The following is a 42,500-nucleotide window of genomic DNA, read 5'->3' as shown; positions in this document are numbered from 1 at the left end:
TTTTCGCTTCAGACTTCCTCTCACTCTCTTCTTTCCTATCCCCTCTCCGTCTTTAGCGAATGCAAAATTACACCTTTTTTCTTTCTCTACAACACTTTTTTTGACTTTTTTTATTTATTTTTTATTCCCATTGATTATCACTACTTTATACCTTACTCTACCCTCACTCCTACCCCCGTTTTTGCCTCTTCCTGCCCCTTTCCCCCTCTTTTCTTCTCCTTTTTATACATCATTTCTACTCCTTTTTTGACCATTTTTGAATAAAATGTATTTGCATTGAAACCTTTTTTTGAGACAATTTCAAACAAAAAATATGGAAACAGACTCCATGTATTTCCATATTTCATTAACAATTAATTATCTTTTTTCAATAAGTCTCTAATCTCAGTAAGCAATTTCACATCTTCAGAAGGCTCCGGAGGTGAGGGTGGCGTTGCAATTTTCTCAACAGTGCTCTTCTTTTTCAGATTACTTAATTTATTTATACCTTTTATTAATAAGAAAACACAAAATGCAACAATAAGAAAATCTATGACAACCTGTATGAAATTGCCATATTTCCACAACACGGGAGCCGCATCATCTGCATTATTCCAAATTTGTGGCAACTGCAATGACAAATCTTTAAAATCGACTCCACCGACAAGCCATCCTATCGGTGGCATGATAATGTCGTTTACCAATGATGATACAATTTTTCCAAAGGCACCGCCAATGATGACACCAACTGCCATATCAACGACATTGCCCCGCATAGCAAAATCTTTGAATTCATTTAAAAACTTCATACCTTATTAATTATCGATTTGAATACGTAAAAATAAAAAATTATCCTCTATTTGAAACAAAATTATAATTTTTAATTGCATTACAATTCGATTTTAGAGCAACCCTACTCCGATTAAACACCAACAAAAACACAAGCAAAAAGTTTAACAGACAATTGAAGACATATATAAAGGTGCTACCATTCTATTACGGATCAAATTTTGCATCACTATTTTTTAATATCGATATTCCTCATATTTATCATTAAAAGCATCATTTGAAAGTTCTGGGAATGACAGCACCTTTTTAAAATCTTTAAAAGTAATCATTATTCAATGTAGGATTCTACATCATCTGACCATTATACACCTTAATTAATACAGTTCTATAATGCAGTAATGATAAAAATGTTTCTTTACCAAAATTACAATATCGTTCAAAACACTAAAAACAAACAGCAATTCATTTATATATCTGCCTGTATTTTTTTAATTATTCAATGGTATCAGATAAAAGTTTTTTAAGAAATTTCGATGTCTTATAAAACTTTAAACAACAATAAAATCACTGTTTTTTATAACGAAAATATATAAGACAAATAAATGAACAATAAGTTTTAATCTTTATTATTTTATACTATAAAACTTACCAAAAAACACAAGCTACATTTGATATAAGTCTTCATAATTGATTATCTATAAATTGACATATCCATATAACAATTTTTATTGGGCAGCAATAAAAATTAATCAAAACCATAGAATATAATTCACTAAATTTGCGCAATAAAATTGCATCTAAGAATGAAACTAAATAGGATAAAGGCGGTCTTGTCGGACAAAGGTATTTCCCAAACGTGGTTAGCTAAAAAACTGGATAAAAGCTTCAGTATGGTCAATGCCTATGCTTGCAACAGAATCCAGCCTAACTTGGAGACACTACAGCAAATTGCAGAGATTCTTCAGGTAGACTTAAAAGATCTGATAACAGACAAGGATGAACGGGAATGATGTCCTGTGGACATGTATTATCTTTTTTAGCGTATAACTTCTGATAATGCAGAAATATAGGAACAGCTATGACACCAGAAGAAAAAGCTAGGCAAAAGATAGATCAGTGGTTCGCCGAGGCGGGTTGGAAAGTAATCAATAGGGAAGATTATGAACCAACCTGTACGGCTGTTGCCATAAGGGAAGGGCTTCTAAAGGGTAATCTTGAAGCCGATTATTTTCTTTTTATTAACGGGAAAGCCGTTGGTGTGCTTGAAGCTAAAAGGGAAGATGTTGATGCCAATTCTGACAAAGTTTGCGGACAAGCTGTTTTATATGCCAGAAATGTTCCCAATATCTACCAGGCATACCAGAAACCATTGCCTTTTATCTTTACTTCAAACGGAAAAGATTTGTATTTCTGCGACTTTCGTAAACAAGATTCTTGCTTCCAACAAATAATGGCGATTCCTACTCCTTTTGAATTGGTTAAGTTGTTGGGGATAAATGATTATTTTGCCGGGCTTCCGACTTTGCGCAAAAAAGGACTACGCGATTGCCAGTATGAAGCAGTTACCGAACTGGAAAAAAGTTTCAGAAGCGGACAAAATCGAGCCTTGATAATGTTGGCTACGGGTGCAGGCAAAACATATACAGCATGTCTTGCAGCATATCGTCTTCTGGCATATACTCCCATGAAAAGGATTTTATTTCTTGTGGACAGGAATAATCTCGGTAAGCAGGCAGAAGGAGAGTTCGGAACTTTCCGACTGACAGAAAATGGAGATGCGTTCAATACCATATATGCAGTAACCCGGATTTGTTCTTCATCCATACCATCTGATAGTAATGTCGTTATTTCGACAATACAGCGCCTTTTCTCTTTTCTGAAAGGAGATGTTATCGAGGATAATGATAACGATGATGATATCGAACCTGTGGAAGAAGTTGTATTGCCACCTAATCCTAATCTGCCGCATGATTATTTTGATTTGATCATCATAGACGAGTGTCACCGCTCCATTTATGGAAATTGGCGTAAGGTTTTGGAATATTTCGATACTGCCAGACTTGTAGGATTGACAGCCACACCTATTCCGGAAACAATGGCATTCTTTAACAACAATCGCATAGTCAACTATACATTAGAAAAAAGTATTGTTGACGGCGTAAATGTAGATTGTCGTATTTATCGAATCAAAACACAAGTTACTGAAAATGGTGGTGCTATATTGGAGGGAGAAAAAATAAAAGAAGAAACCCGATATACCGGAGAAGTAAAAACCATTCTTAACAAAGAAACGAAAACTTATACCAATAAAGAACTAAACAGAAGTATCATCAATCCTGCACAGATAAAACTTATCTTATCCACCTATCGGGATATAGTCTATACTGAGTTATTCAATGATCCACAGCGAGAAGCCAATTTTGACTACCTGCCAAAGACATTGATATTTGCTCTAAATGAGACTCATGCCGGCAATATCGTACAGATAGCTAAAGAGGTATTTGGACGTACAGACAACCGTTTTGTTCAGAAAATCACATATTCAGCAGGCGACAGCAACAAATTGATACGACAATTTCGCAATGATAAGGATTTCAGAATTGCCGTAACTTGCACATTAGTTGCAACAGGCACGGATATCAAGCCTCTTGAAGTATTGATTTTCATGCGCGATGTAGAATCTTTACCGCTTTATATACAGATGAAAGGACGTGGTGTACGCACAATTGGAGATGAGCAGTTACGAAATGTCACTCCAAATGCGTTCAGTAAAGATTGTTTCTATTTAGTTGATGCCGTAGGTGTTACTGAACACGAAAAGACAATTACAACGTTGAATGATGAGCCAACGACAAAGATGATTAGTTTTAAAGAACTATTAGAACAGATCAGTCATGGCTACCTCCCTGATGAACACCTGAGACGTCTTGCTGCAACACTTTCCAGAATATACAACAAAGCAGATAATTCCCAACGGAATGAGTTCGCTCGTTTGGCTAATGACGATATGAAAGAACTTGCTTCAAGAATTTATGATGCACTTGAAAATGATATGCTTCCACCTTTTGTCAGTACAAATGAATTGAATAACGAGCGGAAAGGGTTAGTCGCTCCGATTGCCAATCATGCAGATGCGCGCCGGTATTTGCTTATTCTTGCGGCAGGCTTTGTAAACACTCTGATGCCTGGTGAGGATACGCTTATATCTAAAGGATTTTCAATAGAGGAAGCCAAAAGTACAACAGAAGCTTTTGAGAATTTTTGCAAGGAACATAGTGATGAGATTGAGGCTTTGCGTATAATCTACAATAATGAAGGTGAACCAATCACCTATTCTATGCTAAAAGATTTGGAAACCAAACTAAAAATGGATAATAATCATTTTACTCCCAAACAACTTTGGAACTCATACGCCATTTTGAATCCAAACAAAGTTAAACGCTCCACTACCAAAGAAGAAAGTGATGCTTTGACCAATATCATACAGCTTGTACGTTTTGCTTTACATCAAATTGAGCGGTTGGATAGTATTGTTTCCACTTCTAAACAGTATTTTAATCTATGGTTGGGACAAAATCAGCGTAAAGTTATCAGTTGTATTGTAGATTATATTGCATCAAACGGCGCCTGTACAGTCAAGGACATTCGTAAGGATGATGCTACTCAGGCAGCACAGATGATTCATGCATTCGGCAATATGCAGAAAGCAGACGATGCGCTCCGTTCTCTTTATACTTTTGTAGTTTTAAGAAAAGCAGCATAAATTTATGGCAACAAATAATACAACAGAGCAATCGCTCACCAAAAAAGTCTGGAATCTGGCAACAACTCTTGCCGGACAAGGTATCGGTTTTACAGATTATATCACGCAGCTCACCTATCTTCTATTTTTGAAAATGGACGCTGAGAATGTAGAAATGTTTGGAGAAGAATCGGCAATTCCGGCAGGTTATCAATGGAGTGATTTAATATCTCTTGATGGTTTGGAACTGGTTAAGCAATATGAAGATACCTTGAAACAGCTGAGTGAAGAGGAAAACCTAATCGGCACAATTTATACAAAAGCACAAAACAAGATTGACAAGCCAGTCTATTTGAAAAAAGTCATTACCATGATTGACGAAGAACAATGGCTGATCATGGATGGAGACGTGAAAGGTGCCATTTACGAAAGCATTCTTGAGAAAAACGGGCAGGATAAGAAAAGTGGTGCCGGTCAATATTTTACTCCTCGTCCCCTCATCAAGGCCATGGTAGATTGCATAGCACCGCAAATAGGAGAAACGGTTTGTGACCCGGCCTGCGGTACTGGAGGTTTTCTTTTGACTGCATACGATTACATGAAAGAACAGTCTGCCAGTAAGGAGAAACGTGATTTCTTGCGTAACAAGGCATTGCATGGCGTAGATAACACTCCATTGGTTGTGACACTTGCTTCTATGAATCTATATTTACATGGTGTGGGAACAGACCGAAGTCCGATTGTTTGCGAGGACTCTTTGGAGAAAGAACCATCTTCCCTTGTAGATATAATACTCGCCAATCCTCCTTTTGGCACACGTCCGGCAGGTTCTGTTGATATTAATCGCCCGGATTTTTATGTGGAGACGAAAAACAATCAGTTGAACTTTCTCCAACATATTATGCTGATGCTTAAAACCGGAGGCCGTGCAGCCGTGGTATTGCCGGACAATGTCCTTTTTGAAGGTGGTGCCGGTGAAACAATACGAAAGAAGTTGCTTTCAGACTTCAACTTGCATACTATACTTCGTTTGCCTACAGGTATATTCTATGCACAGGGTGTAAAAGCAAATGTATTGTTCTTTTCCAAAGGTCAACCGACAAAAGAGATTTGGTTCTATGATTATCGTACTGATATCAAACATACGCTTGCTACTAATAAATTAGAGAGACATCATTTGGATGATTTTGTCACATGCTATAATGCAGGATACTTAAAAGGACGCAAAGAGACGTATGATGCAGACAATAATCCTCAAGGGCGTTGGCGTAAATATCCGGTAGATGATATTCTCACTCGTGACAAGACAAGCCTTGACATAACCTGGATAAAGCAAGGAGGAGAGTCTGATGACCGTTCCTTAGCTGAATTGATGGCTGACATAAAAGAAAAAAGTAAAACTATTAGCTCAGCAGTTGCAGAACTTGAGAAGCTGCTTGCAAACATAAATGAAAATTAAGCGTATGAAGAATAACGACATCGCAAAATCAATAGAACAACAATTCGGAGAAATCATAGATATTATTCTCCAACATAAAAGTAATGCTTCAAGAGTCGTCAATGAAGAGCTACTACTCACAGCATGGCATGTAGGCGGATATGTATCTGCCAAACTGAAGAACGAAGAATGGGGAAGTAAAGTCGTTTCGCAATTGTCCGAATATATACGTACCCAACGCCCTGATATCAAAGGTTTCGGACGAAGCAATATTTACAATATGGTGTTATTTTATGAAGAATACTCTTCTGAAACATTTTATACAACAGTAGTGAAATATCTGAACTCTGAATTTGTCCAGCCAATAACTGGACAAATTGAAGCGAGCAACCATAAACAGGAGGTACCTGTAATTGTGCAGCCAAAAACTGCACAATTTGTCCAGCCAACAATTGGACAAATGCCTAAAATATTGGAGTTAACGACCTTGACTAATCACATAGAAATTTTATGCCGATGTAAAATCAACGAAGAACGGTTGTTTTATATACTCTATGCCAATAAAGAACATTTGGTAAAACGAGAGCTCCAACGTTGCATTTCTAACCAGACTTATGCTGGGTTATTAGGTAATAAGGATAATATGTCAAAAGGATTGCTTGAAACATATCCTAATGCACCAATAATGTTCAAAGACACCCTGTTCGTAGATTTTCTTAATCTGCCGAGAAAGCATAGCGAAACAAAACTAAGGAACGGCCTAATAGAACACATGAAACAGTTTATCCTTGAACTGGAAAAGGACTTTATATTCATGGATCAGGAATATCGTCTTAATATAGGAACATCTACATTCAAGGCTGATTTACTATTTTTTCATCGCGGCTTACAAGCATTGGTCGCTGTAGAATTAAAAAAGACAAAGTTTCATCCTCGCGACCTTGGACAGTTGGAATTTTATCTGGAAGCACTCAACCGCGATGTAAAACGCTCCAATGAAAATCCATCTATCGGTATCATTCTTTGTCCTGAAGCAGACCGGGTAGTAGTAGAGTACGCTATGAGCAGAAGCATGAGTCCTACCATGATTGCTGAATACAAGCGTATTCTCATTCCACAGGAACGCATGCAGCAGCAACTGAATGAGTTTTGCAATCTATTCTTAAACAAAGACTAGCCCAAATGGATACAAAGAAATTACGTCAAAAAATTCTAGACCTCGCCATTCGTGGTAAACTCGTACCGCAAGATCCAAATGATGAGCCTGCATCAATTCTGCTCGAACGAATCAAGGCTGAAAAAGAACGACTGATAAAGGAAGGCAAAATCAAGCGGAGCAAGAAGTCTGCAAAAACTTCTGATACGCCCCATTATGAGAATGTACCGTTTGAGGTACCAAAGGGATGGGCGTGGACGAGATTTGGTTCTATCTGCAAAAAACTTACAGATGGTTCACACAATCCTCCTCCCAAACGATCTAATGGATATACAGTCATAAGTGCTCAGAATATAAAAAATGGTAAAATTATTTTTACTGATAAAGATAGATATACTGATGAAATTGGATTTCAAAAGGAAAATCCAAGAACTCAAATAACAAAGGGGGATATAATATTAGGAATTATAGGAGGATCTATTGGAAATGTTGCCATTTATGACTTGTCAGATCCTGTAGTTGCTCAAAGAAGTATTTCTATAATAGATACATACGTATTAAATATCTATTGTTTTTATTTACTTCAATCCACTATTTTTCAATCTCTCTTTTTAGAAAAAAGTATTGGTAATGCGCAAGCCGGTATTTATCTTGGAGAACTTGATAAATTATATATACCACTTCCCCCTATCAGAGAACAGAATCGTATCGTTTCAGAAATTAAGCGTTGGTTTACTTTGATTGATGAAATTGAACAAGGCAAAGCTGATTTGCAAACAACTATCAAGCAAACCAAAAGTAAGATACTAGACCTTGCCATTCATGGTAAACTTGTACCGCAAGACCCGAATGATGAGCCAGCATCTGAATTGTTAAAACGTATCAACCCGAAAGCTGAAATTACTTGTGATAACGGGCATTATGGGAAAATCCCACAAAGATGGGCTTTAGTAAAGCTAGGTGATTTATTTGATGCCATATCAGCCAAACGGGTATTGAAATCAGAATGGAAAACTAAAGGTGTTCCATTTTATCGAGCAAGAGAAATTGCCAAATTGAGTGAATGCAATGAAGTAGTTAATGAACTTTTTATAGCAAACGAACATTATAATGAATTAAAAAAGAAATATGGTGTTCCTGAACCAGGTGATATTATGCTGTCTGCAGTAGGAACTATAGGTAAAAGTTATATTGTAAAGAATACTGATAAATTCTATTATAAAGATGCAAGTGTATTGTGTTTGAGAAACTACAATAAATTAAATCCAATATATTTTTCGATGTTGTTTTCATCTTCTTTTTTGCAAAATCAAATGAATGAATACTCAAAAGGAACAACAGTTGACACAATAACACTTGAAAGATTAAAATCATACATTATACCCTTACCTCCACTTGAAGAACAAAAACGCATTGTTGGAAAAATAGCAGAACTATTCTTTGTTCTTGATAATATTCTAAATGCCTTAGAAGCGTGAAAGAATACGCTTCTAAGGTCTAAACATTACCAATTTACAACTTTATCTACAATCTTCTGTTGTTCACTGGCAGTACGGCGAAGATAAATACGAGTCGTTTCTATGCTTTCATGTCCCATAAGGTCAGCAAGCAAAGCTATATCATTGAAACGATCGAGAAAATTTTTTGCAAAACGATGACGGAATGAATGAGGATAAACTACTTCCTTATTCATTCCGTATTTTTCTGAAATACTATCTCAATAAACATGTTTGATAAAGATAATTTAAAAAATCAGTGTATTTTTAGATTTGTAAAATAACAACCTAAAAACTTTTACCGGAAAGTAATTAAACTTGACAAAAGAAAACATCTCTCGTCTAATAAAATATTCACTTAATCTTTTGAATTATCGTAATTCCATGGCAACAAAAAAAGCCCATCTTCAGAAGATGAGCTTTTTGTCGGAGCGGCCCGACTCGAACGGGCGACCGCTTGCACCCCATGCAAGAATGCTAGCCAACTGCACCACGCCCCGCCTGCTTTCGCGCAGCAAAGATAATAAGGTTTTTTTAAAGTTTTACAAAAAAATCGATTTTTTTATCACCTTTTATCGATAATTATTACTTTTTGATAATCAAAAGAATAAAAATAACGACAATATGATATGAAATCCTGACATTTTATATTACAGTCAACAACGGCAGTCACTAATACAACATCATAATTTTTTCTCTTTCAAAAACACTCGTAATTCGGCTGCATAAAAACTAAACACAGCATCCGGCACTAAACAAGCCACATTGAAAATTACAAATAATCATCACGCCCGGCATCAATGTTATTGTCATAATCTTAATTTGTTTCATTTCTTTTTATATCTTTGCAAAAAAATAAATCATTTATCATGAACGACAACATAGAACACATTCAATGTCTGATTCTCGGTTCCGGTCCTGCCGGTTACACTGCAGCCATTTACACAGGAAGAGCAGACATCAAGACTATAGTTTATGAAGGTACATTAACCGGTGGACAGTTGATGCAGACCACTGAGATAGAAAACTTTCCGGGATATCCTCAAGGTGTAAAAGGTCCGGAGATGATGAACGACCTGCGTCTTCAAGCCGAGCGTTTCGGCACCATTTTCCGCATGGGTTCGATCGTTGAAATCGATACCACAAAACGTCCTTTCAAAGTAAAAGCAGAATACGGAGAAGAGCTTCTTGCCGACACCATCATAGTGGCGACAGGTGCCTCAGCTCGCTATCTCGGGCTTCCCACCGAAGAGCAGTTCAAAGGAGGCGGCGTATCGGCATGTGCCACATGCGACGGTTATTTTTACAGAGGTAAAGACGTTGCCGTGGTAGGAGGCGGCGACACTGCATGTGAAGATGCCTCATATCTTGCCAACTTATGCAACAAGGTTTACATGATAGTGCGCCGTGATGTACTGCGTGCTTCCAAAGCCATGCAGCACCGTGTAATGAACACTCCCAACATAGAGATTTTATGGAACACTCAGACCAAAGAGTTGTTCGGTGAGGTAAACGGGTTCATGAGTGCTCTGAAAGGCGCTGTGCTTTTCGACAGCAAAACCGGTGAGGAACGTACCATTTACATAGATGGATTTTTCGAGGCTATAGGACACATTCCCAACACGGATGTACTCAAAGGCAAAGTCGAGATGGACGAGACGGGTTATATCATCACCAAGCCAAAATCGACAGCTACGACGGTGACGGGAATATTTGCCGCCGGTGACTGTCAGGACAAGACATACCGTCAAGCCATAGTGGCAGCTGGCAGCGGCGCCATGGCTGCAATAGAGGTAGAAAGATTCTTGATGGAAAACAAATAAACAAAAAACGCACCATTAGCGTTTTGGAACGTGTAACAGTGCGTTTCTCAATATGTCATGGCTCATCTCAGACAAGCCATGACATATTTTATATCATTCTATGACAGTCAACTCATCGATGATATTTTGTGCTTTACCCACTTTTTCTATACACCAAAGCAGATAACGGGCGTCCATGCAAATAGTACGTTGCACTGATTTCTCAAACGAAAGGTCACCGCTCATCGACTCCCAATTACCGTCAAAAGCGAGACCTATGAGTTCGCCATTGCCATTGATGACAGGACTGCCGGAGTTGCCGCCTGTGATATCATTGGTGGTGATGAAATTCACGATCAGATCTCCGTTCTCATCGGCATATCTGCCATAATCTCTTTTCTCGTAGAGGTCGCGTACATCCTGCGGTATGTCGAACTCCCAGTTGCCGGGCACATATTTTGCCATAACGCCGTCCATAGTAGTGTAATAATTGTAATACACCGCATCAGCGCTCTTGTATGGTTCCACAGTACCGTAAGTCAGGCGCATGGTGAAGTTGGCATCAGGATAGAAATGACGTTCATTATCCATTTCCATGAGACCTTTGATATAAAGACGTTCTGCCTTGTTGCCTATTGTACCTGCCTCAAGGTATTTCTCCACTAACCCATTATACGAATCTATGATATTCATCGACATAGCATATAAAGGATCTTTATCGAGTTTCTTAGGATTGGCAAGCCATTTCTCCATTTTGGCTTTATCGACGAAAATCGACTTGTCGAAAGCATCATTCACCCATTCAGTAAAATCCCCATTATTTTCATCGCCGATTTCTTTTATCATGGAAGGAGTGTAAGTCTTGATATCATTATAGAAAAGATTCAGCAGTGCCGTGGTGACATCCTTATCCAAAGGCATGTTGTAATCCTTGAAGAAAGCCTCCACTGAAGCATTAAGATTATCTGCTGCGGAACGTATTTGTTTCTTATCGGCTTTATCATTCAGCAATCTGTTTATCTTCATGAATCTGCGTGTAAAAGCGACAGCCTCTCCACCATTCCAGCCTGCCTCGCGATGATAGACGAAAGGTTTAATTATCTCATCAAGGATCTCCCATTTCGCCTTAACATCATCGAAGATATCGCCATAAACAGCCTTACGACCCTCATCAGCGTCCACCCAATCCATGAACTTCTGTTCCTGAGCCAGTCTTCTCTCATAGACATGGTTACGTTGAAGCTGTTTAACCTGTCCGATATAATATTTCCAATAGTTGGACACGCTTGCCTGTTTTGAGGCATATTGTATAAACACCGCCTGGTCGGCATCCATGTGTTTACGATATTCATTAAGTTTGGTAGTACGACAATCCACAATAGCCGGACCTTCAGCTTCTATCACGTTTCTCACCGTATATGAAGTGGAATAGCGGTCGGTACTGCCCGGATAGCCCAAAATCATGGCATAATCACCCTGCTTTACACCTTTTATATTAATAGGCAGATAATATTTCGATTTCATCGGTATGTTATCCTCGCTATATTTGGCGGGTTTACCTTCTTTGTCGGTATAAACACGGAAGATACAAAAGTCGCCTTTATGACGCGGCCATGACCAGTTATCGGTATCGGCTCCGAATTTACCTATACCCCAAGGCGGACAACAGACAAGACGGACATCGCGATATACGTCATATTCGAACATAATATATTGATTACCACTATAGAAAGGTACAATCTCCACTTCTACATCACGCTCTCCCTTACGTTCTTTTACAATTTTCTTGATATTCTCTTTAAGTATTGAATCTCTTGACTTTTCGTCAGTGACACCTTCCAATGCAGTTGTTGTCACATCTTCAACATAAGACAAAAAAGAAACAGAAAGCCCCTCATTGGGAAGCTCTTCATCCATATTCAAAGCCCAGAAGCCATCGGTAAGATAGTCATGTTCTACAGTAGCATGTTTTTGTACATAACTCAAACCGCAGTGATGATTGGTAAGCAGCAGACCGTTAGGAGAAATCAGTTCACCTGTACAACCACCGCCAAACTGTACAATGGCATCTTTTAAACTCGGTTGGTTAAGGTCAAAAATCTGTTCTGCCGTAAGTTGACAGCCAAGTTGTTGCATCTCATACAAGTTCTGATTATCAAGACTGTACGGCAACCACATCCCTTCATCAGCACGTACTTCCACACGAAATACGAAAGCTACAAGCATGATAAATAAAAAAATCTTCTTCATTTGTGTTTGTTTTAATATTAATGAATTTTAAATATATCTTTAAAAATACTATTATTATGCTGTATATCAGTCATATAAGAAAGTTTTTTAACTTTCTTCATTGCAAAAATCCACATAAAGATGTCCAAAATGATAAACACCCCGTAAAACACTATATATGCGATTGTGTCATCAATGCCACTGCAGAATATCAATAAAAAGTCAAATGCCCCATGGAAAAAAACAGGTATCAACAAAGCCAACATCAGATTAAAAATCTTCGATTTTCCAAACTTTGCCAATGCTAAATAATATCCCATTATGACACCGAACAAAAAATGTGCCGGCACCGAGAGAATGGCTCTCATCTTGCCAACTTCAACAGCCTGTTCAAAAGTATCATTACCGAGCACGTACATGATATTCTCCACACATGCAAAGCCCAAGCCTATGAATACGGCATACACTATACCGTCGAAATATTCATCAAAATACTTACTTCTCCATATAAATATCATGAATATGAGGAATTTGGCCAACTCTTCCGGAATGCCGGCTTCCCAGAACGAAGAGTAAAACACAGTATCGCTATGATAAAAACTCCTAATAATGAAAACCAACCCCAACGTTAACGGAATAGCAAGTATCCCTCCAACAAATGCGACAATGAGTTTTTTTAATGGCTCTTTCTGTATCCTATCTTTCGTATATATATAAATCAACAATACGACTACCGGTAATACTGCCAATAAAACAAGAAACCTCATATCATCAAAAATTTTGTCAAATTTATACAAATTTTTGAAACAATAAAGGTATTTTCAACAATAAATATCAACAGTCTGATTTTCTATAATACTTCATTACACATCTAAGATGCAAACAATAAAGTTTTTAAAGAACATTCAGATTTTATCATTTGTCACATCAGTTTATCAACAAGTCCGAAATTATTATAAGGAGGATATTTAATAGTAAAATCTATCATATTGGAAGATTTCAGCACTGACCTTATATTGCTAAAAGCGATAAAACTATAATATGAATGATATTTTCCCATACCGCTATTGCCAACACCACCGAAAGGAAGATGACCATTTGCCACATGAAGCACCGTATCATTTATGCAAGCTCCGCCTGAAGTAGTTTGACTCAACACTTCCTTGGCAGCGTCGTCAGAGCCGAAATAATACAATGCCAACGGCTTGGGTCTTACATTGACAAAAGATATCACCTCTTTGATATCATCAAATGTCATGACAGGCAATAAAGGACCGAATATCTCGTCACGCATGATGGCGGCATCAGAGGCAACATTGTCGAGCAGAGTAAATTGCATGTATCTATCTGCAGCATCGTATTTACCGCCATAAATCACCTGACCATCAGAAAGATACGATAACAGTCTTTGAAATGCCTTATCATTGATGATACGACAGTAACAACGACTTTTCTGCATGTTTTTCCCATAAAAACGTTCTACACAGTTTATCATTTTTTTAATCAGAACATCTTTAATATCTTTATGTACAAAAAGATAATCCGGGGCCACACAGGTCTGTCCTGCATTAAAAGTCTTTCCCCAAACTATACGGCGTGCAGCATATTCTATGTTGCATTTTTTATCCACTATGCAAGGACTCTTTCCTCCGAGTTCAAGGACCACCGGAGTAAGATGTTTTGCTGCAGCTTCCATCACGACCTTACCAACTGCCGGACTGCCGGTATAGAAAATCATGTCGAAATGTTGTTTTAAAAGTAAAGTGTTGACCTCACGATTTCCTTCAACCGAAGCTATGTAATGTTCGTCGAAAGTCTCACGTATTATCTTGCTCATCAAAGCGGAGGTATTGACAGAATAAGGCGAAGGCTTCAGCACGGCGCAACAACCAGCCGAAATAGCTCCAACAAGCGGACAAAACATCAGATTGAAAGGATAGTTCCACGAGGCAATGACAAGAGCAACGCCATAAGGCTCGTATATCACCCTGCTGCCCGACGGTTTAAGAAACATCGGAGTCCTCGCTCTTTCAGATTCAACCCAATACTTGATATTTCTGATATGTTCATCTATCTCAGCAATGACGATATTATATTCTGTCAACATAACCTCTTCCCGACACTTTCTCAGATCTGCCCACAAAGCTTCAACCAAGGCTTCCTTATTATCAACAACAGCTTTACGAAGTTTCTTCAATTGTCTTACTCTGAAAAACACCGTTTTAGTTGCCTGAGTTAAAAAATAACGGCGTTGTTTTTCTACAAGTCCTTTTATTTCTTGCTCTTTTGTCATGAATTTCGTTTTTGCAAATATAACAATTGTAATCCAATAATGTCATAACATTTAAAATATAAAGTTAACATTCTCCATTTTGAAGAATGCAACATTTTTATCTCAAAATCACTATAAAAAAATATCTCAAAATGAACTTTTTCACTATTTTTGCATCATTAATAGAAAATTAAAAACATGATAGGCGCTATTATCTATATCATTGGCATTATTTTTGGCGTAAAAGCCGTATTGGAAATATTAAACACAGGCATTTCAACCGGAGGCAAGATTATCTGTATTATACTATTACTACTTACAAGTTGGATAGGTCTGATTGTTTATTACCTGTATGCAAAAGATCATTTATACGAATGGTTCAGATAAAATAATTCCATAATGAATAAAAAAGAAATACGTAACAAGATAAAACAACTCAAGAAAGAGCATACCATGCAAGAGCTTGACAGTCAGTCGGAAGTTATTTTATCGAAATTGGAAAAACATAAGGCTTTTAAGGATGCGAACATTGTAATGTTGTTTGCCTCATTGCCGGATGAAGTCAACACTCACTCTTTCATCGAGAAATGGAGAAACAAGAAACATATCATATTGCCTACGGTGTCAGGAGACGACATAATACCCGTAGAATTGGGGAAAGAAACAACTTTCGCGACCGGAGATTTCAATATAATGGAGCCGCAAAATGAACCGTATCACGGTAGTCTCGACCTCATCGTGGTTCCGGGAGTGGCATTCGACAGTGATGGCAACAGAATAGGACGTGGCAAAGGATATTACGACAGATTCCTGTCACATCATCCTAAAGTAAAAAAAATAGGTATATGTTTTGACTTCCAATATATTGACAAAGTGCCTACTGAAGAAAACGACATCATAATGGACGAAGTGATAACAATATAATCAAAAAAATCCGAGACGAAACATCATCCCGGATTTTTTTATCACCATATATAAGCAATTACCATGCAAACAACGGGAACTGACTCATCATTTCGTTAACTTTGGCTTTTACGGTAGCAAGTTTCGCCGTATCATCGATATGGCTTATCACATCATCTATCATTTCCACTATAGGTTCCATGTGCTCCTCTTTAAGACCACGTGTAGTGATAGCAGGAGTACCTATGCGGAGACCTGATGTCTGGAAAGGAGAACGATTGTCAAAAGGCACCATATTCTTGTTGACAGTGATATCAGCCTGTACCAAAGTATTTTCGACCATTCTACCGGTAATTTCCGGGAATTTGGTACGCAGGTCTATGAGCATGAGGTGGTTATCAGTACCGCCGGAGATAACGTCATAACCTCTGTCCATAAATGCCTTAGCCATGACAGCAGCATTTTTCTTGACCTGTAGAATATATTCGAAATATTCATCGGACAGAGCCTCACCGAAAGCTACAGCTTTACTTGCGATGACATGTTCGAGCGGACCGCCTTGGACGCCAGGGAACACGGCACTGTTTAGCAATGCCGACATCATCTTCACCTCTCCCTTAGGAGTGGTAAGACCCCATGGATTCTCGAAGTCTTCACGCATCAATATCATACCACCGCGTGGTCCACGTAAAGTCTTGTGAGTCGTTGTTGTCACAATATGACAATATTCGAGCGGGTCATTAAGAATACCGCGAGCGATGAGACCGGCAGGATGTGAGATGTCCGCCATCAATATAGCGCCAACCATGTCGGCTATCTCACGCATACGTTTATAATCCCAGTCACGGGAATATGCAGAAGCACCGGCAATGATGAGTTTGGGTTTATGTTCCAATGCGGCTTTTTCCATACCGTCGTAATCCACACAGCCGGTTTCCTTAGTCACCTGATAAGCAACAGGTTTATAGAGAATGCCCGATGAATTAACCGGTGAACCATGTGAAAGATGCCCGCCATGAGCAAGGTCTAATCCCATAAAGGTATCGCCCGGTTTCAAACATGTCATCAACACAGCCATGTTTGCCTGTGCGCCGGAGTGAGGCTGTACGTTGGCGAATTTTGCCTGGAACAACTCGCATGCACGGTCGATGGCAATCTGCTCTGTCTGGTCAACAATCTGACAACCACCATAATAACGTTTGCCCGGATACCCCTCTGCATATTTGTTGGTTAACACAGAACCCATGGCTTTCAATACTTGATCGCTGACAAAGTTCTCTGATGCAATAAGCTCGATGCCATGCATCTGACGCTCTTTCTCCTTACGTATTAACGTAAAAATTTTTGTGTCTCTCTTCATTTCAATATATTTTCTTGATATTCAATATTATAAAATTCCTAAAATGCAATAAACTTTATTTGCGCCTCAAAATTACAACTTTTTATTTAATCCTAATGATAATGTGAAGTTTTTTTTAAACAGATGATTTTAATCGCTTTTTTTAACTGTCTGTTTATTTTTATTTAAAAGCAACAACACTTGTTCTTCAGAACAGAAAACAGTTAAAATCATTAATTTTGCACTGAAGTGTTAAAAATCAAATAAATTCATATCTTTAACTGACATTATAAACAAAATTTACCACTTATCTGCTTTTCAACCAATATCTCACTGTATAAAATACTATGCATGAAATTTTTGAAAAACTTAATTCAACATCGGTTAAAACAATTTTTTTATATCCATTGAGAGAAAACTCTCTATATCAATACCACCATCACCGACGATAAAAGAGGTCTGCGGTTTAAAAAACTGTCTGAATCTGTCTAACCCTTCTGTTCGTTTATCAGCATTACTTTTGACTTCAATAGCTACTACTGAATTTTTCTTACGAAGAATGAAATCCACCTCATCATTACGTTCACGCCAATAAAAAACCTCAAAACGATGAATAAATGCTTGACTAACAAGATAAGCACCGATACCTGACTCGAGAATGTGTTCCCATACCTTGCGGTCTAAAACAGCCTGTTCAAATGTAGTTTGACTGTACACCATCTTCAATGCATTATTGTAAACTTGAAATTTCGGAATACTTGCCTTTCGCCGTGCAGTATCAATACAATATTTCTGCAAACCGCATAATAACCCGCTTTCATCTAAAAGATTAATATATCCCGACAAAGTTACGGTATTACCCGCATCCTGTAATGATCCAAGCATCTTGTTCAAAGAGAGTAAACCACCAGAATAAGCTGCTCCAAGTTCGAATGTCTGCCGTAAAAGAGCAGGTTTGCCGATTGGTGTATCCATCAAAATATCTTTGTTGATGGTTGTATCAATGATAGCAGACTGTATATATTGCTGGAAACGGTCTGCATCTTTAATCAGGAAAGCTGCACCCGGATAACCACCATAAAACAGATATTGGTCAAGTGTAAAACCGAAACTTTCTTTCATTTCCTGATAGCTCCAGTGACTCATGCGAATCTCTTCGAATCGCCCGGACAATGATTCAGATAATCCTTTTTCTAACAATACACGACTACTGCCGAGAATCAATACTTTGATATTGCGCTCATGAAAAGTGTCATCATCCCATTCTTTTTTTACGACCTCACTCCAATTGGATATTTTTTGTATCTCATCTATGACAAGAATGATACTGTCCCAGCCATTATTCTCTTTCAGACTTCGGGTTGCCGCCCAACAATTGGAAATCCATGCTCTGTTTGTAGCCGGCACATTGTCGGCAGAAAAAAACTGATATGGAATAGTCACATCTTTAAGAACCTGCTTGACAACTGTCGACTTTCCTATCTGTCTGGCACCCATAATGACTTGAATAAACCTTCTCTGTTCTTCAAGCCTGCTTTTAATTTTATGATACTCAGCTTTTTTGTACATTGTTTTACATTTTACTCAGTATAATGATAATATTTACTCAGTGCAAATATAACAATTCTCATTGAATAATGACAATATCTTTTCAAAAGAATTTTTTCACTCTATGACGACATGGTATCATGTCGATGTATAAAACAGCATGATTACTGCCAAATGACCATTACAATCATCATGCGAAAATGGTTAAACCATTTTATATTGCTGATAAAAATTTCAGAACAGAAAACAGTTAAAATCTTTAATTTTGCATTTAACAGAAAACATCGAATGCCTAACGGCATAGCTCAAATAAATTTGACTCTGCGCTCAGGTTTCGCTATCTTTGCCAAATAATACAATTAACATGTATCCGCTTGAAGACATAAGAAAAACAATAGAATCTGATTTGGAACGATTCGATTCTTTTTATAAAGAATCTGTCAAATCGTCCAATTTGTTGTTAAACCGTATCATGATATATACCTTAAAACACAAAGGCAAACAAATACGTCCCATGTTGGTCCTGTTGTCTGCCCGACTGTGGGGAGATGTCAATGAAAGCACTTTACGGGCAGCGACATTTATCGAGTTGCTGCACAATGCCACGCTGATACACGACGACGTGGTTGACAATGCAAAAAAAAGACGCGGATTTTTATCAGTAAATGCTATCTGGAAAAACAAAATCGCAGTTCTTGCCGGTGATTATTTGTTGGCAAAAGGCATGATGATAGCCTTGAACCATAACGATTTCGACATGCTTAACATGATTTCGGAAACTGTCAGAATGATGAGCGAAGGCGAGATAGCGCAAATGGATATTGCGAGAAGACTCAATGTCACAGAAGAAAAATATTACGAGATAATAGAAAAAAAGACCGCCTCGCTGACAGCCTCCTGCTGTGCCATAGGAACAGCCTCCACGAATGCGCCTCATGACAAAATACAGAAAATGAAACGGTTCGGCCATTATGCCGGCATGGCATTCCAAATACGCGACGATGTCTTCGACTATCAACCGGATAATAAAAGCGGCAAAGACTACGGCAACGACTTAAAAGAACATGTCTTGACACTGCCTTTGATACATCTTCTCGACAAAAGCAGCCCTTTGGAACGTAAAAAAATCATCTGGCAAATACGACACCGCAACAATGACAAAAAAACAAGACAATATATCATTGACAAAGTTCATGACAATGGGTGCATCAAATATGCAGAAGACAAGATGAATGAGTTTATCAGATTGGCAATGAACGAGTTACAAGATGTTCAGGATTCCATTTACAAGGAAACTCTTATTACGCTTTTGATGTATTGCGCAAAACGCGACATGTAACTAAATGAATTACTGCAATAACTTTAACATATTTATCAAACAGACCAATGGATAAATATCGAACCAAATAAATTGCCATGTTGTCACGATGTACTGTTGAAACTGCAATCATAACATATTGACACATAGTAGAAAATATTGCCCGACTTTATTTTGATTTTAAATATTGTTATATGTCATTGCTGAATTGTAAGATTTTATGATTTATTTATAACATATTGATTAAGAATCATATATCTACAAATCAGACAACGGATTTTTTATAGTATTATATTGATAATCAATTTATAATAATTTATATAGCTAAAATAAAACCCGGTATGTTTATAAATGTATGGTCTCCATAATATGACATTTCTGCAAATATGATATTTACATCTCAGGTTATTATCTCTTATATCGATTCCACAGAACGTGTTTCTTATCGGACAGCAATAAAATCAAACATCAAAATCAATATCATTATTGTAATAGACTAAATCCATCTATACAAAACGAATATCATAAAATTCCACATTGTGAGGTTTTTGAAATTTATTAAAATTTTGCCGCAAAAACAGAGTGTAAACAATTATTTTTAATAATTTTGTGTACTATAAAACAAGTACTTTAAGTACCTAAATAACAATACAATGTACGAAACTTGTTTACTAAGTTGCTCTATTGTTATTTCTGTTTATAATGAACAAGCAGGAATACGTGATTTCTATGAGGAGTTGATCAGAAACACATCTGCTGACAATGTGTTATATGAATACATTTTTATTAATGACGGAAGTACTGACAACAGTCTGTCATTATTGTCTGATATTGCTTCAAAAGACAAACGAGTTAAAGTCATTAGTTTTTCAAGAAATTTCGGACACGAAGCTGCAATGATTGCAGGTATTGACCATAGTAAAAGTGATGTAATAATATGTATGGACAGTGATCTGCAGCATCCTCCTGCGATGATTGGCAGAATGTTGGAAAAATACAAGGAAGGCTTTGATGTTGTCAATATGGTCAGAATGAAACGAGAAGATGCCGGATTCATGAAAAAAATATCTTCAAACTTATTTTATCACTTTATTAACAAGATAGCTTCAATTAAAATTTCTGAAAATGCATCTGATTTTTTTCTTGTTTCAAAAAAAGTTGCTGATGTCTTACGTACAAATTATAGAGAACGTACACGTTTTTTACGGGGCATTATTCAATTGATGGGATTCAATAAGACAACATTGGAATATGTGGCGCAAAAACGAATTGCCGGAAACAGCAAATATTCTTTTTTTAAGTTATTTGCGTTGTCATTCTCAGCTATATCTTCACTGTCAAAACTACCTTTGCAATTAGGTATCGTTTTCGGTATGATTTTCATTTTTATCAGTGTTGTATTATTTATATATTCTTTGATAATGTGGATATTAGAAACTCCTATTTCCGGATATACGACATTGATCATGTTCATGAGCGCTTTTGCCGGCATTCAGCTTTTTATTTTAGGCATTATTGGTCAGTATATAGGTTATGTTTTTGACGAAATAAAAGGTCGTCCTATATATGTAATTGATAATATTATTGAAAATAAAGAAGATGAAATACAATAATGAAAAAAAATATTTAATCTTTCTGTTTTGTCTGACAATATTTATCTCGTTTATTCCTTTTTTTAAAATAGGATTCACTACAAGCGACGACTTTGAATATTATTTGACATATCTTAAAGGTGATTTCTGGAGCGATGCATGGTACTATGCACAAATTGCAGGACGATTTTATTTCCTTATAACAAAACCTTTTTATTCATTGCCGTATTTATTTGACAATTTTTATTTTACAAAAATATTACAACATGGTACATTAATCATTTCATATTTGTTGTTCTCATGGTTGATCTTCAAAATGTTCAAATCCAAAAATCTGGCAGGATTTGTCTTGTTGCTTCTCGTAATGAATACATTAGTAACATTTAATCTTCACATTCCATTTATTGCTTATCCGGTATTTTTTACATTCAGTTTTTGCTTGTGTATAATTTCTGTATTGTTATTTCTCAAATATACTGAAACTCAGAATTACAAATATGTCATATTCTCAGCAATCCTGTTTTTCATTACACTGCTGTTTTATGAAACTTATCTTGTTATCTTGTCTTATATGTGTCTGTATATTATAATCAGAAGTTTGAAGATTAGAACTTGGAACGGAACTTACAAAAACAAACTGTTTTATAAAGAAATTATCCCCTTTGTATCCGCCGGTGTTTTATATGTTGCCTTATATTTCATATTCCGTATTTTTGTCACTAATTCCAATAATCCTGACGAGTTTTATCTTGGCACCTCTTTTGCCAAAAATTTCAGTTTAAGCCATTTCTTTGATATATTGATAAAATGTACAAAGATAAATTTCCCGACACAGTCTTTTTTATATTATCATAACTATATGCATGTCAACACATTGCAAATTGCAGGGCATAATGACAATATATGGTATCTGCTGACTCATGCACAACCAGTCATCTATGTAAATGCTTTTATTCAATGTTTCATTTTTGTGTATTTTGCAAAAAGAATAAAGAATACCATATCTTGGAGAACAATATTGTGGGGAATATTATTTTCATTGATGGCTTCGTATTCTATACACGTATTGATTGGCATCTCGGATAAATATAATTCTGATTGGTATAGTTGGATGAGGGGTTATGTTACTTCGTATTATTCTTATTTCGGAATAATGTTGTTTATTGCTTTTTGTCTTTATGCCTTGATAAAAATTGTATATAATAACATGAAATATAGAAACATATCTATTGCTTTATGCACCTGCATGATATTTTTTGTGTCATTTATTACGGGTTATACCAATGATAATCTCAGTAAAGAATGGATCCGTAGTAAAAACAGATTTGATGTCATCGACTATTTGATTGAACATAACGTTTTCGATAAAATTCCTGAAAATGCTATCGTTTATAATGAAGATTTGTATAATTCATATAATCTGGAAAATGTTTTAGGAGATGATTCCAAAATCGATACATACATTAATATAAAGACAAACAGAAATATAATTTTTGCAAATAATCCCGAATCTTTATCGTATCTTATCGAGAAACATCCGCAATCATCCATTTATCTTATAAATAAAAAAGAAACTATAAAAAACACCGAGTTGTTGCTGACGATGTCTCCGGTTGATAAAAACACTATATTGTTCAATACGGAAAATCCATTTGAATCAGCAACATGTAAAGATGCGTCTGTTTATTATTATTCTCCGACAAAGGACTTTACCTTGTTACTCGATTTTGTCAATTATGATTCTATCAACAATATAATCGTTAATCACGATACCATAAATTTGGGAAGATATAACAGAATAGCCATAAAAAGTATGAATAAGAATAATCCTGTAACATCTGTTGACATCAAGTCTGATAATGAAATGTATGTGACTCGTTTTTCTGTCTCAAATATGATTCCTGACATGTCACCGGATATTATCATAGAAGATGATAAAGAATAGTTGTTAATGACAGTTTTTATGATGCCAATCGACAAATTGAAAACACTTTGCTTAAAATATCGTGAAATACTTGTTTATCTTATAGTAGGAGTATTGACTACGATATTCTCATGGATAACTTGTTATATTGCTAAATTATTCCTTGATCCTGAAATGGCACTTGAGAACAACATTATCAATACAATCGGATGGATATCGGGAGTATGTTTTGCATATCCGCTTAATAGGAAATGGGTATTTGGAAGTACTAATCCAAAGATATTCAAGGAGTTTATTGGTTTTACCGCTTCCAGGCTTTCTACATGGATATTGGAACTTCTTGTTATGACAGTATCGGTAAATATCTTGAATATACGCTATTGGATTGCTAAAATATTCATAGCATCCGTACTTGTTACCATTCTCAATTATATCTTCAGCAAACTTATGATCTTTAAGAAAAAAACGACAATAAAGAAAAAAACATACGTATGACATTTTTATATTAGCAAGGCAATATCCAATTTATCCTGAAAAAATTATATTAATTAACAAAAACCAAGAAATGAATAAAACTAAAACCATTTTAACCGAATGTTTTTTTATAACAGGCATATTTTTTACATAAACGATAAAATCGCAACTGTAAACCTACTTTCCATGAAAATATTATGAAGCCAATATTTTTTGCAATTAATATAAAAAAGTCTTTGGTTGATGATGAAATAAATATCAAATAGACAATTACTGTAAAATTTCGGTCACAGCATGAAAAATTACACAATTCTCATGCCTCCGATTCCACCATCTTGAATAAAACAGGTTCTGAAATGGAAATTAATACTGTTTTTATCCCGGTTTTCATTATTTTTGCATTGAAGTTGAAAACAGGATGTATCTCGACATGACTCAAATAAATTTGTTTCTGCTGTCGATTTTCCGTATTTTTGCACCAAATTGAAAAAATATGAAAAAGATATTTATTTTATTAGCGTTGACATTTTCATTCATTGTCACTGTCAATTCACAGAACTTTTTCGGAGGTCTGATAGCCGGAGGTATCACCTCTCAGGTAGAAGGAGACCAACGAGGCGGATTCAACAAATTGGGCTTTACTGCCGGAGCATTTGCCGGACTGCCTATCAACAAAAACTTTTCCGTGCATTTGGAATTGAAATACATACAAAAAGGCTCACGTTCCAATAATGTAGAGGCATTCCCTGACGGCGACCCTTACCTTCTAAGATTGGACTACATCGACATGCCGATAGTATTTACCACCAATTTCAACATGATACGCATCAACGGACGTGGACTTCACTGGCTGAATGTTGAATTAGGTCTCAGCGTCGATGTTCTTGCAAAATACAAGGAAGAAATAATGGGTATTGAAAACATTGACTATAACCCATGGAGACGAGTCGCTCTCAATGGGTTGGCAGGCATCAGAATCAACATTACAAAAGATTGTCAGATCGGACTGCGAACCATCAACTCCATAACCTCAATACGCAAGAATGTCGTTACAGGCAATGTGATAAGATTTAACCAATGGGGCGAATTTAACGACGTTTTGCAATTGGCAATATTTTACAGACTGTAAAACTTTATCAACAGTTATTATCAAAAATATAACTGCAAAAACATTCTGCATGTTATACCATTACAGATTTGAAATTTCTGCTTTCTGTTTATAAAACAACCATGTTAAAGCTAAAAAGCAGTACCGGACAATCAAAGTTGACGATTTATCGACTCCTGATGAATAGCTTCAAAAATTTCTGTTACAAAATGTTTATCCAAGCCTGAAGCCATACCTTTATTAATACGGTCATTCAATATCTTGTTCCATCTATCTACCTGAAGGACAGCCACGTTATGTTCTTTCTTAAACAAACCTATCTCTTCAGAGACCTGCATACGTTTACTCAGCAATGACAACAACTCATTGTCTATCATATCAATACGTTCTCTAAGACTTTCGAGTACAGACTCATCTGAAGAGGACTTCTTATTTCTTATGACAAGTTTTCCGAGTAATGTTTCAAGCCGGGAAGGTGTTATCTGTTGTTCAGCATCGGTAAGAGCCATATCCGGATTGCAATGGCATTCTATCATGAAGCCGTCGGTAGCTATATCGAGAGCTTTTTGAGCGGTAATTTGTAATAAATCGCGTCTGCCGCATATATGGCTTATGTCAGTAATGATAGGCACTTCCGGCATAAGACGGTGCATTTCCACAGAAAGATGCCACAGAGGAGTGTTACGATAAACAGTATCGGCAGAATCCTTGAATCCCCGGTGTATGGCAGCAATATGGCGTATGCCTGCCGATGACAGCCGTTCTATGGCGCCTATCCACAGTTTCACGTCAGGAGCGACAGGATTTTTCACGAACACCGGTATTTCAACGCCTCGCATGCTGTCAGCGAGTTCCTGAACAGAAAACGGATTCGTCACCGTCCTGGCTCCAAGCCACACCATATCGATGCCATACGACAAAGCCATCTCTAAATGTTGCGGCGTCGCCACCTCAGTCATGGTTAGAAGACCTGTGGTTTCTTTGGCTTTACGCATCCATTCAAAAGCTTTGACGCCAACGCCTTCAAATGTCATCGGCATAGTGCGGGGCTTCCAAATGCCACCACGCAACACCTTCACTTCCGGCAGTTTTGCCAATGCCATGGCTGTCGTCATCAACTGTTCTTCAGACTCTACACTGCAAGGCCCGGCTATCACCAACAACTCCTCCGGATTGTCGAACCATGACAATATATTGAAACCCTCTCCCATTATTATTTTTTTGCAAAAATACTATATTCGGAGAAAAGTTTTAAATTTATAACATACAATTGACATTTTTTTTGTTACTTTGTATTTTGAATTATAAAAATATCACAAAAGTGAAACGTACAGAGATTAAAACAGCATTACTCTCACAAGAGTTTGACAACGAAATAAATGTAAAAGGATGGGTCCGTAACAAAAGAGGCAGCAAGAATGTAGCATTTATCGCCTTGAACGACGGTTCTACCATAAACAATCTGCAATTAGTCATCGATTTAGATAAGATTCCGGAAGAAAGATTGGCATTGATGCACACCGGAGCATCGGTATCAGCCACAGGAAAACTCGTGGCATCATCGGGAAGCGGGCAAAATGTCGAATTGGCAGTAAGCGAAATAGAGTTGCTGGGACCTGCTGATCCTGACAAATATCCGCTGCAACCAAAAAAACACTCTTTGGAGTTCTTACGTGACATAGCACATCTGCGTTTCCGCACCAATACCTTCGGTGCCATCATGCGTCTGCGTCACGCCATGGTATTTGCAATACACAAGTTCTTCAACGACAGAGGTTTTTATAATATACACACTCCTCTTATCACTGCTTCAGACTGTGAAGGTGCAGGCGAAATGTTTCAGGTGACTACCTTAGACCTCAACAATCTTCCTCGTAACGAGAAAAACGAGATAGATTATACACAGGACTTCTTCGGCAAGCCGGCAAATCTTACTGTGTCCGGACAATTGGAAGGAGAATTAGCTGCAACAGCATTATCAAAGATTTACACTTTCGGACCTACTTTCCGTGCTGAAAACTCCAACACCACCCGTCATCTCGCCGAGTTCTGGATGATAGAACCCGAAATGGCATTTTATGAAATCGAAGACAACATGGACCTCGCTGAAGAGATGCTTAAATATCTCATTCAATATGCTTTAGACAATTGTATGGACGACCTCAACTTCCTGAGTAAACGTCTTCAGGAAGAAGAGAAAAACAAAAAAGAAGAAGACAAGTCCATGGAACTGATCAGCAAGTTGCATTTTGTTCTCGAACATCCGTTTGAACGTGTCACCTATACCGACGCAATCAATATATTAAAAAACTGTAACTACAACAAAAAAGGCAAGTTCCAGTACCCTGTCAAAGAATGGGGTGTTGACCTTCAATCGGAACATGAACGTTATCTTGTAGAAAAACATTTCAAGAAACCTGTCATATTGACAGATTATCCTATCGAAATAAAAGCCTTCTATATGAAACAGAACGACGATGGCAAGACTGTACGTGCCATGGACGTATTATTCCCCGGCATAGGCGAGATTATAGGAGGCTCTGAAAGAGAGACTGACATCAACAAGTTGCTCAAACGCATGGAAGAGGTAGGCATTCCTCAATCTTCAATGGAATGGTATCTCGACACACGCCGCTTCGGCTCCGTACCGCATAGCGGCTACGGTCTCGGCTTTGAACGTCTAATGCTGTTCATCACCGGAATGTCCAACATACGCGATGTCATAGCTTTCCCTCGTACACCTAAAAATTGTGAATATTAATCGACTATAATATTTCTTCTATGGCTTTACAAAAACTTAGTCAGACACAAAAGATGTTGCAGAAGTTGTCTCCGCAACAGATACTGCTGATGAAACTGCTGCAGGTGACTACTATGGAACTGAGTTCAAGAATAAAAGAAGAAATAGAAGAAAATCCGGCTCTCGAAGAAGGTAAAAACAACGATTATGATGACGACATGCCATCTGCCGAAGAAGACACCACCTTCAACGATGAACAAGACAATGAAAAGGAATACGACCCTCTCGAGGATTTCGATGACTATCTAAACGACGACGATGAAGATGATGCCGCTTATAAGCTGAGAACCAACAATAACAGCAACGACGACGAACATTACGACAGTCCTATCTCCGATGAGATAAGTTTTCAGGAGTCTCTTTTACAGCAACTCGGCTATCGTGTATTAGACGACAAGATGTACAAGATAGGCACTTATATAATCGGTAATCTCGATGATTCCGGATATCTAAGCAGACCTATCTCCGGTATAGTAGATGACTTGCTGTTCACCATGAATCTCAGCGTCGATGAGAAAGACGTCGAAAAAGTCTTAAAAATAATTCAAGAGTTCGACCCTGCCGGAATCGGAGCCACAAACCTGCAGGAATGTCTTCTGATTCAATTAAAAAGACTTCAGGAAGATGACACAGAGAAAGATTATTCCAACTCCATCATCATAATAGAACAGTATTTTAACGAATTTATCAAGAAACATTATGACAAGATACTGAAAAAAAGCGGTATCAATGAGCAAGACTTCAAAATCGCTCTCGATGAAATCTTGAAGTTGAACCCCAAACCAGGCGATTCCGGCAATGCAACACAGCACAACAATTATATCATACCAGATTTTGCCATTTACAACAACGACGGTGAACTTGAATTGACCCTCAACAGCCGCAACGCACCGGAATTATATGTCAACAAAGATTATATCAAGATGCTCAACGACTTCTCAAAACAGGAAGACAGCCGAAGCAACAAAGAAGCTATCACTTTTGTAAAACAAAAGATAGACTCTGCCAAATGGTTTATAGATGCAATAAAACAGCGACAGGATACTTTGTACGTCACCATGAAAGCCATAATGGACTATCAAAAAGAATATTTTCTCACCGGTGATGAGACAAAGTTGAAACCTATGATATTAAAAGACATATCTGAGAAAGTCGGATTGGATATCTCTACCGTGTCACGAGTAGCTAACAGTAAATACGTTCAGACTGCCTTCGGTACTTTCCTTCTCAAAAGTTTTTTCAGTGAGGGTCTTATCAATGAAGATGGTGAAGAGGTATCAACAAGAGAAATCAAAAAAATATTATCCGATTGTGTAGAACAGGAAGATAAATCTAAGCCACTCACCGATGATGAGTTGACTGTTATTTTAAAACAGAAAGGCTACAACATAGCTCGCAGGACAATAGCCAAATATCGCGAACAAATGGGAATACCTGTTGCAAGACTGCGTAAAGTCTTATAAAACAAAATCACATCATGAATAAATTGTCTAAGATAATATCGGAGATAGCACATCCTGTCTTTATTCCAACCTATACCCTTTTAATGGGATTAGCTACCGGTCTTATAGGATATATTCCTCTACGTATATTGATACACAACATAATATGGATTGAGTTCATAACTCTTATAATACCTTTTTTCATAATATTACTACTTCAAAGCTGTAGAATCATCAAATCATTGACGATGGAAAGCCGAAAAGAGAGGATTATTTCCATCATTTTGATGATAACAGCCTTGACAGTATGTCTTATCGGCATACCCGAAACAAATTACACTTATTATATCATATTCATTATCATATTGATAATCACAAGTTTTGCAGCTTTAATAATAACTCCGTTATGGATGATAAGTTTACACACATTAGGTTGGGGTTGTTTATGCGGTTATTGTTATATCTTATCTTTTTTAAGCCATGACACATATCTTCCATACTTTATAGGTTCAATACTTGTCAGCGGCATAGTGTCATCGGCACGGTTACAATTAAAGGCACATACTCCTACACAGATTTATGCAGGCTTTGTCATCGGTTTTGTCATATCATTATCATCAGCAGTTTTCCTGTTCTCGTAATTCGTTTGAAATTAATGATATAATTACTTAAAACTGTTTTGGTCGAATAAGAAATCGAACATACAATGGAGAACCTGTAAAATGATAATATAACTACTGCATCTCAAATCAAAAGAGACAAATAATATCAATAATCACGTCAAGGCAGTTACAAAAAACGAACACTTTGCCGACATGGCAAACACTAATTCGTCATAAAAATATGATATGTCAGAAAGGTCTTACACCAATACCGACAGATAAAGGTCTTAGGTCCATACCGGTCACCGGGTCGTATGTAGAATTAAACTGATATGCACCAAAAACATAAACAGACTTATAAGCTATACGCAATGTAGCAGTATAGACATATTTGGCAAGATTTTCTATTCTGCTGTTTTTAATACGCCAGATTTGGTCGGTATCATCAATCTCACCAACATATTTCGTCTTACCGGTAGTAAGAATGCCGAATTTAAACCCGACACTTATTTTAAACATATCGGCAATACGCATATTGACTTCTAAAGGTATGTCAATATAGTTGACATTTATCTTTGCTCTTTTATAGTCATGTTCAATATTTTGAAAAACCAAAGAATCAGCATACGGGGTATTCAACATACAGCCTTTCATATAAAAATTATGTGAAGAGAATCCCACACCTAAAGACGTTGTATGTTTACTTTCGCCAATAGGGAAATTATATGTGATTTGAGCACTGATACCTTGATTTATTCCACGCAGTGAAAAATTGTCATAACCTGAACCAACATTATAATCTGTAAAAACTTCCGCTCCTATGCTTACTCTCGAATCGAATCGTTCTGACAAAATCTGTGATTGAGCCATAAAAGAAAGCAAAAGCAAAAGAGGAAGAACAAAAAATCTTTTTTCCATATCAATTCAATAAATTAAATTATTTAGATCATTTAGACAAACTATTCTGTATTTTAGATCTTCTATCAAGTAATTCATCTATCTCCTCCATAGAGAGGTTGGGATTCTTCAACTCGTTATCGATAGCATCGATAAGAGCGACATATCTGTCTTCAGTAGGCAATGCCAGAAACTCTTTTTCTTTTGCATCGACAACAGAATCTCTTTTAACCTCTATATCATCAGCATCATCACCAAGTTGTTCTTTCAATCTACTTATCATTATAGGAATAAGTTTCTTTGTCATATCATTATTAAAAGGACCGAGCATCTCAATAGTGATATTGTCTTTCATCTCATCATAATTAGCAAAAAACAACTTAAGTTGTTCTATTTGAGACTTGTCAATACCTGGTATCTCATCCGGCGGATACTTCTCTATCATTTTTTTGAAGAGATGCATCAGTTCCTCCAATTGTTTTTTCAGTTCTTCGTTCTCCATAGTTATTTTTTTTGAACATACATCAAAAACTGTTCCGAAAATGATATAACCAAAGATTTTATCAAAAACAACAAAGTTTGTATTAATTTCTTGCTATAGAAGCATAAATATTTTTAGTATGAGAAATAAGAACCGGAATCTGTGAGTTGTTAACAATTTTCTGGGAATAAGAGCCTGAGAAAATGTTAACTGCAGTTCTTTCCAACTCATCCATAATACTTATAAGGTTTGCATTGATATTCTTGGCATAGGATATAATATCCTCATCTACATCATTGGTATGCAATTCATCGAGTACGAAATTGATACGATTTGCTGTAAGATATTTAACCACTTGTTTTACATAACCGTTAACTCTTTCCTTAACAGAAAGTATTTCCGAAGTATATAGAGCCACGACAAAAATCTGAGCATTAAAATATTGAGCAATAAGTGCTGTAAGTGGTAATTTCTGACGTGTCTCGAGAGTACTGTCGATAGGCATCACTATTTTAGATATAGAAGTGTTGACATCTATGCCCTCACGAATAAACACCGTAGGAACATCAAGAACGAGTGACATACGGAAAGCATTGCTTCCGATCCACCTCTCAGAAAATCCGGAAATACCGTGAGTGCCAATAAACATCAAAAACGGATCGAGTTCACGACAGGCCTCCTGCATGGCGTCATACACACGTCCTTCTCTGATCTGATATGTAATGGTATTTTCGCCAAGTCTGTGAGCATATTTTTCTATCAATTCATTAAAATGCTGTTTGGCACCATATTCGATCAGATTTCTATCTTTCGAGACAATATCTTTATCATTAGCGAGTTTGTTGACCCAAACCATAACAATATCCGACTTCGATTTCTCTGCCACTGTAACAGCATGAGAAAGAGCATTCAGAGAACAATTGGAAAAATCGACTCCCACTAATATCACATTATTCATAACATTAATTTTTAATTTCTATTCTTCATAATATATATCATCAGGGATAACGATATTATTGTCTTCCCCGCTGACTTTTCCATCATCAAAATTTATCATCTCGTCTTTATTACCACATAAGACATTATAAGGCAAGTTGATACGGTCTCCTGTGACGAAAGCATTTTTATAAATGTTTTTTATCTCATAATAGAACTTCTCAGCTTCAAGCCGTGTCCTGAAATCGCCTACACGAAGTCTGTAATACGGTTGTCCGAAGATAAGATACACAGGTACAGAAGGATATTTCTCAATAAAAGCCATTTTGACATTCTCGGCATGTTTAACTGCATCATTGCCCGACTCCATAAAAATCTGTACTCTAAAACCATCGATAGTAGAATCTTTGGCATGTATCTCTCTCTGTTTACCTATTAATGCATCTATCCTTTCATCCTGATTCAATATCAAGAAACCATCTTGTGCATGACAACATATTGATAACAAGCACATTACTACAATTATGCCATATTTTATCTTCAAAGCGCTAATTTTTTTGCTAAAATAAACATTTCTTTCGAGAAACAACATTATTTTTGTATTTTTGTAAGAAATATTTTTTAGATGAACGAAAATCTGGATGCGTATGGCAGAAATATGAGCCGGCAAGAGAAAGAAATTGAGAAAGTGTTAAGACCGGATGCTTTCTCGAGTTTCGCCGGTCAGCAACAGGTTGTTGACAATTTGCGTATCTTCGTCCGTGCCGCTGCGCAACGTGGTGAATCATTAGACCATGTGTTGTTGCATGGTCCTCCCGGATTGGGAAAAACCACCTTGTCTCATATCATCGCCAATGAGTTGGGTGTCAATTTAAAGATGACTTCCGGACCTGTCCTCGACAAGCCGGGCAATCTGGCAGGTTTGCTTACCAACCTTGACAAGAATGACGTATTGTTTATCGACGAGATCCACAGACTAAGTCCTGTGGTAGAAGAGTATCTCTATTCAGCCATGGAAGATTTTCGTATCGACATCATGATAGAGACCGGTCCCAATGCCCGTAGTGTACAGATAGCATTGAATCCGTTCACTCTGATAGGTGCCACTACACGTTCCGGACTTCTCACTGCACCATTACGTTCTCGTTTCGGGATCAACTTGCGTTTGGAATATTATGATGCAAAAACACTGTCAGCCATCATAAGACGTTCAGCATCAATATTAAGAGTGCCTATCGAAGATGAAGCTGCCTTTGAGATAGCACGACGCAGCCGTGGCACTCCCCGTATTGCCAATCTGCTGTTGCGTCGTGTACGTGACTTCGCTCAGATACAGGGCAACGGAACAGTGACTCTTGAAATAGCACAAATAGGCCTCAAAGCTCTCAATGTAGATAAACACGGCCTTGACGATATGGATAACCGTATCTTATCTACAATAATTGACAAATTCAAAGGAGGGCCGGTAGGACTTACCACCATAGCCACTGCCGTAGGTGAAGAAGCCGGCACTATTGAAGAGGTGTACGAGCCATTCCTCATACAGGAAGGATATATCATGCGTACTCCTCGCGGCAGAGAAGCAACAGAACTTGCATACCGTCACACAGGAAGATTTAAAAACTCCTCACAAGGCGAGTTGTTCTGACCATGAAAAATATGCTGTCGGACAAAATAAAAACAAAGTCTCTCGACCTGGGCTTCAGCGCCTGTGGTATATGCCGTGCCGAAGCATTGACACAGGAGGCTGTCTTTGTGGAACAATGGCTGTCGTGCCATGCCAACGCAGAAATGCATTATTTAGAAAACAACAAAGAAAAACGTTACGACCCGCGACTGTTGATAGAAGGTACTCAAAGTATAGTGACAGTGCTACTCAATTATTTTCCAAAAACAATTATGGAACATGAGGACAATTACCGCATCGCTAAATATGCATACGGTAAAGACTATCATTATATCATTAAAGATAAATTAAGACAGTTGTTATCTTTCATCGAAAAAGAAACAGACTGTCATTATCCTGAAGCGAGGGCTTTCACCGATTCCGCTCCTGTCCTCGATCGGGCATGGGCCGTAAAGGCAGGATTAGGCTTCATTGGCAAAAACACCAATCTCATTGTTCCAAATGGCGGATCATATTATTTTATAGGACATTTGATGCTGCCTATTGTACTTGAAACTGACAATGCCATTATGACAAACAGATGCGGCAATTGCGACAAATGTTTGAAAGCATGTCCTACTCACGCAATAGAGTCTCCATTTCATCTGAATGCCTCCAAGTGCATATCTTATCTTACCATAGAACACAAAGGCGACCTTCCTAACATAAACAGAAATGTATTCAATGATTATATCTTAGGGTGCGATATTTGTCAGGATGTATGCCCATACAACAAATTTGCCGTTCCAACTGAAGAGACTTTGCTACAGCCTAAAGAAAAACTGATGAAGATGAGAAAAAAAGACTGGCACGATCTTGATAATGATGGATTCAATGCTATTTTCAAAAACAGCTCGGCAGAACGAGCCGGGTTCAAAGGTCTTAAAAGAAACATAGACTTCCTGAAAAATGAATAAAACAAAGATGCATCGAACTCATCGAATGAATTGATGCACCTTTTTAAATTTTAAATTTATATCTTGATGTTGTATGAACTATATTGACACTTGCAACAAGTTATTGATTTATTCTAATCACCCAAATATTTTATAGGTGCACTCTATCGTGTCTCACCTTGTTTTTTCTGTTGTTCCAAAGCCCATACACTTCGCTGACATTACCGGCGGTAACAAAAGCATTGATTTGATTATCATTGATATACTTCATTAACTCCGAAAATTCGTCTTTCGACAGCAATGCTTCCAATTCTATCTTGCGTTCATTGCTATAACCGCCGATTACCTCATACATGGTGACACCGCGTTGCAAGTCGTTGATGATATGGTCTTGTAATCTGCGATGTTCCGGTGAAATGATACATACACGTTTTCTCATATTGAGACCGGCTGTGAAATAATCGACAACGAGACCATTGATCCAAGTTCCAATGAGACCGACGACTACCATACGAAAATCATTGATAAGGAATGCCGTACAACAGATAACAGCACCAGCGACAGATACTGAAGTGCCAATGTCGAAATGTAAATATTTATTAACTATCTTTGCCAAAATATCAAGACCACCTGTAGAAGCATTGATTTTAAACAACACTGCCTGTGCAGAACTGAGCAAAAGCACAAAACAACAGAGGTCAAGCCATGGATCTCCCATAACAGACTCTGTAACAGGAAAATATGTCTCCAATAATGCCAGCCATGGTGACAACACCAATGCAGTGTAAACTGTTTTGATGCCAAATTCTTTTCCTATAAGGAAGTAGGCAAGTATCAACAATATAGCGTTGATGATAAACGCAATTACTGACACAGGGAATGAAGTTAATGTCGAAATAACAATTGACAAACCTGAAATTGTTCCGATGATAAGTTTACTTGGAACAAGGAAAAAGTGAACAGCCATGGCTGTCACAAGCATACCCAATGTCATAATGATGAATTCAATCCAGAATTTCTTTGTTAAAACATATTTCCACATAGTTACTACTTTTTTTATACTGTTTTCAAGGGCGCAAAAATACAAACATTTTTAATCATTTTACATACAGTATCAAAAAAAAATATATCTTATATATCATTGATTACCAAATTTTTATCTCATAAAAAACAGTAAAACATTTTACTGTTTTGTTTAAACAGACAAAATTATATCAAACAATACCAAGAAAGTGAGACATTACATATACCAACAAAAAGTCTTAAAAAACGAATAAATAAGACGAATAATGAAAAAGTAATTATCTTTGCCTCAAAAAAACATGGCAAGTTTAAATAAAGTCCTATTGATAGGTAGATTGGGTAAAGACCCGGAAATACTGAATTTTGAAAACGGCACAAAAAAAATGTCGGTAACTATTGCCACAACAGAAACTTATCATGGCAGTAAAGGCAACCTCGTACAAAACACAGAATGGCATAACCTTGTATCTTTTGGAGATATTGCTAATGATATTGCAGAAAAAAAACGCAATTACATAAAAGGAGACCTTGTTTATGTTGAAGGAAAGCTTCGTCATCGTCAATATGTTGATTCTATGAACATAACTCGTTACATCACTGAAATTTTTGTTGACAAAATGATGAAATTAAACAACACTATTACAGACAATCAGTTTTCAAGTTATTATAAATACGGCAACAAGCAAAATGGCAATGACACTCCAGACAATATAATGCCTTGAACATAAACTTCCATATTAAATAATTGCTTAACACTTTATCAAAAAAAACATATCGTTTCGAGATGTAATAACACACTTTGAAACAATAAAATCTTTACCAACGCATAAGATATTAAATAAAAATTTTGATTTACAAATGATGTTTTTGAAAACAAAACAGCCAATAAAATGCTTATTTCAAAATTTTGATTTACAGAGTTCCTTAATGAATTGGAATTATTTATATCTTTGCGGAAATTTTAAATCATAGATTTTGTCAACATTAACCACAACTTGTATATTTCTATTGAACATCAATGAAGAAATATTTTTCAAAGGGTTCACATGGCAGACAGCCCTATATTTATTAATATTGTGCATCTTACTTTTCTGTTCAGCTATGGCATCTGCGAGTGAAACAGCTCTGTTTTCTTTGCAACCCAACGACATCAATGAGCTAAAGACATCCAGCCGAAAATCGGAAAAAGCTGTACTCGAAATAAGGCAAAATCCCAAGAGACTGTTGGCTACTATACTGATAACAAATAATTTGGTCAATGTAACCATCACCATATTCTCAACATATATCATGGCAATGATGTTCAATGAAAGTGCCAACATGGTATTGGCATTTATCATCAATGTCGTTGTAGTCACTTCTTTAGTCCTTATTTTTGGAGAGATGATACCCAAGATCTATGCCACAAAACGGCCAAAAGCACTTGCCATATCGATGGCAAAAGTACTTAAAATCCTTATTGTAATTTTCAAGCCGTTGAGCAGTATATTGGTAAATTCCACATCATTCATAGACAAAAAACTTGCAAAAAAAAGCAAAGGCTTGTCATTCAGTGATTTATCTACGGCAGTAGAAATAACTACAGATGACACTCCATTAGAAGAGAAAAATATGCTGAAAGGAATAGCGACTTTCAGCGAAAAGGAGGTGAGTGAAATAATGAGACCCCGAGTGGAATTGGCAGCAGTGCCATACGAAACCGACTTCAACACTCTCATTAAGTTCATAATAGACAACGGTTTTTCTCGTATCCCTGTTTATAAAGACACTCTCGACGAGATTGCCGGCATAATCTATGTCAAAGACCTTGTTCCAAATGTGGGCAACAGCAATTTTCAATGGCAGAAACTGATACGTTCTGCATATTTTATTCCGGAAAATATGAAAATAAACGATTTGTTCCAAAGTTTCAGGACAAAGAAGATTCATATTGCCATTGTTGTAGATGAATACGGAGGTACTTCAGGACTCGTTACCATGGAGGACGTCTTGGAAGAAATTGTAGGCGACATCAGTGACGAGTTCGACAATATAGGAGAAGAAGACTATTACACTGTCTCTGACGAAAACACTTATCTTTTCAAAGGACAAACAAGCATAGTTGACTTTTGTAAGGTATTCGGCATGAGCGACAACTATTTTGATGAAATAAAAGGAGAATCCGATACCCTCGCCGGAATGATACTCGAAATAGAAGGACGCATACCTGAGATCGGTTGTACTACAGAATATAAAAATTTCAAATTCGAAATAACAAAAGTCGATGCTCGGCGTATTATACAAATAAAAGTGACATATAATGAAAACAATTCTCAGACTGAATAAGCTGTTAATGTTGTGTTTGATGTTTGTCGTTGTCATGTGCAGTTGTGAAAACCGACATACTCAACCGCGTCCGAGAGGTTTCTTCCGTATCGACTTGCCAAAAAAAGAATATGTCTCTCTTGACACCATGAGATATTATTCATTTCAATATCCAAGTTATTCATATATTACTCATGATATCCATTCTCCCAATGAAAAAGATTGGATTAACATTGAGTTCCCCAATTTTAAAAGTACCATACATATCAGTTACAAACCCGTCAATGAAAACCTGGACGTATATCTTGAAGATTCGCACACTTTAATAACCAAACATATATCAAAAGCCATAGGTATCAGAGACAGTATTATCATCAACGACGACAATAAAGTTTACGGATTAATATATTTCCTTGAAGGCGAAGGGGTCGCTTCTCCTGTGCAATTTTATCTTACAGACAGCACTAAACATTTTCTAAGAGGTTCTTTGTATTTCAATATTACCCCAAATAACGATTCTCTTCGTCCGGTAATTGATTTTGTAACAGATGACATAAGACATCTTATCAACACTATGGAATGGAAATAAGATTTTTTGTTTATTTAAATGAATATTTTGTATCTTTGCTTACATTAAAACTGTCGAATCGATGAAAACAATTATCTATACAATTGCCATTATCATTTCAACGTGCTTGTCTTCAAATATTTCTTGGGGACAAAATAACGAAGGTTATGAATTTTTTTACAAAAGAAGTTCTTTGGAAATGGCATATATAGAATCTGATGATATGCCTGACAAACAATATGTTGACAATGCATGGAATAATTATTTAAAATTTAATTTCCCCGTACAATACAACAAACACGGACTGGATATAAACAGCGTTCCTATCAATGACATAGAACTGAGTGTCAGTGAAATAGAAGAAGCCGGTTACAATGTTCAAACCTTACGTGGTTACGAAAATGTTATTCAAGCCATTAAAAATGGTAAAAATGTTAAAGTCTTGAATTCTGATTACTCAGAAGCATTACTTCTTCCAGATTATGAGATTTATTATAAATTGAAATTAGACAAATATATTAAAGACAATCATATTGCAAACAAATTGGTTCAAAGATGGTACATGTATGACAAATCTTCTGAAGAACCTTTCAACATGGAACTTATTTTTGCAAGAGGCAACTACAACAACAATGCCGGTGATGAAGATGTACTCCTTAACTCCAGAAAAATAGGACGACGCAATACTCTCAATGATGCAGGAACACAACTTATTCCTTTTACTTTCATTACTTTTACCAAACTAGATTTCTACTCCAATGAGCCTGTTGCAGCTCTTGTCAGAGATTTGGCAATATTTACAGCCGATATACTAAAAGACCAAAGTTTAGAAAAAGGAGTCAATCCCAATACAGTCGAATTAATTTACAACATGGCTGTAACAGCTGCAAATACTGCATATTCCGCTGCCAAAGACGGATATACACTGAAAACAACAACTTGGTTATACAGACTTCATTGGGATAATGAAACTGAAAATATTATGTATGATGAAATTTGGAATAATCCATCACTCATAGAAACATCCGACGCATTTTATCTTGATTATATTGATAGTCAATCAAATAGCAGCATTGTGTTATTCCCTGTCAATATGTCAGGTGAAGGCATAATCGACCTTACTGTAAACAGAAACATATCTAACATACTTAAAGTATTACAAGAAAAAAATGATGTATTCAAAGTATTGACCAGAATTGAAGGATTTCTCGTGAATGACAACCTCGAAGCTCCTTTGAGTGTTATTGACAAGAAATACTTCTCAGCATATATCGGAACCAACGAAGGATTACGCGGAGGCGAAATTTTCGATGTATTCGACAGCGATGACAACTATCTCGGAAAAGTAACCGCTGTAAAAGGCATGGTATGGGACAACGAGGAAAACAATGGATCTTATACGATACAATGCGACAAAAATGGTAATGCCGTAACATTTACCACTTTCAAGGGTAAAATAAAAAATCCCACATCCGACATGACAATACGCAATCCTCAAGCACCAAAAAAAATCAACATTACCGCCCGTATAGGACTAAAAGAAGGAGTTGACAAAAAAAGTATCTTTGAAGTGTTGTCATTCAACTATGACGAAAACAAAGAATGTTTCGACACCATTGTAATAAGCCGCGTAAAACCGATAAAATCCCAAATATGGGATAATCTATATTATGGTTCATCTGAAGAAATATCTGAAATGAAAATAAAAAAACGTTCCAAAGATGGATTGATAATTACAGAAACATACTTTAAGGCCAACAAGAAAGTGAAACCCGGAATGTGGTTGAGAAAGATAAAATAAATATTATCATGTAATTTCATTTTTTAATTAATTAGTAATATAAAGGTGATGTTGAGTCGAAAAAAATCGGTCTCACCCTTTTTCTTACTACTTGATAGATTCTTATTTCAAATATTCAATTCTCATAGTTATAATATTCTATTCGGACTGCCACTAATTTTCATTTCATTTCGTAAACCATGTTCTTTTTAAAATCATTTATCATTACAAAATGACAATGTATAAAACACGAAATTATAACAAAATGAAAACAATGAAAGCTGAATCATCGTTTACATAAAAAAGATTTATCAAATTCCAATATTTTTTCTTATTTTGAGAACACTTTTTTGGAAAATTTACTAATTTTGCGCGAAATAAATAAATATATTACTTCCGATGTAGAAAGTAAAACATAATAATCATTAAAAGAAAGGGGGGAAAGAAGATGATTGATACATTGACAATCAATACACTTAAGTGGCGTCATATTACAAACCCGTCGGATGAGGATTTTAATTTCCTGAAAGAAACGTTTCATTTTCACCCCTTGGATATAGAAGACTGCCGTTCAGTAAATCAACGTCCAAAAATAGATATCTATGATGATTATTATTTCTTGATTCTACAATACCCCAACTTTGACCGTCAGAATAAGTTTATCAAAACCAAAGAAGTTAAGATCTTTTGGGGAAAAGATTATATCATCACCATTGAAAAATCACCATGGTATGTAAATCAACTTTTCAACGAATACAGAGAACGTGACGAAGAGGAGTTATGTTTAAACTTAAAAACTTCAGATATACTATTGTACCGTATCTTTGAGAAACTTATGGTCGAGTCTTTATACCTATTAAAAAAAATCGGTCTCGATCTTGAATTGATAAACAGAGAACTGTTTGGTTCAAGACAGGTTAAAATCATTGAAAGAATATCTGTGACTCGGAAAAATATAATCACCATCAATACTATATTGAAACCGCAACTCCGAGTGTTCCACAACTTTGAGACCGGTCAGATTAAAGGATTCGGAGACACAGAATACATGGAAGACTACTGGGGTAATATTCTTGACTATTATCAGAAATTATGGGACATGACAGAAGATTATGAAGACCTCATCGAGGGGTTGTCAAAGACTTTCGACTCTATGCAGACCAACAAAACCAATGAGATTATGAAAACCCTCACATTATTGTCTTCTATACTTTTGCCATTGACATTTATTACCGGACTTTTTGGGATGAATGTACTCTTCCCTTTCATCACTCCTAATTCAAATACAGCTTTTTGGATTATTACGGGAGCAATGGCTATAGTATGTATAGCTCTTGCTTTCATCTTTAAACACAGGAAATGGTGGCCATGATTTTCCCAAACATCATCTTCAGATAGACAGTACAATACCTGAAACAAAATGTTTCTAAAAAAACATATTGTTTTTAACAATAAATAAAGTCAATTCCATTAGTTTTATAAATAACAACTAATAACAGTTGTCAATTATCGAATATCAGGAGAAAAGCTGTTTCTTTTTCATTAGACCTTAATAATTGTACGCTGCCGTTGTGCATCAGCATAATTTGGCGCGACACACTCAGTCCTATGCCATTGCCTTTAGACTTCGTGGTATAAAACGGCATGAAAATATCATCGAACATTTCTTTTTTAATAGGTGTACCATTATTTACAAACTCCAACGTGACAACCTCGTCGTCATGTAGTAATGCATTTATGTTCAACATGGTAGCTCCCGCCTGTATGGCATTGCGGATTAAATTTATTATTACTTGTTTTATCTGATTCTCATCTATATAAAGCATTATGTCATCATTATTGCATTTAACGCCATATGTCATGCCTGCATCTGCCATATCATCTTTCATTAATAATAACAATAGTTCGTTAAAAATTAGCCAAGCCTAAGCGGCTCTGGCAGTAAATAAAATGAGTTCTTTGAAAAGTCTGTCAATTAACTGCGTGTCCGGTTCAA

Annotated in this window: 37 protein-coding genes, 1 tRNA gene and 1 pseudogene; 23 read left to right on the top strand and 16 right to left on the bottom strand. The window is 36.6% G+C overall.

Annotation, left to right across the window (positions count from 1 at the left end):
- Positions 1-152 precede the first annotated feature (152 nt).
- On the bottom strand, positions 153-347 hold the full coding sequence (locus ACZOVS_RS09865; protein ID WP_483997060.1) for a hypothetical protein: 195 nt from the start codon (positions 345-347) through the stop codon (positions 153-155).
- A gap of 6 nt (positions 348-353) precedes the next feature.
- On the bottom strand, positions 354-788 hold the full coding sequence (mscL, locus tag ACZOVS_RS09860; protein WP_483997059.1) for a large-conductance mechanosensitive channel protein MscL: 435 nt from the start codon (positions 786-788) through the stop codon (positions 354-356).
- A 783-nt stretch (positions 789-1,571) separates the two neighbouring features.
- Between mscL and ACZOVS_RS09855 the strand changes: the two genes are divergently transcribed.
- From ACZOVS_RS09855 to ACZOVS_RS09835, 5 genes are all read left to right on the top strand, one after another.
- Positions 1,572-1,778: a helix-turn-helix domain-containing protein gene (locus ACZOVS_RS09855; protein ID WP_022391186.1), complete on the top strand. Its 207-nt coding sequence runs from the start codon at positions 1,572-1,574 to the stop codon at positions 1,776-1,778.
- 68 nt (positions 1,779-1,846) lie between these two features.
- Complete coding sequence (locus ACZOVS_RS09850; protein WP_483997058.1) at positions 1,847-4,531, top strand: type I restriction endonuclease subunit R; 2,685 nt, start codon at positions 1,847-1,849, stop codon at positions 4,529-4,531.
- 4 nt (positions 4,532-4,535) lie between these two features.
- A complete protein-coding gene (locus ACZOVS_RS09845) occupies positions 4,536-5,969 on the top strand; it encodes a type I restriction-modification system subunit M (protein WP_483997057.1) in 1,434 nt (477 codons plus the stop codon).
- A gap of 4 nt (positions 5,970-5,973) precedes the next feature.
- Entirely contained in the window at positions 5,974-7,125 is a 1,152-nt protein-coding gene (locus tag ACZOVS_RS09840) for a PDDEXK nuclease domain-containing protein (protein ID WP_483997056.1), read from the top strand.
- Between the two features lie 5 nt (positions 7,126-7,130).
- Positions 7,131-8,582 (top strand): restriction endonuclease subunit S, encoded by a 1,452-nt coding sequence (locus tag ACZOVS_RS09835; protein WP_483997055.1) that lies wholly within the window; start codon positions 7,131-7,133, stop codon positions 8,580-8,582.
- Between the two features lie 26 nt (positions 8,583-8,608).
- On the opposite strand, the pseudogene ACZOVS_RS09830 reads toward ACZOVS_RS09835, so the two are convergent.
- Together ACZOVS_RS09830 and ACZOVS_RS09825 are read right to left on the bottom strand one after the other, a co-directional pair.
- Positions 8,609-8,812 (bottom strand): annotated as a pseudogene (locus ACZOVS_RS09830) (tyrosine-type recombinase/integrase); the annotation flags it as partial.
- 214 nt (positions 8,813-9,026) lie between these two features.
- Positions 9,027-9,100, bottom strand: a tRNA-Pro gene (locus ACZOVS_RS09825).
- A gap of 369 nt (positions 9,101-9,469) precedes the next feature.
- On the opposite strand from ACZOVS_RS09825, the gene trxB reads away from it, so the two are divergent.
- Entirely contained in the window at positions 9,470-10,423 is a 954-nt protein-coding gene (gene trxB / locus ACZOVS_RS09820) for a thioredoxin-disulfide reductase (protein ID WP_483997054.1), read from the top strand.
- 93 nt (positions 10,424-10,516) lie between these two features.
- On the opposite strand, the gene ACZOVS_RS09815 is transcribed toward trxB, so the two are convergent.
- The 3 genes from ACZOVS_RS09815 to ACZOVS_RS09805 form a co-directional block, all read right to left on the bottom strand.
- On the bottom strand, positions 10,517-12,652 hold the full coding sequence (locus tag ACZOVS_RS09815) for a S46 family peptidase (RefSeq protein WP_483997053.1): 2,136 nt from the start codon (positions 12,650-12,652) through the stop codon (positions 10,517-10,519).
- A 17-nt stretch (positions 12,653-12,669) separates the two neighbouring features.
- Positions 12,670-13,398: a PrsW family intramembrane metalloprotease gene (locus ACZOVS_RS09810; protein WP_483997052.1), complete on the bottom strand. Its 729-nt coding sequence runs from the start codon at positions 13,396-13,398 to the stop codon at positions 12,670-12,672.
- 155 nt (positions 13,399-13,553) lie between these two features.
- Complete coding sequence (locus tag ACZOVS_RS09805; RefSeq protein ID WP_483997051.1) at positions 13,554-14,924, bottom strand: aldehyde dehydrogenase; 1,371 nt, start codon at positions 14,922-14,924, stop codon at positions 13,554-13,556.
- 177 nt (positions 14,925-15,101) lie between these two features.
- On the opposite strand from ACZOVS_RS09805, the gene ACZOVS_RS09800 reads away from it, so the two are divergent.
- Positions 15,102-15,290 (top strand): hypothetical protein, encoded by a 189-nt coding sequence (locus ACZOVS_RS09800; RefSeq protein ID WP_483997050.1) that lies wholly within the window; start codon positions 15,102-15,104, stop codon positions 15,288-15,290.
- A 12-nt stretch (positions 15,291-15,302) separates the two neighbouring features.
- Positions 15,303-15,827 (top strand): 5-formyltetrahydrofolate cyclo-ligase, encoded by a 525-nt coding sequence (locus ACZOVS_RS09795; protein WP_483997049.1) that lies wholly within the window; start codon positions 15,303-15,305, stop codon positions 15,825-15,827.
- Positions 15,828-15,885: 58 nt separating this feature from the next.
- Here the strand turns inward: ACZOVS_RS09795 and glyA are convergent, their stop codons facing one another.
- Complete coding sequence (glyA, locus tag ACZOVS_RS09790; RefSeq protein ID WP_483997048.1) at positions 15,886-17,166, bottom strand: serine hydroxymethyltransferase; 1,281 nt, start codon at positions 17,164-17,166, stop codon at positions 15,886-15,888.
- A 363-nt stretch (positions 17,167-17,529) separates the two neighbouring features.
- A complete protein-coding gene (locus tag ACZOVS_RS09785; protein WP_483997047.1) occupies positions 17,530-18,714 on the bottom strand; it encodes an ATP-binding protein in 1,185 nt (394 codons plus the stop codon).
- A 343-nt stretch (positions 18,715-19,057) separates the two neighbouring features.
- Here ACZOVS_RS09785 and ACZOVS_RS09780 point away from each other — a divergent pair, with 343 nt between their 5' ends.
- The 5 genes from ACZOVS_RS09780 to ACZOVS_RS09760 all read left to right on the top strand — a co-directional run bounded on the left by ACZOVS_RS09780 (position 19,058) and on the right by ACZOVS_RS09760 (position 25,130).
- Positions 19,058-20,032 carry a polyprenyl synthetase family protein gene (locus ACZOVS_RS09780; RefSeq protein ID WP_483997046.1) on the top strand — a complete coding sequence of 325 codons (975 nt, stop codon included), beginning with the start codon at positions 19,058-19,060 and terminating at the stop codon, positions 20,030-20,032.
- 632 nt (positions 20,033-20,664) lie between these two features.
- Complete coding sequence (locus tag ACZOVS_RS09775) at positions 20,665-21,624, top strand: glycosyltransferase family 2 protein (protein WP_483997045.1); 960 nt, start codon at positions 20,665-20,667, stop codon at positions 21,622-21,624.
- 577 nt (positions 21,625-22,201) lie between these two features.
- A complete protein-coding gene (locus ACZOVS_RS09770) occupies positions 22,202-23,548 on the top strand; it encodes a hypothetical protein (protein ID WP_483997044.1) in 1,347 nt (448 codons plus the stop codon).
- Positions 23,549-23,554: 6 nt separating this feature from the next.
- Entirely contained in the window at positions 23,555-24,022 is a 468-nt protein-coding gene (locus tag ACZOVS_RS09765; RefSeq protein WP_483997043.1) for a GtrA family protein, read from the top strand.
- 472 nt (positions 24,023-24,494) lie between these two features.
- Complete coding sequence (locus ACZOVS_RS09760) at positions 24,495-25,130, top strand: outer membrane beta-barrel protein (protein WP_483997042.1); 636 nt, start codon at positions 24,495-24,497, stop codon at positions 25,128-25,130.
- A 131-nt stretch (positions 25,131-25,261) separates the two neighbouring features.
- On the opposite strand, the gene ACZOVS_RS09755 is transcribed toward ACZOVS_RS09760, so the two are convergent.
- Positions 25,262-26,320 (bottom strand): chorismate mutase, encoded by a 1,059-nt coding sequence (locus tag ACZOVS_RS09755; protein ID WP_483997041.1) that lies wholly within the window; start codon positions 26,318-26,320, stop codon positions 25,262-25,264.
- A 101-nt stretch (positions 26,321-26,421) separates the two neighbouring features.
- On the opposite strand from ACZOVS_RS09755, the gene asnS reads away from it, so the two are divergent.
- Genes asnS through ACZOVS_RS09740 form a run of 3 tightly spaced genes read left to right on the top strand, consistent with a single transcriptional unit; the run spans position 26,422 to position 29,992 of the window.
- The gene (asnS, locus tag ACZOVS_RS09750; RefSeq protein ID WP_483997061.1) at positions 26,422-27,870 is read left to right on the top strand and encodes an asparagine--tRNA ligase; all 1,449 of its coding nucleotides are present in this window, start codon (positions 26,422-26,424) and stop codon (positions 27,868-27,870) included.
- Positions 27,871-27,890: 20 nt separating this feature from the next.
- Positions 27,891-29,372, top strand: coding sequence for an RNA polymerase factor sigma-54 (rpoN, locus tag ACZOVS_RS09745; RefSeq protein ID WP_483997040.1), 1,482 nt, complete (start codon positions 27,891-27,893; stop codon positions 29,370-29,372).
- Positions 29,373-29,386: 14 nt separating this feature from the next.
- Complete coding sequence (locus tag ACZOVS_RS09740; RefSeq protein ID WP_483997039.1) at positions 29,387-29,992, top strand: hypothetical protein; 606 nt, start codon at positions 29,387-29,389, stop codon at positions 29,990-29,992.
- A 210-nt stretch (positions 29,993-30,202) separates the two neighbouring features.
- Here the strand turns inward: ACZOVS_RS09740 and ACZOVS_RS09735 are convergent, their stop codons facing one another.
- The 4 genes from ACZOVS_RS09735 to ACZOVS_RS09720 form a co-directional block, all read right to left on the bottom strand.
- Entirely contained in the window at positions 30,203-30,871 is a 669-nt protein-coding gene (locus ACZOVS_RS09735) for an outer membrane beta-barrel protein (protein ID WP_483997038.1), read from the bottom strand.
- A gap of 28 nt (positions 30,872-30,899) precedes the next feature.
- Positions 30,900-31,352 (bottom strand): hypothetical protein, encoded by a 453-nt coding sequence (locus ACZOVS_RS09730; RefSeq protein ID WP_483997037.1) that lies wholly within the window; start codon positions 31,350-31,352, stop codon positions 30,900-30,902.
- Between the two features lie 82 nt (positions 31,353-31,434).
- Entirely contained in the window at positions 31,435-32,289 is an 855-nt protein-coding gene (locus ACZOVS_RS09725; RefSeq protein WP_483997036.1) for a universal stress protein, read from the bottom strand.
- An 18-nt stretch (positions 32,290-32,307) separates the two neighbouring features.
- The gene (locus ACZOVS_RS09720) at positions 32,308-32,811 is read right to left on the bottom strand and encodes an SPOR domain-containing protein (protein ID WP_483997035.1); all 504 of its coding nucleotides are present in this window, start codon (positions 32,809-32,811) and stop codon (positions 32,308-32,310) included.
- An 81-nt stretch (positions 32,812-32,892) separates the two neighbouring features.
- Between ACZOVS_RS09720 and ruvB the strand changes: the two genes are divergently transcribed.
- A complete protein-coding gene (gene ruvB, locus ACZOVS_RS09715) occupies positions 32,893-33,915 on the top strand; it encodes a Holliday junction branch migration DNA helicase RuvB (RefSeq protein WP_483997034.1) in 1,023 nt (340 codons plus the stop codon).
- 11 nt (positions 33,916-33,926) lie between these two features.
- Entirely contained in the window at positions 33,927-34,850 is a 924-nt protein-coding gene (gene queG / locus ACZOVS_RS09710; RefSeq protein ID WP_483997033.1) for a tRNA epoxyqueuosine(34) reductase QueG, read from the top strand.
- Positions 34,851-34,980: 130 nt separating this feature from the next.
- On the opposite strand, the gene ACZOVS_RS09705 is transcribed toward queG, so the two are convergent.
- Complete coding sequence (locus ACZOVS_RS09705) at positions 34,981-35,871, bottom strand: YitT family protein (RefSeq protein WP_483997032.1); 891 nt, start codon at positions 35,869-35,871, stop codon at positions 34,981-34,983.
- Positions 35,872-36,151: 280 nt separating this feature from the next.
- Here ACZOVS_RS09705 and ACZOVS_RS09700 point away from each other — a divergent pair, with 280 nt between their 5' ends.
- The 5 genes from ACZOVS_RS09700 to ACZOVS_RS09680 all read left to right on the top strand — a co-directional run bounded on the left by ACZOVS_RS09700 (position 36,152) and on the right by ACZOVS_RS09680 (position 41,876).
- Positions 36,152-36,574, top strand: coding sequence for a single-stranded DNA-binding protein (locus ACZOVS_RS09700; protein ID WP_483997031.1), 423 nt, complete (start codon positions 36,152-36,154; stop codon positions 36,572-36,574).
- A gap of 253 nt (positions 36,575-36,827) precedes the next feature.
- Positions 36,828-38,177, top strand: a complete 1,350-nt coding sequence (gldE, locus tag ACZOVS_RS09695; RefSeq protein WP_483997030.1) for a gliding motility-associated protein GldE — start codon at positions 36,828-36,830, stop codon at positions 38,175-38,177.
- Positions 38,152-38,745 carry a gliding motility lipoprotein GldD gene (gene gldD / locus ACZOVS_RS09690; RefSeq protein WP_483997029.1) on the top strand — a complete coding sequence of 198 codons (594 nt, stop codon included), beginning with the start codon at positions 38,152-38,154 and terminating at the stop codon, positions 38,743-38,745. Before gldE ends, gldD begins: the two co-directional genes overlap by 26 nt.
- A gap of 61 nt (positions 38,746-38,806) precedes the next feature.
- Positions 38,807-40,525 carry a hypothetical protein gene (locus ACZOVS_RS09685; RefSeq protein ID WP_483997028.1) on the top strand — a complete coding sequence of 573 codons (1,719 nt, stop codon included), beginning with the start codon at positions 38,807-38,809 and terminating at the stop codon, positions 40,523-40,525.
- 427 nt (positions 40,526-40,952) lie between these two features.
- The gene (locus ACZOVS_RS09680; protein ID WP_483997027.1) at positions 40,953-41,876 is read left to right on the top strand and encodes a magnesium transporter CorA family protein; all 924 of its coding nucleotides are present in this window, start codon (positions 40,953-40,955) and stop codon (positions 41,874-41,876) included.
- A 130-nt stretch (positions 41,877-42,006) separates the two neighbouring features.
- Here ACZOVS_RS09680 and ACZOVS_RS09675 read toward each other — a convergent pair whose 3' ends face one another.
- Entirely contained in the window at positions 42,007-42,381 is a 375-nt protein-coding gene (locus ACZOVS_RS09675; protein WP_483997026.1) for an ATP-binding protein, read from the bottom strand.
- Positions 42,382-42,500: the final 119 nt, after the last annotated feature.

It is taken from the genome of Candidatus Limimorpha avicola, assembly GCF_056978975.1.
The sequence above is the reverse complement of the archived record's forward strand: the minus strand, read 5'-3'. Positions and strand labels throughout refer to the sequence as shown.

Coding starts and splice junctions, on each gene's coding strand:
- ACZOVS_RS09765 (WP_483997043.1), top strand. CDS start 23,555: ATGACAGTTTTTATGATGCCAATCGACAAATTGAAAACACTTTGCTTA.
- ACZOVS_RS09810 (WP_483997052.1), bottom strand. CDS start 13,398: ATGAGGTTTCTTGTTTTATTGGCAGTATTACCGGTAGTCGTATTGTTG.
- mscL (WP_483997059.1), bottom strand. CDS start 788: ATGAAGTTTTTAAATGAATTCAAAGATTTTGCTATGCGGGGCAATGTC.
- ACZOVS_RS09855 (WP_022391186.1), top strand. CDS start 1,572: ATGAAACTAAATAGGATAAAGGCGGTCTTGTCGGACAAAGGTATTTCC.
- ACZOVS_RS09840 (WP_483997056.1), top strand. CDS start 5,974: ATGAAGAATAACGACATCGCAAAATCAATAGAACAACAATTCGGAGAA.
- ACZOVS_RS09705 (WP_483997032.1), bottom strand. CDS start 35,871: ATGTGGAAATATGTTTTAACAAAGAAATTCTGGATTGAATTCATCATT.
- ACZOVS_RS09680 (WP_483997027.1), top strand. CDS start 40,953: ATGATTGATACATTGACAATCAATACACTTAAGTGGCGTCATATTACA.
- ACZOVS_RS09735 (WP_483997038.1), bottom strand. CDS start 30,871: ATGGAAAAAAGATTTTTTGTTCTTCCTCTTTTGCTTTTGCTTTCTTTT.
- ACZOVS_RS09865 (WP_483997060.1), bottom strand. CDS start 347: ATGAAATATGGAAATACATGGAGTCTGTTTCCATATTTTTTGTTTGAA.
- ACZOVS_RS09795 (WP_483997049.1), top strand. CDS start 15,303: ATGAATAAAAAAGAAATACGTAACAAGATAAAACAACTCAAGAAAGAG.
- ACZOVS_RS09835 (WP_483997055.1), top strand. CDS start 7,131: ATGGATACAAAGAAATTACGTCAAAAAATTCTAGACCTCGCCATTCGT.
- ACZOVS_RS09730 (WP_483997037.1), bottom strand. CDS start 31,352: ATGGAGAACGAAGAACTGAAAAAACAATTGGAGGAACTGATGCATCTC.
- ACZOVS_RS09845 (WP_483997057.1), top strand. CDS start 4,536: ATGGCAACAAATAATACAACAGAGCAATCGCTCACCAAAAAAGTCTGG.
- ACZOVS_RS09725 (WP_483997036.1), bottom strand. CDS start 32,289: ATGAATAATGTGATATTAGTGGGAGTCGATTTTTCCAATTGTTCTCTG.
- ACZOVS_RS09755 (WP_483997041.1), bottom strand. CDS start 26,320: ATGGGAGAGGGTTTCAATATATTGTCATGGTTCGACAATCCGGAGGAG.
- ACZOVS_RS09760 (WP_483997042.1), top strand. CDS start 24,495: ATGAAAAAGATATTTATTTTATTAGCGTTGACATTTTCATTCATTGTC.
- ruvB (WP_483997034.1), top strand. CDS start 32,893: ATGAACGAAAATCTGGATGCGTATGGCAGAAATATGAGCCGGCAAGAG.
- gldD (WP_483997029.1), top strand. CDS start 38,152: ATGAAAACAATTCTCAGACTGAATAAGCTGTTAATGTTGTGTTTGATG.
- ACZOVS_RS09805 (WP_483997051.1), bottom strand. CDS start 14,924: ATGACAAAAGAGCAAGAAATAAAAGGACTTGTAGAAAAACAACGCCGT.
- glyA (WP_483997048.1), bottom strand. CDS start 17,166: ATGAAGAGAGACACAAAAATTTTTACGTTAATACGTAAGGAGAAAGAG.
- ACZOVS_RS09800 (WP_483997050.1), top strand. CDS start 15,102: ATGATAGGCGCTATTATCTATATCATTGGCATTATTTTTGGCGTAAAA.
- ACZOVS_RS09740 (WP_483997039.1), top strand. CDS start 29,387: ATGAATAAATTGTCTAAGATAATATCGGAGATAGCACATCCTGTCTTT.
- queG (WP_483997033.1), top strand. CDS start 33,927: ATGCTGTCGGACAAAATAAAAACAAAGTCTCTCGACCTGGGCTTCAGC.
- ACZOVS_RS09700 (WP_483997031.1), top strand. CDS start 36,152: ATGGCAAGTTTAAATAAAGTCCTATTGATAGGTAGATTGGGTAAAGAC.
- ACZOVS_RS09685 (WP_483997028.1), top strand. CDS start 38,807: ATGAAAACAATTATCTATACAATTGCCATTATCATTTCAACGTGCTTG.
- ACZOVS_RS09775 (WP_483997045.1), top strand. CDS start 20,665: ATGTACGAAACTTGTTTACTAAGTTGCTCTATTGTTATTTCTGTTTAT.
- ACZOVS_RS09780 (WP_483997046.1), top strand. CDS start 19,058: ATGTATCCGCTTGAAGACATAAGAAAAACAATAGAATCTGATTTGGAA.
- ACZOVS_RS09785 (WP_483997047.1), bottom strand. CDS start 18,714: ATGTACAAAAAAGCTGAGTATCATAAAATTAAAAGCAGGCTTGAAGAA.
- ACZOVS_RS09675 (WP_483997026.1), bottom strand. CDS start 42,381: ATGGCAGATGCAGGCATGACATATGGCGTTAAATGCAATAATGATGAC.
- rpoN (WP_483997040.1), top strand. CDS start 27,891: ATGGCTTTACAAAAACTTAGTCAGACACAAAAGATGTTGCAGAAGTTG.
- trxB (WP_483997054.1), top strand. CDS start 9,470: ATGAACGACAACATAGAACACATTCAATGTCTGATTCTCGGTTCCGGT.
- ACZOVS_RS09815 (WP_483997053.1), bottom strand. CDS start 12,652: ATGAAGAAGATTTTTTTATTTATCATGCTTGTAGCTTTCGTATTTCGT.
- ACZOVS_RS09850 (WP_483997058.1), top strand. CDS start 1,847: ATGACACCAGAAGAAAAAGCTAGGCAAAAGATAGATCAGTGGTTCGCC.